The sequence below is a fragment of the Oribacterium sinus genome, from assembly GCF_963537195.1.
Taxonomy (GTDB): domain Bacteria; phylum Bacillota; class Clostridia; order Lachnospirales; family Lachnospiraceae; genus Oribacterium; species Oribacterium sinus_A.
Genome location: NZ_CAUTEG010000006.1, coordinates 1 through 49,018, shown reverse-complemented (window position 1 = coordinate 49,018; position 49,018 = coordinate 1). Strand labels below are relative to the sequence as shown.

General features: G+C 44.4%; 39 protein-coding genes and 1 pseudogene. 35 read left to right on the top strand and 5 right to left on the bottom strand.

Annotation, left to right across the window (positions count from 1 at the left end; genetic code table 11):
• Positions 1-318 precede the first annotated feature (318 nt).
• On the top strand, positions 319-1,119 hold the full coding sequence (gene yqeB, locus RYL27_RS01930) for a selenium-dependent molybdenum cofactor biosynthesis protein YqeB (protein WP_314964853.1): 801 nt from the start codon (positions 319-321) through the stop codon (positions 1,117-1,119).
• A gap of 103 nt (positions 1,120-1,222) precedes the next feature.
• Positions 1,223-2,647: a hypothetical protein gene (locus tag RYL27_RS01925; protein ID WP_314964851.1), complete on the top strand. Its 1,425-nt coding sequence runs from the start codon at positions 1,223-1,225 to the stop codon at positions 2,645-2,647.
• 346 nt (positions 2,648-2,993) lie between these two features.
• Here RYL27_RS01925 and RYL27_RS01920 read toward each other — a convergent pair whose 3' ends face one another.
• Positions 2,994-3,473, bottom strand: coding sequence for a choline-binding protein (locus RYL27_RS01920; protein WP_314964849.1), 480 nt, complete (start codon positions 3,471-3,473; stop codon positions 2,994-2,996).
• A gap of 218 nt (positions 3,474-3,691) precedes the next feature.
• Here RYL27_RS01920 and RYL27_RS01915 point away from each other — a divergent pair, with 218 nt between their 5' ends.
• The 4 genes from RYL27_RS01915 to RYL27_RS01900 all read left to right on the top strand — a co-directional run bounded on the left by RYL27_RS01915 (position 3,692) and on the right by RYL27_RS01900 (position 8,736).
• Positions 3,692-5,734 carry a DHH family phosphoesterase gene (locus RYL27_RS01915; RefSeq protein WP_314964847.1) on the top strand — a complete coding sequence of 681 codons (2,043 nt, stop codon included), beginning with the start codon at positions 3,692-3,694 and terminating at the stop codon, positions 5,732-5,734.
• Positions 5,734-6,183, top strand: a complete 450-nt coding sequence (gene rplI, locus RYL27_RS01910; RefSeq protein WP_007156809.1) for a 50S ribosomal protein L9 — start codon at positions 5,734-5,736, stop codon at positions 6,181-6,183. The genes RYL27_RS01915 and rplI overlap by 1 nt, the downstream gene beginning before the upstream one ends.
• A gap of 122 nt (positions 6,184-6,305) precedes the next feature.
• On the top strand, positions 6,306-7,664 hold the full coding sequence (dnaB, locus tag RYL27_RS01905; RefSeq protein WP_007156808.1) for a replicative DNA helicase: 1,359 nt from the start codon (positions 6,306-6,308) through the stop codon (positions 7,662-7,664).
• A gap of 271 nt (positions 7,665-7,935) precedes the next feature.
• Complete coding sequence (locus RYL27_RS01900) at positions 7,936-8,736, top strand: HEAT repeat domain-containing protein (RefSeq protein ID WP_314964845.1); 801 nt, start codon at positions 7,936-7,938, stop codon at positions 8,734-8,736.
• A gap of 184 nt (positions 8,737-8,920) precedes the next feature.
• Here RYL27_RS01900 and RYL27_RS01895 read toward each other — a convergent pair whose 3' ends face one another.
• Entirely contained in the window at positions 8,921-9,781 is an 861-nt protein-coding gene (locus tag RYL27_RS01895) for an endo alpha-1,4 polygalactosaminidase (RefSeq protein ID WP_314964843.1), read from the bottom strand.
• A gap of 42 nt (positions 9,782-9,823) precedes the next feature.
• A complete protein-coding gene (locus RYL27_RS01890; protein ID WP_331667023.1) occupies positions 9,824-10,834 on the bottom strand; it encodes a DUF4300 family protein in 1,011 nt (336 codons plus the stop codon).
• Between the two features lie 431 nt (positions 10,835-11,265).
• On the opposite strand from RYL27_RS01890, the gene RYL27_RS01885 reads away from it, so the two are divergent.
• The 4 genes from RYL27_RS01885 (at position 11,266) to RYL27_RS01870 (ending at position 22,890) form a co-directional block, all read left to right on the top strand.
• Positions 11,266-12,000 carry an adaptor protein MecA gene (locus RYL27_RS01885; RefSeq protein ID WP_183684563.1) on the top strand — a complete coding sequence of 245 codons (735 nt, stop codon included), beginning with the start codon at positions 11,266-11,268 and terminating at the stop codon, positions 11,998-12,000.
• 71 nt (positions 12,001-12,071) lie between these two features.
• Complete coding sequence (locus tag RYL27_RS01880; protein WP_183684562.1) at positions 12,072-12,305, top strand: DUF1858 domain-containing protein; 234 nt, start codon at positions 12,072-12,074, stop codon at positions 12,303-12,305.
• A 673-nt stretch (positions 12,306-12,978) separates the two neighbouring features.
• The gene (locus RYL27_RS01875) at positions 12,979-21,570 is read left to right on the top strand and encodes a SpaA isopeptide-forming pilin-related protein (RefSeq protein ID WP_314964841.1); all 8,592 of its coding nucleotides are present in this window, start codon (positions 12,979-12,981) and stop codon (positions 21,568-21,570) included.
• 327 nt (positions 21,571-21,897) lie between these two features.
• Entirely contained in the window at positions 21,898-22,890 is a 993-nt protein-coding gene (locus tag RYL27_RS01870) for an AEC family transporter (RefSeq protein ID WP_314964839.1), read from the top strand.
• A 210-nt stretch (positions 22,891-23,100) separates the two neighbouring features.
• Here the strand turns inward: RYL27_RS01870 and RYL27_RS01865 are convergent, their stop codons facing one another.
• Together RYL27_RS01865 and rsmI are read right to left on the bottom strand one after the other, a co-directional pair.
• Positions 23,101-23,517 (bottom strand): TOBE domain-containing protein, encoded by a 417-nt coding sequence (locus RYL27_RS01865; protein WP_314344344.1) that lies wholly within the window; start codon positions 23,515-23,517, stop codon positions 23,101-23,103.
• Positions 23,518-23,620: 103 nt separating this feature from the next.
• On the bottom strand, positions 23,621-24,481 hold the full coding sequence (rsmI, locus tag RYL27_RS01860; RefSeq protein ID WP_183684558.1) for a 16S rRNA (cytidine(1402)-2'-O)-methyltransferase: 861 nt from the start codon (positions 24,479-24,481) through the stop codon (positions 23,621-23,623).
• Positions 24,482-24,753: 272 nt separating this feature from the next.
• Here rsmI and RYL27_RS01855 point away from each other — a divergent pair, with 272 nt between their 5' ends.
• The 25 genes and pseudogenes from RYL27_RS01855 to RYL27_RS11445 form a co-directional block, all read left to right on the top strand.
• Complete coding sequence (locus tag RYL27_RS01855) at positions 24,754-25,638, top strand: Rpn family recombination-promoting nuclease/putative transposase (protein WP_156778117.1); 885 nt, start codon at positions 24,754-24,756, stop codon at positions 25,636-25,638.
• Between the two features lie 132 nt (positions 25,639-25,770).
• On the top strand, positions 25,771-26,685 hold the full coding sequence (locus RYL27_RS01850; RefSeq protein ID WP_156778116.1) for an AraC family transcriptional regulator: 915 nt from the start codon (positions 25,771-25,773) through the stop codon (positions 26,683-26,685).
• Positions 26,682-26,951, top strand: coding sequence for a type II toxin-antitoxin system HicB family antitoxin (locus RYL27_RS01845; protein ID WP_007156792.1), 270 nt, complete (start codon positions 26,682-26,684; stop codon positions 26,949-26,951). Before RYL27_RS01850 ends, RYL27_RS01845 begins: the two co-directional genes overlap by 4 nt.
• Positions 26,952-27,089: 138 nt before the next feature.
• Positions 27,090-28,478 carry a dihydroorotase gene (locus tag RYL27_RS01840; RefSeq protein ID WP_314964835.1) on the top strand — a complete coding sequence of 463 codons (1,389 nt, stop codon included), beginning with the start codon at positions 27,090-27,092 and terminating at the stop codon, positions 28,476-28,478.
• 102 nt (positions 28,479-28,580) lie between these two features.
• Entirely contained in the window at positions 28,581-29,303 is a 723-nt protein-coding gene (locus RYL27_RS01835) for a dihydroorotate dehydrogenase electron transfer subunit (RefSeq protein WP_314833556.1), read from the top strand.
• 13 nt (positions 29,304-29,316) lie between these two features.
• Positions 29,317-30,228, top strand: coding sequence for a dihydroorotate dehydrogenase (locus RYL27_RS01830; RefSeq protein WP_314964833.1), 912 nt, complete (start codon positions 29,317-29,319; stop codon positions 30,226-30,228).
• 77 nt (positions 30,229-30,305) lie between these two features.
• Complete coding sequence (gene pyrF, locus RYL27_RS01825; protein WP_314328789.1) at positions 30,306-31,010, top strand: orotidine-5'-phosphate decarboxylase; 705 nt, start codon at positions 30,306-30,308, stop codon at positions 31,008-31,010.
• Positions 31,011-31,157: 147 nt separating this feature from the next.
• Complete coding sequence (gene pyrE / locus RYL27_RS01820) at positions 31,158-31,796, top strand: orotate phosphoribosyltransferase (protein ID WP_007156787.1); 639 nt, start codon at positions 31,158-31,160, stop codon at positions 31,794-31,796.
• Positions 31,797-31,901: 105 nt separating this feature from the next.
• The gene (pyrB, locus tag RYL27_RS01815) at positions 31,902-32,828 is read left to right on the top strand and encodes an aspartate carbamoyltransferase (RefSeq protein ID WP_314344361.1); all 927 of its coding nucleotides are present in this window, start codon (positions 31,902-31,904) and stop codon (positions 32,826-32,828) included.
• Between the two features lie 133 nt (positions 32,829-32,961).
• Positions 32,962-33,393 carry an aspartate carbamoyltransferase regulatory subunit gene (locus RYL27_RS01810; RefSeq protein ID WP_007156785.1) on the top strand — a complete coding sequence of 144 codons (432 nt, stop codon included), beginning with the start codon at positions 32,962-32,964 and terminating at the stop codon, positions 33,391-33,393.
• 103 nt (positions 33,394-33,496) lie between these two features.
• Positions 33,497-34,936: a 4-alpha-glucanotransferase gene (locus RYL27_RS01805; protein ID WP_314964830.1), complete on the top strand. Its 1,440-nt coding sequence runs from the start codon at positions 33,497-33,499 to the stop codon at positions 34,934-34,936.
• Between the two features lie 105 nt (positions 34,937-35,041).
• Positions 35,042-35,875: an HAD family hydrolase gene (locus RYL27_RS01800; RefSeq protein WP_314964827.1), complete on the top strand. Its 834-nt coding sequence runs from the start codon at positions 35,042-35,044 to the stop codon at positions 35,873-35,875.
• A gap of 163 nt (positions 35,876-36,038) precedes the next feature.
• A complete protein-coding gene (locus RYL27_RS01795; RefSeq protein WP_314964825.1) occupies positions 36,039-37,472 on the top strand; it encodes a DHHA1 domain-containing protein in 1,434 nt (477 codons plus the stop codon).
• Positions 37,473-37,596: 124 nt separating this feature from the next.
• Positions 37,597-38,301: an N-acetylmannosamine-6-phosphate 2-epimerase gene (locus RYL27_RS01790; RefSeq protein WP_314346604.1), complete on the top strand. Its 705-nt coding sequence runs from the start codon at positions 37,597-37,599 to the stop codon at positions 38,299-38,301.
• Positions 38,298-39,677 (top strand): extracellular solute-binding protein, encoded by a 1,380-nt coding sequence (locus tag RYL27_RS01785; RefSeq protein ID WP_314833732.1) that lies wholly within the window; start codon positions 38,298-38,300, stop codon positions 39,675-39,677. Before RYL27_RS01790 ends, RYL27_RS01785 begins: the two co-directional genes overlap by 4 nt.
• Positions 39,678-39,832: 155 nt before the next feature.
• Positions 39,833-40,738 (top strand): carbohydrate ABC transporter permease, encoded by a 906-nt coding sequence (locus RYL27_RS01780; RefSeq protein ID WP_308579994.1) that lies wholly within the window; start codon positions 39,833-39,835, stop codon positions 40,736-40,738.
• A gap of 9 nt (positions 40,739-40,747) precedes the next feature.
• The gene (locus tag RYL27_RS01775; protein ID WP_007156777.1) at positions 40,748-41,668 is read left to right on the top strand and encodes a carbohydrate ABC transporter permease; all 921 of its coding nucleotides are present in this window, start codon (positions 40,748-40,750) and stop codon (positions 41,666-41,668) included.
• 98 nt (positions 41,669-41,766) lie between these two features.
• On the top strand, positions 41,767-42,684 hold the full coding sequence (locus RYL27_RS01770) for a dihydrodipicolinate synthase family protein (RefSeq protein WP_314964822.1): 918 nt from the start codon (positions 41,767-41,769) through the stop codon (positions 42,682-42,684).
• Between the two features lie 129 nt (positions 42,685-42,813).
• Positions 42,814-43,479 carry a GDSL-type esterase/lipase family protein gene (locus tag RYL27_RS01765; RefSeq protein ID WP_314964820.1) on the top strand — a complete coding sequence of 222 codons (666 nt, stop codon included), beginning with the start codon at positions 42,814-42,816 and terminating at the stop codon, positions 43,477-43,479.
• Positions 43,480-43,487: 8 nt separating this feature from the next.
• Positions 43,488-44,468, top strand: a complete 981-nt coding sequence (locus RYL27_RS01760) for an ROK family protein (protein ID WP_308579991.1) — start codon at positions 43,488-43,490, stop codon at positions 44,466-44,468.
• A gap of 142 nt (positions 44,469-44,610) precedes the next feature.
• On the top strand, positions 44,611-45,753 hold the full coding sequence (gene nagA, locus RYL27_RS01755) for an N-acetylglucosamine-6-phosphate deacetylase (protein WP_314964817.1): 1,143 nt from the start codon (positions 44,611-44,613) through the stop codon (positions 45,751-45,753).
• A gap of 803 nt (positions 45,754-46,556) precedes the next feature.
• Positions 46,557-47,012, top strand: coding sequence for a large conductance mechanosensitive channel protein MscL (gene mscL, locus RYL27_RS01750; RefSeq protein WP_314328778.1), 456 nt, complete (start codon positions 46,557-46,559; stop codon positions 47,010-47,012).
• A 230-nt stretch (positions 47,013-47,242) separates the two neighbouring features.
• A complete protein-coding gene (locus RYL27_RS01745) occupies positions 47,243-48,016 on the top strand; it encodes an acyl-[acyl-carrier-protein] thioesterase (RefSeq protein ID WP_314964815.1) in 774 nt (257 codons plus the stop codon).
• The gene (locus tag RYL27_RS01740; protein ID WP_183684539.1) at positions 47,985-48,641 is read left to right on the top strand and encodes a S1-like domain-containing RNA-binding protein; all 657 of its coding nucleotides are present in this window, start codon (positions 47,985-47,987) and stop codon (positions 48,639-48,641) included. Before RYL27_RS01745 ends, RYL27_RS01740 begins: the two co-directional genes overlap by 32 nt.
• Before the next feature lie 242 nt (positions 48,642-48,883).
• Positions 48,884-49,018 (top strand): annotated as a pseudogene (locus RYL27_RS11445) (sugar ABC transporter ATP-binding protein); the annotation flags it as partial.

Here is a 49,018-nt window from a genome sequence, read left to right as displayed (position 1 = left end):
ACAGAGGAACTCGAAAGAGTTTGCTTTGCAGTTGGTCATCGATTTGTCTTTGCTGTTTCGTCAAAATGTCTCCTTTCTTGTGAAAACGGGTTTTGTTCAAGTGGCTTTCTATCCTTTTGTTTACGGTTTTTCAAAAAAACTATGCTCTTTTTAAGACTTATGGTAGAATCAAAACTCAAAGTCTGATAACGTGAGGATTTTTGTCATGAAAGCTCTTACAGGAGTTTTTACAGCTCTATAAGTTCTTGTCTGATGACTTCATTATAGGTGATATTTTCTTTTTTGCCAGAAGATTTGTTTTTCTGAAAGGAAGGTTTTATGCTTGTATTTATCCGGGGAGCAGGAGATTTGGCAACGGGAATTTCCATTCGGCTGTATCGTGCGGGAATATCCGTTTGCCACAGTGATTTGGCGATTCCCACAGCAGTTCGTAGAAATGTTGCTTTTTCGGAGGCGATTCGCTTGGGAGAGTGCAGTGTGGAAGGCATTACGGCGGTTCGGGCAGAAAGCTTGGAAGAAATACGTGCGGCTATTTCTCAAAAAAAAGTACCTGTGGTGGTGGATGAGGGAAAGAGCTTCCTACACAGACTACAGCCGGATGCTGTGGTGGATGCTATTCTTGCCAAGAAGAATCTGGGAACCTGTATGGAGGATGCAAGACTTGTTATCGGCATAGGTCCCGGATTTACGGCAGGGGTGGATTGCCATGCAGTCATAGAAAGCAAAAGAGGTCATGATTTGGGAAGAGTGATCCTTAAGGGATCCGCCATTCCCAATACCGGTATTCCCGGAATCATCGGCGGATATGGGAAAGAAAGGGTGCTTCGGGCACCGGCAGAAGGAATCTTGGAACAAACCCTTCCCATCGGTACTTTGGTGGAGGCCGGAGATATTTGCGGAGTAGTAAACGGTATTCCTATGCGGACGGAAATCTCCGGAATTATTCGAGGAATGTTGCAGGAGGGCATTTCCGTATTTCCCGGCATGAAGGCCGGAGATGTGGATCCCAGAGGTGCAGAGGTGGAGTATCGCAATGTTTCCGATAAGGCCAGAGCCATCGGAGGCGGCGTGCTGGAGGCCTTATTTCATTTTCTTCCCTGGGAGCTTTGTAAAGAGTAAAATGCTGTAGAGATAAGGAATTGCAGGATTTAAGATAAACAAACGAGATATCGCACGCTTTGCGCACGATACTCGTTATGAATAAAAAGGAGAACTATATTTTATGGAAAGAGAACTGCAAGAAGAGGTGGTTTTGGATTTACCCGGATTACTGGCTTTATGTTTACGGAAAGGGATATGGATTCTTCTTGTTACGGTGCTTTGCGGTTTAGCCCTACCTTCTTTTAAGCTTTATAAGGCCTTGAAAAGCCAGAAGGCGGAAAGTCAAACGGAAAGCACGGAGGAAAGTGCGGAGAAGAAGGAGAAGGAAAAAGAACAGTCCTTGGAGTATGCCGGAAATGAGCGGAAAAGACTGGAAGCTTTGCTTTCTTCAGAGAGAGAAAGCTTGGCGGATTCCGCTTTGATGAAAATCGACCCGACTTCCTATGGGGAAAGAGATATCAATCTTTATCTTCCTTTAGAGGAGGGAGGACAGACTCTCAGCAATCAGGAAATTGCAGCAAGGCTTTCTGCGGTAAGTCAGGCCTACAGTGATGCTTTACAAAGCGGTACATTTTACAGCGATATCGCAAAGCGCCTGGGGGGAAAGGTAGCAGAGAAAGATTTATCGGATCTCATCTATGTAGAGGGAAATGAGAAAAGCGCTATTGTTTCTGTCTATCTTGTGGGAAGTACGGAGAAGCTTGCCAAGGAAATGGGAGATGCGGTTCTTTCGTATGTAGAAGAAAAAAAGGCGGAATTGGATGAAAATCTTCCTGCACATAAGCTGGAAATTCTTTCGGATAACGTTTACACAGCTAAAAACAGTGGAAACTATAGTCCGGACAACAGCCAGCTTCAGGATGTACAGAACTTTCCGCTTTTGCAACGGCAGCAGAAAAAAATAGACAGGGTGGAAAAGCTTTCCACACTCCTTACCGACTGGAAGAAAAAGGAGAAGGACGCAAAGGGAGAGGAAGTTCTGGGAACCCAAGGGATTTCCAAGAAAACCTTAGTCAAATATGCTATTTTGGGAATTTTCCTGGGAGGATTTTTGTCTGTAGCAGTGATTACCGTACCTTATCTTTTCACTAAGGAGCTTCCTAGAGAGGAAGATTTGGAAATGTCCTATGGCCTTATGGTTTTAGGCAGTAAGAAGCGTTATAAAAAGCAGGGGCTCTTTAAGAAATGGTCCGAAAAGCTTGCCGGGGAAAATGACCGATGTGAAACGGAGGAAGAACTGTTCCGCCTTTCCAAGGCAAATCTTACTTTGCTGGCGAAGGAAAAGGAAATTCAGGAAGAGATCCTCTTTATCGGTGCAAAAGGAGAAATGAGAGAAAAGCTTGTACAGAATGTAGGAGAAGGAAATCCCCTTTCTGCAAGAGCTGCAGAGGACATTTTGCAAAGTCCGGAAGGAATACAGGCTCTGTCAGAGCACAAATATCTGGTTTTAGCCTATCCGGCACAAAGTGACTTCTTAAGCTTCTTAAAGACAAAGAAGAAATGTGAAGCACTGGGGAAAGAAGTTCTTGGTGTAATTTTATATTAAAAAAAGGGAATGTAAAATCAGGATTATAGAGTAATTTTTTATGCAGTATAGGTCTGAAATGGGGGGTAGTCTGAGCCCGCCGGTACTTACTGAAAGCGAGTGAAGCGATGCTTGAAGTTAGTACTGCTATGTAAGGACAAACTTTTCATCAGAAAAGTTGTCCTGTACAAGACCAACTTCCGAAGGAATTTGCTTTGCGAAGCAAAGTGAGCAGTGGTTAACAAAAACCACTGCTCAGTCAGGCGAAGCTAGCGAGAGCGTACCCCGAGTTTCAGACCTATACTGCATAAAATTCTATTTATTGATTTTTTACATTCCCTTTTTATATAAAATTACACTTAGGACTTTAGTTTTTACTATTGTCTGCCGGATGCTCGGTATTGAAGTCTGCTCCGTTGACTTCACCCTGCTTTGGCGCAACACCGGTGGAAGAGCCGGAAGCGTGTACCTTATACTCCTTGATTACACCGTTCTTTCTCTGCTTCTTTTTTACCGTGGTGGTTTTAGGAGTAGCCTTTACTTCCACGTCTTTGGTCTGTACTTCGCCGTCCACAACCCAAGCACCGTTCTCATCTACGGTGTAGCCGTCAGGAGTGGTGGTGGAAAGTAATGCCCAACCTTCCTGGTCGAAATAATAGCACTCTGCTACACCGTCATTGTTTCCGTCTAGCCAGAACCAACCGGAATGTGCATAAGAATGATCTTCATTTTCATACCACCAACGGTTGCTGTTCGCCCCCGCACCCTTATTCCAGTTTGCCATGGCGGGAATGCTGGAAAGAAGGCTTAAAGCCATCATTGCTACCGCTATTTTCATTTTTCTCATATTTCACCTCATTAAAATGGACTTGGGATCATCATAGAATCCCTTAAACTCTGCATCATTGTAACGACTGGAAAAGAGAAAGACAATAAAGAAAATCTTAAGGATAAAATGTTTTTTATTAAGTAGAGAAAAGATTTTTTCGTTTTTTTCTCTATCTTTACCTATGAGAAAAGAAAGGGTATAATAGGGCACAGCATATTTTTTTAGAAAGAGGAAAGATGAAGAAAAGAAAATCAATACCAGGGACGATAGACCAGTATCTTCGGTGGCCCATTTGGCTTTCTCTCCTGTGGATTCCTATTTTAATTTCGTTAAGCTTTATCGATTGGAAGGCGTTTTTTGTCCTTCTCTTTTTTGCTGTAGTATATGTCTGTTTTGTACTGTATCTCTATCAGAGCAGAAAGTCCAAGCTGATGTCCTCCCTTTTGGAATTCTCCTTAAAGGCAAATGATAGCAACGCCAGACTTTTTGAAGAGATGCCTACAGCCTATTGTATTGTCAATGAAGAGGGAGGAATTCTTTGGGAAAACAAAGCCTTCCATCACATCTTACAAAAAGACAGCGGGGTAAAGAAGAATTTGCTTTCCCTTTTCCCCAATATTCAGAAAGAGATTTTGACGGAAAGCGGAGCGGTATTGGAGGTGCATTCTTCCTTTAAGGACAGAAAGTACTGCATTGACCTGATTCGTGTGGATTCCTTGCAAGATGCAGAGCCGGAGGCCGTTACCTTATCAGAGGAGACTCGTTTAATCGCGGTTTACCTTCGGGATGAAACGGAAGAATTGGAATTACAGCAGAAGTTGGATGAGGAGAGAATCGTATTAGGTCTGGCCTATGTGGACAACTACGAAGAGGTTATGGAGCAGATTGAAGAGGTGAGAAGATCCCTGCTTACTGCTTTAGTAGACCGAAAGATTAACCGTTATATCGGTTCAGCCAACGGTGTAGTAAAGAAAATCGAAAAGGATAAATATTTTTTCATTCTTAAGCAGTCCGCTTTGGAAAAAATGATGGATGACCGCTTCTCCATTCTGGAAGAGGTGAAGAAGGTAGACGTGGGAAATGACCTCTCCGTAACCCTCAGCTTGGGAATCGGCTTCGGTGCGGGAGACTATGCCCAGAACTATGAGTATGCCAGAACCAGTATGGATATGGCACTGGGCCGTGGAGGTGACCAGGCTATCGTAAAGACTCCTGAGAAATTAAACTTCTTCGGCGGAAAGAGCCAGAGTACGGAGCGAGTTACCAGAGTAAAGGCCAGAGTAAAGGCCCAGGCCTTCCAGGAGTTAATCGAGTCCAAGGACAAGGTGCTCATCATGGGACATATCAACAGCGATATGGACTGTCTGGGTTCCTCCGTGGGCGTGTATCGTATGGTTACCGCCCTGGATAAGAGGGCTTATATTGTACAGAACGGGGTAACCCCCACCATTTTACCCTTAAAAGAGCGTTTTCTGGAAAATGAAGACTATCCGAAGGATATGTTTATTGACGGAGAAACCGCGAAGGATTTGGTGGATAACAACACCATGCTGGTGGTGGTGGACTGTGACAGACCGTCCATCATTGATGAACCGGAGCTTCTTACCATGGTGAAGACCAAGGTGGTTTTTGACCACCATAGACAAAGCTCCGAAACGATTCAGGGTGCGGTATTAAGCTACTGCGAGCCCTATGCCTCCTCCGCTTCCGAGTTGATTGCGGAAATGATGCAGTATATTCGGGACGGTATCAAGGCAAAGCCCATTGAGGCGGACTGTATGTATGGCGGTATCGTGATCGATACCAGAGAGTTTACCAACCAGACCGGTGTAAGAACCTTTGAGGCGGCAGCGTATCTGAGACGTTGCGGTGCGGATATCACCAGAATCCGAAAGGTATTTCGAGAGGATTTCAGTGATTATCAGGCCAAGGCGGAGGCCATCAGTCGGGCGGATATTTACCGGGATTTCTTCGCCATCAGCAGTGTTTCCTGTGAAGGCACGGAAAGCCCCACGGTACTTTGTGCCAAGACGGCCAACGAGCTCTTAAATATTCGGGGAATTAAGGCCAGTGTGGTCTTAACCAAGGTAAATGATGTAGTGTTCATTTCTGCCCGTTCCATTGACGAGATGAATGTGCAGGTTTTAATGGAAAAGCTGGGGGGCGGAGGACACCGCACCGTGGCAGGAGCCCAGATTAAAGAGGGCGAAGTGGCAGACTGCATTGTGCAGGTCAAGAAGGCCATTGACGAGATGATTGAGGAAGGAGAAGTAGAGTAATGAAGGTGATTTTGTTAAAGGATGTAAAGGCATTAGGAAAAAAGGGAGAAATCGTAGAGGTTAGCGAAGGTTACGGAAGGAACTTCATTTTACCTACCAAAACCGGCGTACCGGCTGATGCAAAGAACTTAAATACCTTGAAGCTGCAGCTGCAAAATGCGGAAAAGCTGGCAGAGGAAAGACTGGCAGAGGCTAAGGAATTAAAGGAAAAGCTGGAAGCCATTAAGCTGGTGTTCACCATGAAGGCGGGAAAAGACGGAAGAGCCTTCGGTTCCATTTCCACTAAGGAAGTACAGGAGGAACTGAAGAAGCAGCATAAGCTTACCGTGGACAAGAAGAAAATGGAGCTGGATGTACCGATGAAGAATTTCGGCGGCTATGACATTAAGGTGAAGCTGCATAAGGATGTGGAAGCAACCCTCCATGTCAGCGTTCAGCCACAGGCTTAAAACAATTACTCATTACCTTTTAGCCACGGGCTTAAAGCAATTAGAAGACTTCTCTCTTTTTCAGAAAATGATGAGGAAAAGGAGAGAAGTTTTTTAGACCGAAAGTAGAGAGGGAAGAAAGAATGGCAGAACAGGAAGAGCGCCTGGTACTAAGAACCGTACCCCATGCCAAGGAAGCGGAGGAAAGTGTCATCGGTGCTATGATTCGAGATCAGGATGCGGTGATGACCGCTTTAGAAATTCTGGTGCCGGAGGATTTTTATAACAGACAATATCATATTTTGTTTGATGCCATGCGGGAAATGTCTTCGGAGGGCGTGACCATTGACTTTGTCAGTTTGCAGGAGCGTCTACGAAGAAAGAAGGATGTACCGCCGGAGTTTTTTTCTCTGGAAACCCTTAGAAATTTGGCGATTTCCGTTCCCAGTGTAGGAAATGTGCGTCTCTATGCGGAGATGGTAAAGGAAAAGTCTACCCTGCGTGCTTTGATTAAAACCAATGAAGAGATTGCAGAGCTTTGCTATAGCGGGAAGGAAGATTTGGAGACCATTCTGGAAAGTACGGAGAAACGGATTTTTCAGCTGTTGATGCAGAAAAACAACCGGCAATTTGTTCCCATTGATGAGGTAGCGATGAATGTGCTTCGACGTATTGAAGCCGCTTCCAAGCAAAAGGAATCCATTACCGGTGTGCCCACCGGCTTTATTGACTTGGATTATCGAACCGCCGGACTGCAAAAATCGGATTTGATTCTGATTGCCGCCCGTCCTTCCATGGGAAAAACCGCCTTTGTACTCAATATCCTGGATCATGTGGCGGTAAAGAAACGGGAGCCGGCCATGGTGTTCTCTTTGGAGATGTCCAAGGAGCAGCTGGTAAATCGTCTGCTCTCTCTGGAAACCTCCATTGATGCGGATAAGCTGCGAAAGGGAAATCTTACCGATGAGGATTGGGGAAATCTGATTGAGGGAATTGACCGTATCTCCCATGCCAATATGGTGATTGATGATACGCCGGGAATTACGGTTTCCGAGCTTCGGGGCAAATGCCGGAAGATGAAGCTGGAAAAGGGCATTTCTCTGATTATGATCGACTATTTACAGCTGATGAGCGGAGAAAGAGGAAAGCGTTCTTCGGAAAACAGACAGCAGGAAATCTCTGAAATTTCCCGTTCCCTAAAGGCCATTGCCAGAGAAATGGATTGCCCTGTGATTGCCCTGTCTCAGCTCTCCCGAGCGGTGGAACAAAGACCGGATCATCGTCCCATGCTTTCCGACTTAAGAGAGTCGGGAGCCATAGAGCAGGACGCAGATATTGTAATGTTCTTATATCGTGATGACTATTACCACAAGGATTCCGAAACTCCCAATGTGGCGGAGGTTATTATTGCCAAGCAAAGAAACGGTCCCATTGGAACCGTTACCCTGGGATGGCAGCCACAGTACACAAGGTTTGTGAATGCAACAAGAGAGAAGCACTAGGGGCTTCTCTCTTTTTTTCGCTACAGCCGCCCTCTCTAAGCTTCTTTTTTCAGGCACGCTCCTGCTGCCGCCTCATATTGCCTTCAAAAAGAACTCTGGATAGAACGGCTGGTGCTAGGAGAGGAAATGCAATAAAGCCCTAATTCCAAAGAAATCATAATAGATCGGTTGGAATCTGAGAGAATACTATGGTGTGGCTGGGCTTTCAAGCTTAAAAGATGTAAAATTCAGATGATACGAAAAGAATATAGAGATAACGGGGGAAAAGCTTATGGCGGATTTACTCAATAAAAATGCAAGAGAAGCTGTAGAGGCAAGGGGACAGAAGCCGGAGCTTTCAAAAGAAGTTTTGGAGGAAGAATATCGTAAGCTGGAAGCGGAGGGTTTCCCTGATAGGGATAGGATTCGTTTTATTTCTGAGCTTGGAAACAGTGGGGAGATAGCTTATCATTATCAGCTAATCTGTAAGGACTGGGAAGAAGAGACGCAGCTTTTCTTAGAGAACAGTTTTGATTGTCATGGAGAAGAAGGTCTGAAGTTTTTATGGGAAAAGCTTTGCGAGATGGACGAGCAAGAGAAAAGGAAGAGAGCATTTACTGCCTATTTGATGGCAGTATGTCTTTCCAAGTTAAAGTATAGAACGTTTAATACTTCTTATTGTGATTGCTTAGCAGCTTTTTTGACCGAGCTTTTGGAAAAAGAAGGAGAAGCCTTTCTTCGTGCTAAGCTGATTATTGCCCTTGGATGGGTGGGAGCTTCCAATGAAATCGAAGTTCTTATAAAGCAAATGCATAGCGATTCGGATGCTCTTTGCAGAGCTTGGTCTGCCACAAGTCTTATGCAAATGTCTTTTCATCGGGTAAATAAAGAAGTATTACAGGAAAAAACAAAAGCGGCTTTTGCAGGAGCTATTTCGGAAGAAAAGGATGACTATGCCTGTGGACTGATCTTGGAATCCGTACAAACTATATTTGGGAAAAAATGGATTACAAGCTCTGCCATAGAAAATATAGAGCTTGAAAAAATAGAGAAGGCGAAGAAATCCGCCCTTAGATTTTTGCATACTAAGTAAATAAAAGGGGAAAATGAACTCCTTATCAGGGAAGAACTTGGGGAAAATCATCAAATAAATAGCAAAAAATAGCAAAAGAAATAGAACAAAAGAAATAGAACAAAAGAAATAGAACAAAAGAAATAGAGCAAAAGAAATTGCGCAAAGGAAATTGCGCAAAGGAAATAGCGCAAAAGAAATCGCTTTATCTAAGCTCTAAGCTCTCCGCATTGTACCAAAGGAAGCCATTATCTTTACAGTACCGCTCAATCTCTTGGCTTAATTCGGAATTCGCTTGATATTCCGTAAGATAGACAGAAAGGCCGGCAGTCTTTGCTTTTTCCAAATATTCTTCATAATAGGCTTTGCTTTCTTTGTCCTGAGAAAGATAAGCGGGCTTGGTAAAATCGATTTTGGTGAAGACGCATTCCTGGTTCACGCCGTCAAAGAGGCTTAAAGCCTTGCCTTCCTCTATACTTCTTTGCACGAAAGTATCGCCTCCATTTAAAATTAAAGGGAGGGAGTATTGCTTTAGTCCTGTTAAAATCTTTTTTAAGCCCTGATAGACTTCCTCTTTGGGATATTGGTAGTAAATGTCTGTGTTATCCAGAAAAAAACCGTCTAATCCCATGGCGGCATATTGTTTTCCTAAGCTGTTAATCAGAAAATCCTGCCACTGTGGATTGCTGACATCCATCCAGTATTCTTCCTCCCAATTTTCATAGGGTGCCAGACTATCCTTTTTAAAATCCTCATAATATGGACGGAAATTTTCCAAGGCACCGATGTTCAGATAGCCGTAAACCTTTGTACCTTCCGTCTTGATTTCCCGAATCTGCTCGGGACTAAAGTTAGAAGGCTCCAGAACCACCATACGGTAGTTTTTCAGCTTTTGAAGGGTTTCTTCATCCTTCTCCTCTATTCCGGTATTCCCGCCAATTCCAAGAAATACGCCATAGTCCTGTTTGGGGCTTTCAGCCTTTGTACAGAAACTGAGAGTAAGCAAAAAGAAAACACAAAGCAGCAGGGAGGGGAAAAAGCTGATTTGTGTTTTCTTTATTTTCATGGGTTCTCCTTATTTCTCATGCATCTTTCTGTAGCTTCCATCTTATTCTACTACTCGATATTCCTTTAGTACATGGTCATCTTCAAAAATCAGGGGTTTGGCACTTAAACCGTCTGCATCCTGATCATAGTAGCCCATTAAATAGTCATTGACCTCTTGGAGATTGGAAAATTCATCCACCTGATAGGGAAGCTCAAAGGCCAGCTTTTCAATAAAGAGATATTTGTCGCCGTCCTGAACCAGAACCCCCACATGGCCTACAAATTCCTGAACCTTATTCTTGCCGTCATCCATGGTCATAAAGACGGAAATCATATGCATCTTGTCATTATGGAAAGAGATTTCTTTCTCCTTCCAGGATTTTTGAATTTCCTCCGCCAAAACCTTGCTGTCCTTCGTATTTGTTACGTCAATATAGGAGAATAGGGTGTCGAATTTCTTCTTATCTTCTCCGGTGAAAATATTTTTTGCGGAAATCGCACCAAAATCGGAAAAGAGCATAGTGGTGTCTCCGGGAGTCTGATTGCCTACGGTAATGAAATCCCCCATCAAAGAATAAGCGGTAATTCTACAGTTTCTACCTACATATCCCCCCTTATCTAACCAGGCATCCACCAGCTTATCCGTATCCAAGCTTGGAAATGCCTTGTCAATGGTGGTCATTTTCTGTACAAGCTTGTCCTTTCCCACCGCATTGTTATATTCATCCACGGCGGCAAAAAATGCTTTGATTTTCTCGTCCTTCAAACCTGCATTTTTTAAAGCAGTGGTAACCCGGTCTCTACTTTCCTGATCCACCAGATTGGAATATGTTAAGGAGAGCTTTGCCTTACTTACAGGCGTAAGACTGTCGGAAACGTCATTGCCTTGTTTAGTCTCTGCTACGGAAACCTCATTGCCTTGTTTAGTTTCCGCTACGGACACGTCATTAGCTTGTGTAGTCTCAGCGACTGCAGCGGTGCTTTCCTTTTTGGGGGAAGTCCCTTTATTTCCACAGGCTACGGCAAGAAGACTTAAGCCAATGAGAAAAATCCCAAATTGTTTTTTTATCATAGAAGACCTACTTTCTGGAAATGTACTATAATACTCTCGGGCAAGTCTTTGCCGGAGAAAGTTTGCTCATTATGGAAGACTGTAGTTTTCCTCTTCGGGTTACAAAGAAAGGGAAATTTTGTATTCGCAAAGTTTTTCCATAGATTCCTTTCCGATAGAAATTCCTTTCGATGCTTGTATACAGAATACCGATTTGGGGCTTATAAATCAGCAATATATTGAATTTAAAAAATATTTATAGCTATTTCTATACAATAAAAAATATTTATTTCACTATTTCATAAATGATTTTTATACATGTTATCATCTTAAATATTTCTGAAAATGGGTAATTCAAATTGCAAAAGTACCGATAAAATAGTATGATGAACACACCGATAAACTTTTTTTCAGTAAGGGTAAAAGAAGTTTATTTTGGAGAAGGAGGAGCCATGAAAATCGAGAAAATTGATGACAACTCCATCAAGTGTACTTTATCCAGTTTGGATTTATCTTCAAGAAATATAAATCTAAGGGATATGACCTATGGCTCGCAGGCTGCTAAGCAGCTCTTTAATGAAATGATGTTGAAGGCAAAGGAAGAAGTGGGATTTGCAATGGACAACACCCCTCTGATGATAGAGGCTATCCCTTTACAGGGTGGTGCGGTTCAGCTCATTATTTCTAAGGTGGATGATCCGGAAGAATTAGATACACGCTTTTCGAAGTTTTCCACCGCAAGCAACGGACAAAATGGCTGGATTTCAGAACTGGCCACCCAGATTCTTGAAGGCGCTCACGGACTGATGAAACAGTTGAAGGAGACAGAAGACAACAGTGATGAGGAGTTAGATGCTTCTCAGACAGAGACTAGACAGCAGGAAAAGAAAGAAGAAGGGCTTCGCTTATACCGTTTTCAGAGCTTAGACAGAGTGATTGATGCGGCGAAAGCAGTTCATGGCATGGATTTAGGAAACAATAGCCTTTATAAAGACGTGGATAAGAAGGAATTTTACCTTTCTATACATAGTAAGAATGAAGATATGGAAACGCTAAATCGCGTGGCAAATCTTTTGCTGGAATACGGAGAGAGATTACACGGTAATATGGCCAGCGAGGCCTATTATCAGGAGCATATGGAATGTTTGATTCCCAATTCTGCATTGGAGAAATTACAGACAGTTTAAATCCCTTACAAAGTAAAGCAGATGTGATATACTGGTAGCTGCCAATTCTTAAGAAAAGAAGGAGGAAGGCTATGGACGAAATTACCAAGGATATGAAAATCGGTGATATTCTGGCTTTAAATGAGCTGATTGCACCGTTTCTCATGCAAAACGGCTTAGGCTGTGTATCCTGTTCCGCATCCAGCGCAGAGTCTTTGGAAGAAGCTTGCGAACTCCATGGCATTAACGTGGAGGATTTGACGGAAGATTTAAACGATGTTTTAAGAGAGTACTTGGAAACACAGGAAGCATCGCAGAACGGGTAAAAACTTTTAAAAAGAAAAGAAGGCAGCTTGGCAGAATTTGCCGAGCTGTTTTTTTCTTCCGGGGAGACTATTGCTTTAGTATTACTTTGGTATTGCTTTGGGCTATAAGCCGGGAATTTCGAAATTTTCCATGGGAGAAATATGCTGAAATAGTGTGAAGAAAAATTTTTTTGAAAAAAATCGAATTTCCAGTTGACAACTAGGAATTCAAAGTGTATTATAGCCTCAGTTAGATAAAACTAACCGTTGTGAATTTGCAAATACCTGGTTTGTAAACTTCATAACTGCCCGGTGTTCGTGTCCTCCTGACCATAAGCACGACACATGGGAAATCTCCTGAAATAAATAGACTCAACTTAAGTGTCCGTCCACAAGACGGGAAGAAAGCAGAAGGCGCTCACCTTCTGCTTTTTTCGTTCTCAAGGAGTATCCTTCGCAGAATGTAAAATATTTCCTTGTAAAAAAGAACCCAATGGCAGTTCTTTCTGTTTGTTATAAATTCAAAGAAAATGACGATATTAGATAGATGAATTGTGCAAAAATTAAAAATTAAGAACTAAATCAGGCGATTTTACTAAGGACATTCGGTAAAGATGTAATGCGGAAGGCTTTTCGGAGGAAAAGACGGAAAGCAAGAGCTTTTGCAGAGGAATGTCTGTTGAAGGGAGTAATTATGAAGCGCTTTTTAGCACTATTTTTGGCCGTGTCTATCAGCTTACAGAGCTTTACCGCTGTGGGAGAAAGCTCAAGACTTGTAGGGGATAGTTCCGTTTTGAATGGTCAAGCTACGGAGGAAGGGACATCTTCCGAGGAATCCACCGGATTGAGCCGGGAAAACGGAGAGGAGAATAGGGAGGAGACTGTAGCACAGGGAGATACCGAAGCGGCTTCCAAAGTTGAAGCAAGCACCACTGATGCAGGAACCACTGAAGAAACAGGAGAATCCCGGGAAAATCTTGCGGCTCAAAGCAGGGAGGCGAATGAGCAGGAAGGATTTTCAGTAAAAGAAAGTGCTAAGGGAGCGGAGAGTGAAGAAACGGAAGGGGAAACACTTCCTACTTTGTCCTACTCTACCATCGAAAGAAACGAGAAAAAGCAATTTCAATATAAGGATGATGAGATTAGCGTAAATGCCGAGCTGGAATATCCGGAAAGTCTGCCGAAGGGGGTTGTATTTTTGGTTCGTCCGATTTTAGAGGAGGAAAGAAAAGAACAGTACCGGGCTTATAAGGAGGCTTTACTGGAAGCAAAAAACGAAGGGAAACAAGATACAGAGAATGGGGAAAGTGCCGGGGAAGAGGGCTTTGTACTCCATGACCTTAGACTTTATGATGTAGGCTTTTTCCTTAAGGAAGAAAAAACCGGAGATTGGGAAGAGGTTCAGCCGGAAAAGGGCAGTGTAAAGATTAATTTTACTCTTCAGGAAGCTTTGGAGGGAGAGGGAAAGCTGCAGGTAACCCACCTACCCATTAAGCAGGAAAAAAAGCAGGAGGGAATCAACAGCTTAGAGATTCCGAATCTGCAAAAGGAAGACATTCTTGTGGAGGATTTGGAGGTTAAGGAAAACAAGGCCTTCTTCAGCGAGAAAGAACGAATTCAGTTTAGTCTGGATAGCTTCTCCACCATTGGAATTTATAAAGGAGAGGTCAATGCCACAGATCATATTTTAAATGATGTAAAATTTACTTTAAATAACATCAATGTACAGCTAAAGAACAGGGGGGGACAAAAGGATTTTCAGCAAGTTGGAAAAGAAGGAAATACCGTTAGCTGGAAATTAAATGAGAATTACTCTCCCTATGAAGTGGAAAACTTACATATGGATATCCGCTTTGTAAGACCGGGAGACAGTTTTACCGTAAAAAATGGAGAAAAAATTCTCTTCAGCTTCCCGTCTATTTTACGGGCAAAAGGAGCCGGTACCTATTACAATACCGGATATCCCGCTAAAAAATTCTATAAATTTACCATCCGGGAGAATCCTGCCACCAGGAATTGGGAGCTGGAAGTGGAATTCTTACAGGATTTCGAGCTTTCCGCTTATGGAGAGATTAAAGGAATCATCACCTTGGATTTTAGCCTGGACTCTACTAAGCTTACGGAAAAGGCGGATAATCCGGTGGAGATTTCCTTGCCGGAGCAAAATTATAAAATCATTCTTCCTCCCCTGCCATCCGTGATTTCCGGGGTGAAGAAGGTGGCGGATGCACAGCCTGCCAAGGGACAGGTGGCATGGAATATTACTGTGGGAGAGGATTCTCCCGGTGTTGCCTTAAACGGGTTAACCGTTACCGACAGCTTTCCAAGCAATCATCAGGTCTTTAAATCGGCTACCTGGTTGGGAAAGAAAGATCCTTTAACCGGACAGGATATGACTCTCCAAATGACGGAAGCTTCGGGAGGCGGAAGTGGTATGAGCACCTACAGCTATACCTTCCCGGAGAGCGGAGAAGTGATTCGTGCTCCCCAGACGATTCGGATCGTTACCGGCATTCGGGGAGAGGTATATAAGGATAAAAATGCCACTACCCTTAGAAATAACGTGAGCTTAAGTCATAAAAGTGAAGCCCGTCTTCCCAAGGATACAAACAAAAGATCCACCTTTGCCCTAACCACGATTCCGAAGATTAGCTTAAATAAGAGCGGAACACAGGTTAGCGGAAATCGTGTTCGTTGGAAAATGGACTTTAATAACAACAGAGCGGCAGCCTATCAAGCCAGAGTATTGGATAATCTGGGGAAGGGCCTTACACTGGATGAGAGTAAGGGAATCACCATTCGCTATGGGGGTAGAGAGGCCACCGTTCTAAAGCCCAATAACAATTATGTGAATCTGGCGGGAAGAGGCTTTGGAGACGTTAATGATGTATCCTATACCTATAGTAAGGGCACAGGCCCCAATGGGGGAGATACTCTGACCCTTGCCTTCGGTACTCGCTTTAAGGAGCCCTACAGTATCGAATTTGATACGCTTGTTGCGGAGGATTTTCCTCTACAGGGAAGCGGAACAGACACAAGCATTGGGAACAAGGCCCAGGTGGTAGCTACCTATCCCACAGGGGACGGGGTAGGCAGCGGAATTTCCGAGGAACTCTTTAATGAAACCCCAACCATTTCCGCCCCCTTTAAGTCCATTTTCCTGGAAATTAAGGGAACAGGAACGGATTCCAGAAAGGCTCTGTTAAACTGGAGGGTAAAGGCCACCACCAAGGAAAATTATGAAAAATTAAAGCTGGTTATCAACAATGGACAATTCCATGAATTTAACAGCCTGGATCTTCGCTATGGAGAAGGGGCTTCCGCCTCTAACCTGTTTGTGGATAAGGCAAGCAGAGACAAGCTTGTGAATCAAACACAGACGGAAACCATTATGGCAAGCGACGGGGTTACTCCCATTGCTACCTTAAACCTGACATATCTTCCCAGCACCGGAGCTCCGGCAGGGGGAAATGTGGAATTAACCGTAATCCGAAACAACGCAGTTCCTGTAGAAGAGCGTTTTGATATTGGATTACTGTCCTGGAATCACGACTCCAAGGCACTGTACTATATGACGAGAAAAGATGGAAATCATTACTTTGGCAGTAATGCCACCCTGTCTCTCTATACCCATAAGGAGGATATAAACCCCTTTAAGACGGTGAAATCCGTGGCGGATCCTCAGATGATGAGTCAGGATGTGCTGAGAAAGACGGTGCAAAGCTTTTACGATGATGAGCAGAAGCGTGCCTATTTCCGTTTCCAAATTACGGCAAATGCCAGTCGTATGGAGGATTTGAAGAACTTTGTATTACAGGATGACCTGCAAAATATCTTTAAATACCAAAAGCCCAACGGGCAGACACAGCCTTTGGACTCCAAGTATTTTACCATTACCACGGCATCGGACAGTAAATATCCCACACTGGCAAGAATCGGAAGCGGAACTGCGGAACAGATTGTATCCGGCAGTGAGCTGACGGTAGATAATGTGGCAAAGAGGGTAGAACTGAACTTGCAAAATCCTTTAAGTGATACCCTGTACATGGATATTTATGTTTATCTGAATCAGGAAGGGCAGGATGTTCTTTTTGAAACTACCAATGCGGCTGGGCTTAATTTGCAGGAAGCCACCATCAGCACCACCAATAGAGTGACTATCACCTCTACCAGCTTCCCCACCTATTTAAATGGCGGAAATCCGATTGTTCATGACGCAACAGCCTCAGGAACCGGAAAAACCCAGGTGATTCCTAATAAAATCTTGGTCAAGGAGGGGGAACAGGGTAAGGCAGGTTCCCGCTATCAGGGGGTTATGAACTGGAAGGTGCTGATTAATCCTCTGGGCGGAAATATTACCGGAGGAACCGTACTGCTGGATAAGATTCCCAAAGGGTTATTCCTGGATATGAAGTCCATTAAGCTCTATAGAGTAAAGCATCAGGATCATTCTATAGAGATTAACGGAGATGTAAATGATCCCAACAATGCTACCCTTGTGCCGGATACGGAGTGGGAAGCCAAGCGACTTCGTCATTTTGATGATCTGCATGACCTGGTGACGGAGCTGGAAATCACTTTAAAGAATTCCACTACCGATACCTATGTTTTGGCTTATTCCACGGATATTACGGCGGATATTGAAAATACGACACCACCTTTTGAAAATGTGGTATATGTGAAAAAGGCTTCCGGAGCCCCGGATTCTATTGCGAAAAAGTCGATAAAGGCCCAGTCCTTTGACTATTCCACCGGCTCCAAGAAGGTGCGCTATGTCATTAACAAGAAGGATTCCCTTGCAGATAATAAGGTAAGTCTTCCCTTGGCAGGAGCGGAGTTTGGCCTTTTTGAAGAAAAATACTTACCCTTTTTGAAAACGGCAAGTAAGGATGCCCTTCTAGGTATGGCCCATGACTACGGCGTTACCGATGCAAAGGGACAGGTGCGTTTTTCCGGTGAGGCATATGATTCAAATTTTCCTACAGAAAATATTTACTACCTGATGGAGATGGAAGCTCCTACAGGTTATAAAAGAGATAGAAGAGTTTTCGGACCCTATAAGGAGGAAGCGGGAAGGCGAGAAATCAAACCGATTTATGAGGGAAAAGAAATTTCCGATGCTTTCTATAATTTTAGAGAGAGGGAGGAGTACAAAACCGGTTCTGCAGAAATCAAGAAGGTCTATGAAGAAGAAAATCCTAGACTTACTAAGGTTTCCTATGTGGCCAAAGGAAAGGGAGATAAGACCGGTTATAAGACAAAATTTAAGTTTTATATTAATCCGGATCCGGAGATGAAGGGAGATTACTTTAAGGAATTCCCTATGGTGAAGGTAGACGGAGAAGCCGGCGTATACGAGTATCCTGCCGGTATCGGATTTGGAGAAAGCGCAGAGGTGGAAACTGCTCCTGCGGTGGCAGTACCGGATGGACAGGGAGGCTTTACTTATGAGGGAAGCCTGCAGTTAAACGGCCTACCCTGGGGACAGTACGCTTTGGAAGAAATTGATACGGAGACAGGGTATCTCCTCAGCGATCGTATTGTCTTTAATGTAGAGCGTGAGAAAACCCCTAACGGCACCCCTGTAAGCAGCAGTACCCTGAACTATCAGGGAGAAAAGGACGGGGACAAGGTGGTTCTTCGGAATTACCCCACAGTCTTCTCCTTTGAAAAGAGGGATGGAGAAGGAAATGTTCTGACAGGGGATACCCTGAAGGGGGCAAAATTCCGTATCACAGGAAAGACGGAGGACTTCCTGCAAAGCAGGGAAGCTTCTTCCCGTTATAACTTGCACAGCGCCGGAAACGAGTCCTATATTCTTCTTACGGAAGAGGAAATGAAGAAGGAGGGTGGTTTACTAGGTGTCTTAAAGACAGGAGTGGAGTATCGCTTTAGCGAGGAAGTTCCCCCAAGAGGCTATGAAAAGGGGCCGGCAATTCCATTTACGATTGATGCCAATAGCGGAAATCTGGAATTGAAACAGCCGGCAAACAATTCACCGGAGGCAGGTTTTTATACCTCTGATGGAGCAAAGCTGATTTTAAAGGATAATCCTACCCGAATCTTGATTTCGGAAGAGGATCAAAATGCTTTTCCGGTGTCTCATTCCTCCTATAAGCTTTATCTTGCCAACAGGGATGGAAGCAAAAAGGAAGAGAGTCCCGCATTTTCCTGGGATAATGGGGAAAATACGGAAAAAACCCTGGAGAAGCCGGTGGCCGGAGAGTATTACCGTTTGGAAAGAACGGCTCAGTCCATTCTTTATCAAAAAAATGCAACAACAGACTATGCACTTTTTAGTCTGTCTAAGGACGGAAAGAGCATCGAAGCGGTGGAAAGCCACGGCATTACACTGGAAAAACGGGCGGATAGAAGTCTGATGGTGAAGGCAAAGCGAATTCTTGCAGAAGGAAGCTTAACAAAGATTGACAGAATCGATGAAAAGGCTTTGGAGAAGGCTACATTTGCCCTCTATCAGGTAAAGGACAGCGGAAAGGCGGACAAGGCAGAGGCTTTGGAGCAGGGCGGAAAGATTGCCGACTTGTACCCGAATCTTGTGCTGAGAAAGCCGGAAAATGACCTGTATCTGGGAGACTTTACGACAGACGAATCCGGAAAGCTGTCCACGAAGGATGGAGGCAATAAGCAGAATCTTGCTTATGAAAATAAGCCTCTTTCTCAGGGACTGCCCGTGGGACTTTACTACTTCGTGGAGACCAAGGCGCCTGCAGGCTACAGCATAGAAATGGAGCAATCCGGACAGGAGAAGAAAAAGTACTTCTTTGCGGTTCGCCCGAAGGAGGATGGAAAAGCGGTGCTTGCCCGTTCTCTGGAAAGCGTTTTGGAAGCAGAGGCAGGACTTCCTGAAACAGCTAACAGGGAAAAGGCGGGATTTGCAAAAAATACCAGAATTCCGGGAACCTTAAATCTTGTAAAGGAAGCGGAGCATACCGGAGAGAAACTGTCCGGAGCACAGTATGGACTTTACTTGGATGCAAAGGGAGAAAGCCCAGCAAAGGACAGTAGCGGAAAGCCTTTGGTGAAGGAAAGTAATGAAGAAGGTCGCCTAAGCTTTTCCAACCTGGAATGGTATCAGGACTATTATGTGAAGGAAGTAAAGGAGCCCAGAGGTTATCGACTGGATCAGAAGGTTTACGGCCCCTTCCGTTTTTCCGCAAAGGAACTGGAGAAGGAAAGCACTCAGGTGGATAGAGTAACCGGAGTTCGTTTCAACCACTACGGCATTGACCCCCTTCTCAGTTATCAGGAGAAGGACAAAAAGCGTGAGCTTTGGGAAAACGAAGAAAAGTTGAAGGGACTTAAGGTGAAAATCAAAGGTCTTTTCAAGGGAGAAACTGCGGTTAGTGAAAAAACCTATACCACCGATGAAAACGGAGGCTTTACCGTTGCAGGAGATTTGGTGGCAGGAGAGGATTACAGCCTCCTGCCGGCAGAGAACCTTCCCGCGTCTCTCCATCCCATGAAAGAACTGCACTTCCAAATTGATAACCAGGACAATTTTGTGGTGAAGAAGGGGGATGATTCTCAGATTTACTTTGTGAAGGACAATGTTTTGGAGCTTCCCAGAGAGAGAACCGCATTCCAGATTTCCACAAGAGTACAGCATGAAGAGGCAGGAAGGTCTGAAAATGCTGTCCTTCCGGGAGTGGAATTTATGCTCTATAAGGATGCGGCAGGCAGGGAAGCCTTCAGCGGAAAACTAGTGGTCAACGGGAAAGAGGAGGAGATTACAGACGGAATTGTAAAGACTCTTTTAGGAAAGCCGGAAAACTTGGATTCCTCCAAAAAGGGATATCTGATGCAGAAGAACAGGCTTTATCAGGAGGGAACCTTACGTCTCCATGGCCTTCCCAAGGGAGAGTATTATCTGAAGGCGGTAAGCCTTGGAGAAAGACTTCCGGAAGAAGGAAATGTGGACTTTGAGGAAGAGAAAACAGCTTTCTACAAGCTGTCTCTTACCGATAGGGAGAGTCGCCTGGAAGTGGTATCCTCTTCCGACATTGAAAAAGCAACGAAGGCTACGGACGGCTATCATTTGCAGTACGGGCTGAAGAAGGCGGACTTCTCCTTCCATACCACAGACTTTAAAACCAGAAAAGAGGATATCACAAAGCAGAGCTATGCCCTCTATGTGGAAAAGGATTGGGTCATGGAAAAGCTTGTGAAGGGAGAGTTTTCTGAGGAAGACAGTATCATTAGCAGAGACAGCTTTAAGGATAGAGAGGCTAAGCCGGAAATCAGCATTGAGGGGAAAAAGTATGTTTTACTCTCTGTGCAGGAAAATGATGATTTCGGAAACTTGCGCTTCAAAAACCTTACCCGTGCACAACGCTATGCTCTTTTGAATGTGACCAAGGAAGAAAAGTATCAGGATCCCACGGAAGCTCTGGTTTTCCAGCCTTCCGACGAGGGAGCGGTAATTATCTCCTATGGAAGAAACCACAGAATTCCCGCAAGACCGAAGTTTGCCGGAGCTTATAGTATTGAAGAAGAACTATATCTTAAGGATAAGGATGGCCTCTATCATCTTCTTGGAAAGGACGGTATTTTGGGAGAAGGCTTTGCCCTAATGGAAAAACCGATCTTCCAATGGTTACTTTACCAGAAGGAAATGAACCATGGAGGAATCGGTGGTGCCGGAGTCGGAAAGCATAGCTTTAAACCGGCTGTCCATCCGGGGGATACGATTATTAATGATACTCGAAATCCCTATAATCAAAATCCCAATAAGCCCATTCCCGGAAATTCGGGGAAGAGATTGCTCTTTATAGGCTTGGATCGGAACGGCAATCCTATTTATGTACCGGTGGATATCCTTCCGGGAGAAGTTCGCCGCTATATTGAAAAATACGGGATTCCCATTCCTTCAGGAGGAAACAGTCAGGTTTTAAAGAATCGAATTGTTCGATTGGATCCGAAGAAAAAGAAGAAGGGAGAAATCGGAAGCGGTTACAGTAGAGATGATTTAGCCCAGAGATTAGGAGAAATTCTTGGAGAGAACCGAGAGCTAAGCAAGGAAGACTTGGAGGAATTACAAATCATCGGAGAGTATTTGGCTGCCATCCGAAAAGGAAGGGTGGACAAATACGGAAGAGCGATAGCCACCGGAGATATGTCTACCATGGTTCTGAATTTCGGACTCTTCGGCTCCAGCCTTATGCTTCTTTGTGCCTATAGCTTATGGGAGAGAAAGAAGCTGGAAAGAAAGAGAAGAAGAGTAAGAGTGCGGAAGAGAAAAGAGTATTCTGAGAAGCATTCTATTTAAAGCAAAAGCTTAAAGAAAAAGCTTAAAGAAAAAAGCTTACAGCAAAGATGTAAAATAGATAGCGGAAAGTAAATAGCGCAAAGTAAAAAGTGTATTCGAGGTATCCTGTGTTATAAAAGGATTCCACGGATACACTTTTTTTATACTTGACGTTCGAAAGCTTGGGTTTTATGGTGGAAGAGAATAAAAAATCGAAATGTAAAGAGATAGACTAAGATGAAAAAAAGATAGAAGAAAAGATAGAAAAAAAGATAGAAAAAAGATAGAAGAAAAGCAATAAAAAAGGAAAGCGATAAAAAAGATAGATAGCGAAGGAAGGTAGACGGAATGGGATTGGCATTAATTGAAAAAATCATCGCCTTGTTTTTGATGCTCTTTGCGGGCTTTGCTTTGGTCAAAAAAGATATTTTAAAGAAGGAAGACAGCCAAACCCTGTCCAAGCTATGCTTGTATTTGATTTCCCCCTGTGTGCTTTTCCATGCCTTTACGGTAGAGGTTACACCGGAACGGCAAAAAGCCTTTTTCCTCTGCGGAGTATTGGCACTGGGAATACAGGGATTTTTTACCCTTTTTATCTTCTTATTGGATAAGATATTTCCCATGACAGTAGTGGAGAAAACCGCAGTGATTTACAGTAACTGCGGTAATATCATTATCCCGATTGTGGCCTATGCTTTAGGGGAAGAGTATTTGATTTATATTACCGCCTATATCGGCGTATATAATATCCTGCTTTGGACTCACGGGATTTCCCTGTTTAAAAAACAGCTAAAGAAGGCGGGAAAGAAAGGGGACTTTGCAGATACGGTTACGGAAAATGTCGGAGAAGCTTCTGTTTTAAAAAAGCTTTCCGGATTTTTAAAAAATCCCAATATTTTAGCAATCATTTTTGGATTTCTTTGCTTCAGTTTTCGGATTGACCTTCCTAGACCCTTGGGTCAGGCCATTAAAGATATAGGAGGAATGATTGGCCCGGTCAGCATGATGGTCACCGGTATGGTTTTGGCGAAAATGCCTGTCGCTCGATTTTTTCAGAATAAGAGATTGTTTTTTGTGACTTTTTTGCGTATGGTTTTCTTTCCGATCTGCCTATTGCTCTTTTTTAAGCTTGGCCATATAGCAAGTCTTCTTCCCATGGGAAAGGAGATTTTTCTGGTGACCTACCTCAGTGCCATTGCCCCCAGCGGAACCAGTGTGAATCAGTTTGCCATTATCTATGAGCAGGATGCGGAATATGCCAGCTGTATTAATATCTTTACCACGCTGGTAGCGATTGTGACCATGCCCTTGTTTGTCTACCTCTACCTTTGGATGATATAAAACGAGACTATAAAAAATATTGAAAAGTTAATTATGCAGTATAGGTCTGAAGTCGGGGCACGCTCTCGCTAGCTTCGCCACACATCGGTACTAAGCGAAAAACTGCGTTGCTCTTGTTTTTCGCAAGTACCGGCGGGCTCAGACTACCCCTTTTTCAGACCTATACTGCATAAAAAATAGTTTTTAATATTCGTTTTTTATAGCCTCGTTTTATTCTTCTCCAAGCATTACGGAGGTAGACTTCACAATGGCAACGGCCTTGGCCCCTACTGTTAAGCCAAGATCTTTAACAGCCTCTAAAGAGATGGTGGAAGTGATGGTTACGCCTTCCTCAATCTCCAGCTTCACGATGGCGTTCACTGCGCCTTCCTTAATCTCCTTTACAGTACCTTTCCACTGATTTCTTGCGGAAATTTTCAGATTATCGTTAGCCAGCATTACTTCGGTGGCTTTTACGAAGATACAAGCCTTCTTGCCTTCGGCAAGCTTTAAATCCTCGATAGCTTCCATAGAGATGGTGGAGCTGACACGGTTTCCCCCGGGAGTTTCCAGCTTTACGATACCGTTTACGGCACCCTTACGAATTTCCTTTACAATTCCATGAAAATGGTTTCTTGCACTAATCATTTTTCTTTCCTTTCTAGTCTCATTATGTTGCACAGCCCAGTCTACAGGGAAAAAGAATAAATTGCCAGTGAGCTATCTGTTTTTTAGATGATTTTTAGAAATTCTAGTCACCGGCCTTTAAATATTGGTACACCTCTCTTTTTCCGATGCCCCTATCCTTCGCCACCATTTTCATAGCTTCCTTTTCTGACAGTCCCTTATCCAGGTATTCCTGCAAGTGTTCTTCCATGGACAGCTCTTCCCATTGGGCCTTAGCCTCTTCCTTTTTCTTTTCTAAAGACTTTCCTTCTATAGCAAGAGCAAATTCTCCTCTGGGTTCTTCTTCCTGATATCTCTCTATTGCTCGGTCTAAGTCAAGATAAAGAAGTTCTTCATACTTTTTGGTTAGCTCTCTTGCTAGGGTAATTTTTCTATTTTCCCCGAAGGCTTCTCTAAGGTCTTCCAAGGTTTTTCGCAAATGATGGGGAGCCTCATAGAGAAGGATTGTTCGTTCCTCGTCCTTTAATTGGGAGAGTAGTCGTTGCCGCTCTTTTTTGTTGGCCTTTTCTGTGGGAAGAAAGGCTTCGAAGCAAAAGCGTCTGGTAGAGAGGGCGGAAAGGCTTAAGGTCAGCACGAAGGCAGCAGCTCCCGGAAGACTTTCTACAGGGATTCCTTGCTCAACTGCCTGTTTTACCAGTTCTTCTCCCGGGTCGGAGATACAGGGGGTTCCCGCATCGGTAATTAGGGCAATATGTTTTCCCTCTAAGCATTGTGCAATTAATTCCCTTGCCTTTTCCACCTTATTAAACTCATGGTAGGCGGTCATGGGAGTTTTAATCTCAAAATGATTTAAAAGCTTGATGGAGTTTCTGGTATCCTCAGCGGCGATAAGATCCGCTTCTTTCAGGGTGCGAAGCACCCGAAAGCTGATGTCCTCCAGATTGCCGATGGGGGTGGCACATAAACTGATTTTTCCGATGGGCATAATGGTCTCCTTGAATATATAAAAATTAAGGATTTATTGAATAAATCGAGCTTGGATTGCAGCTCTCATATCCGTTAATGGATAATATCCGAATGTGGATAATAGGTATTTTATCATACTTGTTTTATAATAGGGAAAGAAGCTTTTCTCATCATTTTAACTATCTTATTTTTATTCTGATAATCTTAATTAAACGATTTATTTATCTAAAATCATTAACTTTATATTCTTTTCATCTTCTGAAAATCTATCACAGAAAGGAGCTTCCCTTTATGACTCAATCAGCTAAAAACTCAAACTTTCATCATACAGACAAGAAAGATATGGAGGACTTGGAAAAACGCAAAACCATAGAATCCTTCACCTTAATGGATGATATTTTCATGAGACTTGTATTTGAGGAAAAGTCTTGCACGGAATATGTTTTACAAGTTCTAATGAATAAAAAGAGTTTAAAAGTGAAAAAGCAGTATGTACAAAAAGACCTTCCTAATTTGTACGGTCATTCTTTGCTCCTGGATTGCTTTTGTGAAGATGATCAGGGGAATTTGTATAATATAGAAATTCAAAATTCGTCCCATGATGCCGGACCTAAAAGAGCCAGATATCATGCCGGGCTGTTGGATATTCATTATTTGGGAAAGGGGGAGGACTTTACGCATTTACCCGAAAGCTATATTATATTCATTACAGATAAGGATATTTTCAAAGCAAAGAAACAGCTTTATCATATCGAGAGGAAGATAGAGGAAATAGGAGCTGATTTTCAGGATGGTTCCCATATCCTATATTTTAATACAGATTGCAAACAGGATAATACCTTAGGGAATCTTGCCAAAGACTTTCATCGAGAGAATCCTGAGGAAATGCAATCTAAAATTTTATCGAAAAGAGTAGCTTTGCTGAAATCAAGGCGCTTGGATAAGAAAGGAGAGCAAAAAATGAATTTAGTGTTAGAGCAATACAGACAAAAAGCATTTCGGGAAGGTATTGAAGAAGGCATGGAAAAAGGAATGGAAAAAGGCGTTGAGAGTGGAAAGCAAAGGATGGCTCTTCTTATGGGAATCCTTGCCGAGAAGGGCAGGGTGGAGGACATCAAAAAAGCTGCAGGGGACAAGTTATATTTAGAAAGCTTACTTTCAGAGTTTGGCCTATAAAATTAGTCTTTTTGCCTATAGAGAACTCTGCTTTTCTATGGCGGAAAGTTTTCCCCTATGGTAGAATGTAACTGCTTATTTTTTTATTCTACCGGATTGCAAACTGTGATATTCCAAAAGAGGAGAGGTGCTATGCAAAGAACAAAAAAACACAGCTCCATTCCCAGGGAGTATCCGCTGCCAAGGCTTTATACCAGTGTCAGCACCAAAGAAGAAAGCTTAAAAGTTGAGGCGGACTGGCATGATTATTATGAGCTGATTTATTTTCAAGAAGGGAGCTTTCAGCTCTATCTCAATTTGAAAGAAATCAATATCGAAGAGGAATGTTTGTTTTTGATTCCCAAGGGCTGTGTCCATCGCTTGTATGCTACTTCAGAGAAGGCTGTGGAGCATTCTTTATGTTTCCGTTTAGAGGATTTCTGCTTTTCGGAGGAGGATATTCTGGAGCAGGGATTTTTCAGGGAATTAAGAAAAGAAGAACACTTTTTTCCTAAAGAAATCAGCCTGTCTCATTTGGGATTTTTGGAGATGGTACAGGGCTTTTCGGAAATTTACAAGCTGTTTCACCAGCACGGGAAGAAAGAAAGCTCTGTTTCCTCCAGCAATTCCTATCGTCTGGAGAGACTGGCAGACCACATGATGGTTAAGGGGGGCTTGTTGCAGCTCTTTGCCATTATGGAAGGTATGGGGATGATTTCGGAAAGGCGTTTGGTGGAAGAGGAAAAGCAGGTGCTGTTTATTAAAAATAGTATTGAATATATTCGTGAGCATTATGCGGAGAAGATTTATATTCGGGATTTGGCAAATCTATGCCAGTTAAACGAGCAGTATTTTACTCGTTTTTTTGGAAACAATGTGGGGATTTCCCCGCTGGAATATATTAATCGTTACAGAGTAGAAAAGGCGGTGGAGATCCTCTCCGGGGGAGAGGATAAGGTTTTGGATGTGGCTAAAGCCACCGGTTTCCATAATCAAGGGAATTTTATCAAGATATTTAAGAGCATTATGGGAGAGACGCCCCACCAGTATAGAAAGAGGTTAGAATGACATATTATTATCCTGCGGTAATTCGGAAGAAAGAAGATGGCTACAGAGTGGATGTAATTGACTTGGAGGATTGCTACGGCGAGGGAAAAACAAAGGAAGAGGCCTTGGAGGACGCTCGTTATGCCGGTGTGAACTGGTTGCTAGTGGAGTCTGAGGAGTCTATGGATTTTCCGAGACAGACCCATTTGGATGACATTGTTTTGGGAGAAGGAGAAGAGAAGACCATGCTGGCGTTCCTTATGCCTAAGGAGGGCTGGGACGAGTAGAAGTCTGTTTAACTTGTTGAAGATAAGAAGCTGTTACCCCTTTTAGAAGAAGACCGGGAACTCGGAATCTCCCCTTGCAAGACCTTCGGAATTTTGCTATACTCTGTCGGACGTAGAGATAGGAAAAAGGAGGATAGGGTGAATAAAATCGTTCTTCGCAATGGCTTTGTTTACAAAAAGGAAGGAATCGTAAAGGCTGATCTTTTGATTTCTGAGGGAAAACTATTTCTTCAATTCTCTAAAATGGACGAAGAAGGTGCCACCGTTTATGACGTGGATGGAAAATTAATAGTTCCGGGCTTCGTGGATGTACATGTACATCTGCGGGAGCCCGGTTTTTCTTATAAAGAGACCATCAAGAGCGGATGCAGAGCGGCTGCCCATGGTGGCTATACGGCGGTTTGCGCTATGCCGAACTTAAATCCTCCTCCTTCAAATATAGAGAATTTGACTTTGGAAATGGATAAAATTCACGAGGATGCCTGCATTGCCGTGTATCCTTATGGAAGCTTAACGAAAAATCAGAGTGGAAGAGGGGAGTTATCCGATATTGCGGAATTGGCTCCCTATGTCATCGGTTTTACCGATGACGGAAAGGGGATGCAGGATGACTGGCTGATGCTGGAGGCCATGGTTCAGGCAAAGGCGGTGGGAAAGGCCGTGATTGCCCACTGTGAGGATGAAAGGGAATTAAAACCCGGCGCTTGTATCCATGAGGGCATGTTTGCAGAGGCTCATGGCTACATCGGCATCAACAGTGCTTCAGAGTGGAAGCAGGTGGAAAGAGATATTCATCTGGCGGAGGAAAGTGGTGCCCAGTACCATATCTGCCATGTTTCCACCAAAGAATCCGTGGCGCTTATTCAGAAGGCTAAGGAAAAAGGACTGCCCGTATCCGGTGAGACAGGTCCTCATTATCTGATGTTTACCGATGAGGATTTACAGGAGGATGGTTCCTGGAAGATGAATCCGCCTATCCGCAGTATGGAGGACAGGGCGGCATTGATTAAAGGCATTCAGGAAGGTGTGCTGGACTGCCTGATTACAGACCATGCCCCCCATAGTGCGGAGGAAAAGTCCAAGGGCTTAGATGGCTCTTCCTTCGGAATCGTGGGATTGGAAACTGCCTTTGCTTCCATGCTGCACAATATGGTGCTTCGTAACCCTTTGGATCAGGATCCGGAACGGGTGGATTTTAGAAAGGCAAAGTGCAGTACGGAAGAGCTTTTCAAGGATGGCGGAAAAAAGGCTTATGGTGCGATTTCTTTATACAGACTTATGGAAATCATGTGTACCAAACCAAGAGAGCTTTTCCCCATTCGTGGACCCAAGTATATTGCAGAGGGAGAAGAAGCGGATCTTGCAATCCTGGACTGTGAGAAAGTCTATCAGGTAGACCCGGAAAAGTTTTACTCCATGGGAAGAAGCACTCTTTTCTCCGGTATGGAGGTACAGGGGGAGGTAGTGAAGACCTTTTATGAGGGGAAAGAGATTTATGATAGAGAAAAGGGTTTCTTGGAGGACTAAGCTCTTGTTTCGGAAGAGTTGAGTGAAAGCCCTTGGAATATTAAGGAATTACAAAAAACAGTTGCGTCAAGGTTTTGGGAGTAAAGGAGTAAAAGAGGGAAGATGAAAGAACGGGAGTTTAAGATTTTAGAGAATCGTCCCCTTGCAAAGGATGTATATCTTTTGAAGCTGGATGGAGATTGCTCGGCGATTCATAGACCCGGGCAGTTTGTGGAAGTGGAGATTCCGGGAAAATATCTTCGCCGTCCCATTTCGGTTTGTGATGTGGAGGGAGATCAGCTCACACTGATTTATAAGGTACTGGGACAGGGTACAGAGCTTCTTTCCTATAAAGAAGAGGGGGAATATCTATCCCTTCTAACCGGTTTGGGTAACGGCTATGACTTAAGCCGGGTTCCGGATCATCCGGTGCTTTGTGGAGGTGGGGTAGGAGTGCCTCCCCTTTACTACCTTTGTAAAAAATTGGTACAGGAAAAGAAGCACCCTTATGTGGCTTTAGGATTTAGAAGTAAGGAAGATGTTTTCTTCGAGGAAGAGTTCCGTGCTTTATCCGTACCGATTAATATTACCACGGAAGACGGCTCCTATGGAGCCAAGGGCTTTGTAACGAGCATTTTGGGACAGCATGACTATGCCCTGTGCTGCGGGCCTGAGCCAATGCTAAAGGCGGTGTATCAAGGGGTAAAGGACGGACAGTTCAGCTTTGAGGAAAGAATGGGCTGCGGTTTTGGCGCTTGTATGGGTTGCAGCAGGAAAATGAAGACCGGGATGAAACGGATTTGCAAGGACGGACCGGTATTTTCCTATGATGAGATTGCATGGTAAGGAGGGGAGAAAAATGGTGGATTTAAGAACAAAACTCTCTTCGCTGGAGTTGGACAACCCTTTGATTCCTGCCTCCGGTTGTTATGGCTTCGGACAGGACTTTGCGCCGCTCTATGACTTAAATATTTTAGGCTCCATTTCCTTTAAGGGAACTACGGCGGAACCGAGAGAAGGAAATGCCCTGCCCCGTATTGCAGAGTGCCCCATGGGAATGTTGAATTCCGTGGGCTTGCAAAATCCGGGGGTTAAGGTGGTGGTGGAAGAAGAGCTTCCCGCCTTAAAAAAGATATTCCATAAGCCGCTGATTGCCAACATTTCCGGCTTCTCCTTCGAGGAGTTTTCCATCCTTGCGGAGGAGATGGATAAGGTGGAAAATGTAGGGCTTTTAGAGGTAAATATCTCCTGCCCCAATGTGCATAACGGCGGGATGGCCTTTGGAACTGACGCAAAAAATGTGACGGAGGTTTGTAAGCGGGTAAAGGAAAAAACCAAGAAGCCTGTCTATATGAAACTAAGCCCCAATGTAACGGATATTACGGAGATGGCCAAGGCGGCGGAAGCAGCCGGTGCGGACGGCATTTCCTTAATCAACACCCTCTTGGGAATGCGGATTGATATAAAAAGAAGAAGACCGGTTTTAGCCAATAAGGTGGGAGGATATTCCGGACCGGCAGTCTTCCCCATTGCTCTTAGGATGGTGTATCAGGTGCGAAAGGCTGTACAGATTCCCATTATCGGCATGGGAGGCATTGCCTCCGCCGAAGATGTAATCGAAATGATGATGGCGGGAGCCAGTGCGGTGGAAATCGGGGCGGAGAATCTGGTACACCCCTATGTTTGCCGGGATATTTTAGAGAATCTTCCCATTCTTTGCGAGGAGCTGGGGATTTCTGCCTTACAGGATATTATCGGGATTATTGATTAACAGAAAAAGTTTTTTCGTTTTGCGAGATAAGAAATGAAGATATAGCTTTTGGATAAGTCAGACAGAAAGGATAGACCATGGGAAAAGACGTGATTGTAGCTTTAGACTTTCCGACAGGGAAGGAGGCATTGGACTTTTTAGACCTCTTTCAGAAGGAAGAGCGGAAGCCCTATGTGAAGGTAGGGATGGAGCTTTTCTATAGCGAAGGACCGGAGATTGTACGGCAGATTAAGAAGCGTGGCCATTCTATTTTTCTGGATTTAAAGCTCCACGACATTCCCAACACCGTAAAGGGAGGCATGGCTTCTCTGAAGGCCTTAGGAGTGGATATGACCAATGTGCATGCTTCCGGAGGAATCCAAATGATGAAGGCGGGTCTGGAAGGGCTTTCAGGTGGAGAGCATTTACCCATCCTGATTGCGGTAACCCAGCTTACCTCCACCGACCAAAGAATGATGGAAGAGGAGCTTTTGATTCCGAAAACCGTGAAGGAAGTGGTACTCCATTACGGGGAAAATGCCAAGGCGGCAGGACTTCACGGAGTGGTTTGCTCCCCCCATGAAGCCAAGGAAATCCATGAAAGAATCGGTGCAGACTTCTTAACGGTTACCCCCGGAGTGCGTTTTGCCGGAGGAGAAGTGGGAGACCAAAAGCGTGTCATGACACCGGAGGAGGCCAAGAAGGTTGGCTCCGACTATATCGTCATGGGACGGCCCATTACCAAGGCGGAGAATCCGGTGGAAGCCTATCGGGAGGCAGTACGTCAGTTTTGTGATGCCTAAGCACCGGAATGTGCAAAGCACGGTGGAGGCTATCGAGAGGCAGTAAGACTGTTCTGTGATGCCTAGCTTCCAAAACGCAAGCGTAGCATGATAGAGATTGTGAGACATCAAATATAGAAAAGCTTATAAGATAGAAAAGGAGATATTATGGGAAGAAAAGAAGAGATTGCAAAGGGACTTTTATCCATTCAGGCGGTATTTTTACGGCCGAAGGATCCTTTTACCTGGGCATCAGGGATTCATTCTCCGATTTACTGTGACAATCGTCTGACCCTGTCTTTCCCTAAGGTGAGAAGACAAATCGAAGAGGGCTTAGCTGAGCTTGTAAAGGAAGAGTTTCCTGAGGCGGAGGCACTGTTCGGAACCTCTACCGCAGGAATCGCCCATGCAGCCATTACCGCAGAAATTCTTGGTCTTCCCATGGGCTATGTTCGTGGCTCCGCAAAGGATCACGGAAGACAGAATCAGGTGGAAGGAAAGCTCAGTAAGGGAGATAAGGTTGTGGTGGTGGAGGATTTGATTTCCACCGGAGGCTCCGTGCTGGACTGCGTAAAGGTTTTACAGGAAAATGGAGCGGAAGTTCTGGGCATAGTCAGCATTTTCACCTATGGCATGCAGAAGGGAAAGGACAGACTGGCGGAAGCCAAGGTAGTAAACCACTCCCTTTGCGATTTGGACGCCCTTCTTCCCGTGGCGGTGGAGCAGGGCTATATCGAGAAGGAAGAGCAGGAAAAGCTGCTTCGCTTCAGAGATAACCCCTCCGATGAGTCCTGGAGAGAGGCATAAAGTTTTTTCTATAGGAAATTTTCCTTGAAGAAAATATTCCGGAAGAAACAAGATGAAAAGCTGATTTCGCAATGGTTTGTAGGCAAAAATAGGAAAGGAAAGAAAATGGCAAAGGAAAATCGTAGTATTATTAACATCTTGGATTTGAGCGTTGAAGAGCTGGATCATTTGATGGATCTGGCGGATAAGATTGAGAAAAACAAAGAAGAGTACTGGGAAAGATGTAAGCATAAGAAGCTGGCGACTCTATTCTTCGAGCCTTCCACAAGAACCAGACTTTCCTTTGAGGCGGCTATGCTGGAATTAGGCGGATCCGTTCTGGGCTTTGCCGGAGCCAGCAGTTCCTCTGCGGCTAAGGGAGAAAGTGTAGCGGATACCATTGAGACCGTCTCCAACTATGCGGACATTATTACTATGCGGCATCCCAAGGAGGGAGCACCGGTGGTAGCGGCAAATCATACCTCCGTACCCTTTATCAATGCGGGAGACGGCGGACATTTTCACCCCACCCAGACCTTGGCTGACCTTTTAACCATTCGGAGATGCAGAGGAGAGCTTTCCGGCTTAACCATCGGTCTTTGCGGAGACTTAAAGTTCGGCCGTACCGTGCACTCCCTGATTGATGCGATGCTTCGTTACCCCAATAACCGCTATATTCTGATTTCCCCGGAGGAGCTACAGCTTCCGGAGTACGAAATTGAAAAGCTGAAGGAAGAGGGAGCGGAATTTATCCAAACCACCGACTTAGAAGGCTCTATTCCTGAACTGGATATTCTCTACATGACCAGAGTGCAGAAGGAGCGTTTCTTTAACGAGGAAGATTATCTTCGTTTGAAGGACATTTACATCCTGACCAAGGAGAAGCTGGAAAATGCCAAGAAGGATATGGCGATTCTTCACCCCCTTCCCCGTGTAAACGAGATTTCCGTGGCGATTGATCAGGATGAAAGAGCCAAGTATTTCTACCAGACGCTTTGCGGAAAGCAGATGCGTATGGCATTGATTCTGTATCTATTAGGATTGGATCAGTAAGAAAATGGAAGCTTGAAAGCTAGCTTGAAAAGAGAACTGGAAAAGAAAACTTTAAGAATAATCATTGGAAATGACTGAAATGTTTGATATAGGAAGTACATTAAGCTTCTTTAATATAGAGAAAGGATAAAAGATGAAGATTGACGGAATCGAAAACGGAATTGTACTGGATCATATTAAAGCCGGAAAAAGTATGCTGGTATACAAATATCTGGGGCTGGACAGTGTAAAGAGTCCGGTGGCTTTGATTCAAAACTGCCATTCTCAGAAAATGGGACAGAAGGACATTGTAAAGATTGCGGAAAATATTGACCTGGACTTAAACGTCTTAGGCTATATCGGACCGGGCATTACCGTAAACTACATTCAGGACGGAAAACGGGTGAACAAGGCTACTCTGTCTTTACCGGATACCTTAAAGAACGTATTACATTGTAAGAATCCCCGTTGCATTACCTCTACAGAGCAGGAGCTGCCACACATCTTTAAGCGGATTCAGGGACAAAAAAGACAGTATCGTTGCATTTACTGTGATACAATTGCGAAAAATGACGATTTTGAATAAGAGATGATAATAAGGTAAAGCTTTTTTCGATGAGAAAAAATATTTCAAATCGCAGAAAAAACGGAAAGCAAGATATTCAATTCAATGAGAATAGGAGAGTAGGATGGAGAAGAAAATTTTAGACAGAAGAAGAGCGGGACTTTTGATGCCTATATTTTCCTTGCCGGGAAAATACGGTATCGGTTCTTTTTCCAAGGAGGCCAGAGCCTTTGCAGACTTTTTAAAAGAGGCAGGTCAGAGCTATTGGCAGATTCTTCCCTTAGGGCCAACGGGCTATGGAGATTCCCCCTACCAAAGCTTCTCCACCTTTGCCGGAAACCCCTATTTTATTGACTTGGAGCAGTTACAGGAGGAGGGCTATCTTTCGGAAGCGGATTGTGCTGCGCTTGCCAATGCCTCCGAAAGCCAAATTGACTACGGTATGCTTTATGAAAAGCGTTATCCTATCCTGAAGAAAGCCATGGATCGATTCTTCGAGAAGCTGGAGACGGAAGCAGGGCAGGAAGAAAAGAAGGCTTTTCAGGACTTCTGCGAGAAGAATTCCTTTTGGCTTTCTTCCTATGCCCGTTTTATGGAAGGAAAGCTTCCTTATCCGAAGGAGTTTCATGAAGCCTGCCAGTACTTTTTCCAAAAACAGTGGCTGAGCTTAAAGGCCTATGTAAATAGCCTTGGGATTCAGCTGATTGGCGATATTCCCATCTATGTTTCTCTGGATTCCTCCGATGTGCTGGACAACCCCTCCCTGTTCCAACTGGAAGGGGGAAGACCCAAGGCGGTGGCAGGGTGCCCTCCCGATGCCTTTGCGGAAAATGGACAGCTTTGGGGAAATCCTCTCTACGACTGGGAGAAGCATAAGGAAACAGGCTATGCCTGGTGGATTTCCAGAATGAAGCACTGCTTTACTCTTTATGATGTGGTAAGAGTTGACCATTTCCGGGGATTTGATGAGTATTATTCTATTCCTTACGGGGATGAAAATGCGAAAAGGGGCCACTGGGAGAAGGGTCCGGGAATGGACTTGTTCCATGCTTTAAGAGAAGCTTTGGGAGAGCAGGTGGTGATTGCGGAAGACTTGGGCTATGTCACAGAGTCTGTAAAAAAACTGGTGGAAGACAGCGGTTTCCCCGGGATGAAGCTTCTGGAATTTGCCTTTGACTCCAGAGAAAGCGGAGATTATCGGCCCAATACCTGGACGGAAAATACGGTTTGCTATACCGGAACTCACGATAATCAGGTCTTAAAGGACTGGTTCCTGGAAATTGAAGATGCGGATCGACAGATGGCGGCAGACTATGTGGGAAAAACCGTGGAAGAGCTTTTAGCTATGGATTATGTGGACTTTTTTATTAAACTGACTTTAAATTCCAGGTCCAACACCGCGATTATCCCCTATCAGGATTATTGCCATAAGGGGAAGGAAGCCAGAGTGAATAAGCCCTCCGTTCTAGGCTGTAACTGGAGCTATCGTTTTCAAAAGGAAGATTTCACCAAGGAAATGGCGGAGAAGATTCGTGCCTTCTGTGAGGAAAGCAAAAGAATTTAAAGCGGTTTTCTGACTATTTCTATAGCTGAAGCTATGGCAGATTGCGTTAGAAGTGATAAAGCAGCATATATCATTCGGAAAACAGTATAGAGAAAATAGGGAAAGATGAGAGAAGAAGTAAATTGTTCTAAGAATAGAGAAAAGAAAAAGGGGATGGTGGCCTTTGACTTAGACCATACCCTCTTAGACCATAAGAAGGGAGCCATCACGCCCTCCAGCTTGGAAGCCATTGAACGCCTAAAGGAAAATGGCTATCTTGTGGTGCTGGCTTCCGGCAGAAATATGTATGATCGCTATTCTTACGACTATTTGAAAGAAATCGCTCCCCATGCTTTGGTGCAGATGAACGGTACCAAGGTGCTTTTGGATCCCTTGGAGAAGCAGGAAGTTTTGATGCATAGCGTGATGTCCAAGGATTTGCTGGAACGATTGATTCGCTTCGGAAAGGAGCATCATATTGCTCTTGGAACCGCCATAGAGGATAGGGATTATTTCACGGAAGAGGAACAGGTGGTACAGTACGACCTGAATTTTGTGCAGGAAAGCGACAGGAATTTCGCTCCGGTGGAGGAACTTTTAAAAGAAGAGGTTTCTGCTCTCTGTTATTGCGGTGGCGTAGAGGGGGCAGAGGCTCTTAGAAAGAATTTTCCGGAGTTAAATGTCTTTCCCTTTAGCAGAGACACCGGGGCCGACCTTTTGGAAAAGGGCTACAGCAAGGCTATGGGCTTAGAGAAAATCGCCGAGGTTTACCAGATTCCCAGAGAAAAGACGCTTGCCTTCGGCGACAGCTTTAATGATGAGGAAATGCTTCTTTGGGCAAATGTTGGCGTTGCAGTAGGAAATGCCATTCCCTATATCAAAGAAAAGGCGGATATTGTGGCAAAGCCCATTTGGGAGGACGGTATCTACCTTACCCTAAAGGACTTAGGGTTGATCTAAGAAGCAAAAGGGAAAGTATCGAAATCTGTACTTTAAGAAGGATAAGAGAAAGTGTGGAAATCTGTACTTTAAGAAGGATAAGAGAAAGTATCGAACTTTTTGCCTTAGCAGTAGCAAAAAGCAGTAATTCATAGCTATTCTTAGAATAATTAACGAGGATAAAATGATTAAAGAAGCCTTATATTATCAAAGAGGAGTCAGAGGGAAAGAGGCGGAAAAAGAGCTTCTTATTGTGGAAAAACGGGAGCTTTCCGAAGAGGAAAAAGAAGAGTTTGTAAAAAAACGGGGAGGAAGCTATTCTTCCCTTTTTTGCTATAGACTTTCAGAACCCTTCTTCTATCCGGAGGGAGGAGGGCAGCCCTGTGACAGAGGAAGCATTGCCGGGGCGGAGCTTCTCTTTGTGGAGGAAAATGAAGGGGAGCTGTGGCAGTATGTAGAAGTGGATTTGTCCAAGGGAGAAAAAGTCCTTTGTAAGTTTGATGAGGATTTTCGAAGATGGCAGTCGGAAAACCACAGTGCAGAGCATATTTTTTCAGGTCTTGTGACAAGGCGTTTTCCCTATAAAAACAGCGGTTTCCATATGGAATGTTTCGGGGAAAATCCCCACATGACCGTGGATTTTGACGGAGAATTTAGCGAGAAGGAACTGGAGGAGCTGGAGCAGGGCGTGAATACCGTCATTCGAAAAAATCTTCCCATAAGAGAAATTTATCTGGCAGGGGAAGAAGAAAATGCGAGTTTGGAAAGAAAGGAGGACAGTATTTCTTTTCGACAAAAGAAGGCTTTAGAGGGGGATATTCGTATTATTGAAATTCCCGAGGTGGATTCCTGTGCCTGTTGCGGAACCCATCTTAGCTTCACCGGGGAGATTGGCGTATTTACCATTCTTTCCTATGAAAAGCATAGAAAGGGTTGTCGCTTGACCATGCTGGCGGGGGAGCTGGCCTTTCTTGCTTTGGAAAAAAAGCTAAAGCTCTTATCCGGCTTTGCCCAAAGCCTTAGCCGACCTTGGACAGAGATTCCGGAGGCCTTCCGGAGCTTGCAGGAGAAAATCTTTGAAAAGGAAGAAGAAAAAAGAGGAATTTTAGAGGCGGGAATCCGGCTTTTGGAAGAAAAGATATTGAAAGAGCTGGAAGAGCAACGGAAAGGAATAGAGGACGGAGAAAAGCCGGAAAGGCCGGAAAGAACTGAGGAAGCCCGGGAAGTGGAAAGGCCGGAAAGAACTGAGGTAGCCCGGGAAGTGGCGGAAAGGCCGGCCAAAACGTTATTTCTAGGGAGTCCTCTAAAGGATAGCTGCTTTTCCTACTACGGAAAGAATCAATACCTCTTCCTCTATCTTTCCGATCTTGGGATGAAGGACCTGCAAAAAATCTGTGACAGACTGCGACGCTCTCTTCCCCTTTCCCTCATTTGCCTTGGAAAAAAGGAAGAAGGCTTTTCCCTGGTGGCAGGAAGCAGAGAAGAAGATATGCGAGTCTTTGGAAAGCTACTGGGAGAAAAATTGTCCTTCCGGGGAGGGGGACAGAAGGAGATGATTCAGGGAAGCAGTGTTAAAGGATTTGAAGAGATGAATGCCTTTATTGAAAGAATTTTATAGAGAAAGCCAAGTTTTTTCTTGTTGAAATTGAAAAATCTAAAACTATACTTAAGAAAGGACAAGAAGAAAAATAACTTTTCTTCAAGAACGAATAAAAAAATTTTTCAGGAAAAAGGAGTGTTCCATGACAGAGAGAATCAAGGGATTGAAGGGTAAACTCATTGTATCTTGTCAGGCGCTGCCGGAGGAGCCCTTACATTCCTCCTTCATTATGGGAAGGATGGCCAGAGCGGCAAAGATGGCAGGGGCCGGAGGCATCCGGGCCAACACCAAAGAAGATATTGCGGAGATAAAGAAGGAAGTGGAGCTTCCTGTTATCGGTATCGTTAAGAGAGATTACGAGGATTCGAAGGTATATATCACACCCACCATGAAAGAGGTGGATGAACTTATGGAAGTAGGGGTAGATATCATTGCGATTGATGCCACCATTTCCAAAAGGCCGGGGGGAAAGAGCCTGGCAGAATTTTTCCGGGAAATAAAGGCCAAATACAAGGATCAGGCATTTATGGCGGATTGTTCCACGGTGGAAGAAGCCATAGAAGCGGATCGCCTGGGATTTGACTTTATTGGCTCCACTATGGTGGGCTATACAGAGCAGTCTAAGGGAGATCGAATTGAGGCAGACGATTTCCTGATTCTTCGGAAAATGATTGAGAGCGTAAAGCATCCGGTCATTGCCGAAGGCAACATCAACACTCCGGCAAAGGCGAAACGAGTTATGGAGCTTGGCGCCTATGCGGTAGTTGTTGGATCAATTATCACAAGGCCGCAGCTGATTGCGGTACCCTTTGTGGAGGCACTCAAAGAATGGGAGGAGAAACAATGAAGAAAAGAATCTTAGCATGGGGAGCAGCGTCTCTGCTTCTGGCAAGCAGCTTGGCAGCTTGCGGACCAAAGGCTACGACAGAGACAGAGAAGAAGGCGGAATCCGGAAAGGCAAGTGAGGCCGCTTCCGAGAAGGCCGAGGGAGCTTCCGAGGATGAGGCATTAAAGGCTGATTTAAAGCTCTACACCTATCCTATCGGAAAATGGGGCGACAGCGCTTCCGTAGATACCTTGCTGCAGAATTTTAACGCAAAGTATCCGGATATCCATGTTACCGTAGAGTATCTGGACTACCAGAGTGGTGACGACCAGGTAAATACCGCTATCGAAGGAAAAGCGGCACCCGACCTGATTATGGAAGGACCGGAGCGTTTGGTGGCAAACTGGGGCGCAAAGGGATTGATGGTGGATTTGGCGGATCTCTTTGAAGATGATGCGGCAAAGGATATTTATCCCAACGTAGTAGAGGCTTGTAAGTCCTCCGAGGGAAAGTACTACGAGTATCCCTTGGCTATGATTGCACACTGCATGGCTATTAACAAGACTGCCTTCGAGAATGCAGATGCATTACAGTATCTTGACTTGGACAACCACACCTGGACTACAGAGAATTTCTTCAAGGCTGTGAAGGCTCTGCATGATAAGGGTCAGGAAAATGTTGCGGCAGTTTACTGCGGCGGACAGGGCGGAGACCAGGGAACCAGAGCTTTGGTAAACAACCTGTACGGCGGAAAGTTTACCAATAAGGAGCATACCGAGTATGCTGTAGATTCTTCCGAGAATGCACAGGCTTTAGAAGAGCTTGTGAAGGCAGAGGGAATTAATTTTGACCCGGCTTTGGTTGGAGGAGATGAGATTACCCTTTTCAGAAACGGAACCCTGGCAATGTCTCTTTGCTGGAATTCTGCTCAGCAGAACAACAAGGACAACGGCGAAGCGGGAAAGACCAACAACGGCGATGAAATCATTCCTATGCTTTTCCCTGCAAAGGACGGAAAGGCAGAGCTTTGCGGAGGAATCTGGGGCTTCGGAATCTTCGACAACGGAGACGAGAACAAGGTGAAGGCTGCAAAGGCATTTATCCGCTTCATGGCGAACGATGCGGAACAGGCAAAGCTTTCCGTACAGACTACAGGATTCTTCCCTGTACACAAGGATCTTACAGACGTTTATGAGGGAACAGAGAACGCAGAGACTATGAAGCTTTTCACAGAGAAGTTCATGCCTTCCTTCGGAGACTACTATCAGGTGACTCCGGGCTGGGCAACTGCCAGAACAGAGTGGTGGAACATGCTTCAGAGAATCGGTCAGGGAGGAGAGGTAAAAACAGAATTAACCACTTTCCAGACCAATGCTAACGCAGCGGCAAAGGCATAAAAGGCATAAATTTGTAGCGCTATCCAGCATGCAAGCTTATAAAAATGTTTTAGAATGTATTTGAGAATCATTCGAAACATTTGTGAAGAAGAATAGGCTCCGGAAGGCTCACCCTTTGACGGGAAGCCTCCGGAGTTTTTTTTAGAGGAGAGAAAATGGACTACGTACAAAGCAATCGAAGCAAAATCTTAGCCCAAAGAGAAACTCGCTCTGCCTATTTGTTTTTATTGCCAAGCCTTGTGTTCTTTCTGGGCTTCGTAATTTTTCCCATGATTTTGTGCGTCTATACCAGTTTCTTTGATGCCACCATGGGAAAGAATGTGGCAGACCAGTTTATCGGTTTGAAAAACTATACAGAGCTTTTCGGAGACAGCATTTTCCAAAAAGCACTGAAAAATACCTTAATCATCGTTTTGGTATCCGTTCCGACGGTAGCGATTTTTTCCTTATGGGTGGCCTCCGCCATTTATAAGATGAAGGGACCGGTACTTTCCGCCTTCCGCTGTATCTTCTACCTGCCGGTAGTAACAGGCTCCGTAGCGGTTACCGTGGTATGGAAATGGATGTTCCATAATTACTATGGCTTGTTCAACTATGTGGGAACCCATACCGGCGTGTTGGAGAAGAATATCAACTGGCTGGGAGATGCCCGTTTTGCTCTGCCCTGTATTATTCTGATTTTATTTACCACATCCGTGGGACAGCCAATCGTCCTCTATGTTTCCGCTCTTGGAAATGTGGATGATTCCCTGGTGGAGGCGGCTTCCGTAGACGGTGCCACCAATCTTCAGCTCTTCTGGAAGATTAAATGGCCCCAGATTATGCCGACTACTCTGTATATTCTGGTTATTACCACCATCAACAGCTTCCAGTGCTTTGCCCTGATTCAGCTCTTGACTTCCGGTGGACCGAACCACAGTACGGATACGGTAATGTATTATATCTATTACACAGCCTTTAAGCTTTATCGTTACGGCTACGGCAATGCTATGGGTGTGATTTTGGCGATTATCATTGCCTTACTCTCTGCATTACAGTTCCAGTTGGCAAAAGAAAAATAGGAGGAATTTATGCATAAGACAAAAAATCTTTATAGCTTACTTAGCCTGTTCCTGCTAATTCTCCTGGCTTTTTTCTTTCTTTTTCCCTTATACTGGATAATTACAGGATCTTTTAAAACCGCCCAGTCTATCAACGGCACAAGCCCGGACTGGTTCCCAAAAGAGTGGGTACTATTGAATTACCAAAAGCTCTTTTCCCGTCAGCCCACCGCCCTCTTTACCTTGAGTATACCCTTTAGCGGAGCCTTCTCCGGAACAGGGAAGGATATTGTGCTGATGACAGGCCCGAAGGTGCCGGGAGCGGTACGTTGGCTTTTAAACACGGTGTTCATGTCCTTATCCGCCATGATTTTAACCTGTGTAACCGCCTCTATGGCAGGCTACGCCTTGGCAAAAAAACGTTTTAGAGGAAGAACTCTTTTGTTTACCCTGATTGTTTGCGCTATGGCTCTTCCCAAGCAGGTAATTTTGATTCCGCTGATTCGGGAAATGTCCTTTTTAAAGCTTTACAACAGCCTTTTGGCAGTTATCTTCCCCACCGTGGGATGGCCCTTCGGCGTGTTCTTAATGAAGCAGTTCTCCGAGGGTGTGCCCGGGGAAATGCTGGAAGCCTCCCGCATTGACGGAGCCTCCGAAGCTAGAATCTTTAGCCAGATTGTGCTTCCCATGATTAAGCCGGGAATCGGTGCCTTGGCCATCTTTACCTTTATCAACAGCTGGAATGATTATTTCATGCAGTTGATTATGTTAAGCAGTACGGAGAACTTAACCATTTCTTTGGGAATTGCCAAGCTACAGGCGGAAAATGCCACAGACTTCGGTATCATCATGGCAGGAGCAGCGGTGGCGGCTATCCCGATTTTGATTGTATTCTTAATGTTCCAAAGATATTTTACCCAGGGTATTGCCATGGGAGCCGTTAAGGGATAAAAATGTAAATGTAAGCCGGTGGGATTCTTACAGTATCCTGTTTATTGTGCCGACTGAAATATCAAGAGGCTTGTATTAGCCTGCAAAAGGAGATAGATATGACAAATGTAGAGAAATTTCAAGGAATTTTACCGGCCTTTTACGCCTGCTATGAGGATAATGGAGAGGTGTCTGTAGAGAGAACCAAGGCCTTAGTTCGTTATTTCATTGAAGCCGGTGTGCAGGGCTTATATGTCAACGGTTCTTCCGGAGAATGCATTTACCTTTCCGTAGAGGACAGAAAGCAGATTTTGGAAGCGGTGATGGCGGAAGCCAAGGGAAAGCTTCGCATCATTGCCCATGTGGCTTGCAACAATACCAAGGACTCCGTGGAGCTGGCTAAGCACGCGGAAAGTCTGGGAGTAGACGCCATTGCCTCCATTCCTCCCATTTACTTCCGTCTGCCTAGCTACAGCATTGCGGAGTACTGGAATACCATCAGTGCGGCAGCACCCAACACCGACTTCATCATTTACAATATCCCCCAGCTTGCAGGAGTAAGTCTTACCAAGGATTTATTCATGGAAATGAAGAAGAATCCCAGAGTCATCGGAGTAAAGAACTCCTCCATGCCTGTTCAGGATATTCAGAATTACAAGGCCTGGGGCGGAGAGGACTTCGTGGTTTTCAACGGCCCGGATGAGCAGTTTATCGGGGGAAGAAGCATGGGAGCCTGTGCCGGAATCGGCGGAACCTATGGGGCTATGCCGGAGCTTTTCTTAAAGATGAATGCTCTTTTCAAGGAAAACCGTATGGAAGAAGCAAGAAAGATTCAGTTTGCGGTAAATGAAATCATTACCCTGCTTTGCAGCGGTCACGGCAATATGTATGCCATGATTAAGGAAGTGCTGAAGCTTCGCAAGGGTTTGAATGTGGGTTCTGTAAGAAGTCCGTTAAGTCCCTTAACAGAGGCGGATTTGGAGATTGCAAAGAAGACCGCCAAGGTCATCGATGAGACAGTAGCGCGCTTCGTATAAAAGATTTGCCTGCTTTGTAGGGTTTCCTGGAAACTTTACAGAGCAGGCTAAAAGTGCTTTTAGGGGACATTCCCCCCGGGAGCAGCTATAGATAAACAGCATGAAAGGAAAGCAATTAAAGGAGGAAATATGGCAGGGGCAAAGACCATTGTTTGTTTTGGAGATTCCAACACCCACGGTTACAACAATAAAAACGGCAAACGATTCAGCGAGCATGTGCGCTGGCCCATGGTTTTACAGGATTTATTAGGAGAGGAGTATCTGGTACGGGAGGAAGGCTTATCCGGTCGTACCACGGTCTTTGAGGATCCCTTGTACGAAGGACTTTCCGGCGTGAGCATGATTCGTCCCATCCTTCTTACCCATGAGCCGGTTTCTCTTTTGATTATTATGCTGGGCACCAATGATGTGAAGGAGCGCTTTTCCGCTACTGCGGAAAATATCTCCAGAGGCTTGGAGCGTTTAATCCGAAAGGCTCAATCTGTTCAGGAAGCCTTTACGGAAGAAAAGCCGAAAATTCTGATTATCGCCCCCTACCCCATTGACCCGGAATACAAAGACACTATCGTAGGAAATGAAATGGGAAAGGACTGCTGTGAAAAGTCCAAGGCCATTATTCCTCTGTATGAGGCGGTGGCAAAGCGTACCGGCTGTGCCTTCCTTTCGGCGCAGGACATTCCCGGGGTAGAAAACTATCCCTACGACTATATGCATTTAAGTCCCGATGCCCACAAGGCCTTGGCGGAGCATCTGGCTAAGTGGATTCCCGATTATTTTTCAGAAGAAGGAAAGTAGGTAGCAGTATGGAAAAGCGATATTTTGCCCTGGACATCGGAGGCACCAAAACAAAATATGCCCTTTTGGGAGAAAAGGGAGAAATCCTTTCTACTTATGAAAAGGACACCGAGGCCCAAAAAGGCGGTTCCTTTATTCTGGAAAATGTAAAAGGAGAAATCCATAGAGTATTAGCGGAATTAAAGGGAAATCCGCCGGAGGGGGCACAAGCAGATACAAAGGGAGATGCAAAAGCTGAGCGAACAACAGAAGCCAAAACAGAGCCACTTCTATCCGGTATCTGTATTTCCACCGCAGGAATGGTGGATGAGATAAAGGGAGAGATTATTCATGCAGGCCCCCAGATTCCGGAGTACAAAGGAACAAAGTGGAAGGAAGAGATAGAAACTGCATTTTCCATTCCCTGTGAGGTGGAAAATGATGTAAAGTGCGCCGGTCTTGGAGAATATTCCTTTGGTAGCGGAAAAGGGGCAAGTTCCATGCTTTGCCTTACCATAGGCACCGGTATCGGCGGCAGCTTTATCCTAAACGGAGAGGTATATCACGGCACTTCCCATTCCGCCATGGAAATCGGCTATATGCAGATTCCCGGTGGGATGTTCCAGCGTATGGCCTCTACTTCTGCTTTAGTGAAGAGAGTAGCCAGCAGAAAGGGAGAGCCGGAAGAGCTTTGGAACGGAAAGCGGATATTTGAGGAAGTGGCAAAGGAAGATAAAATCTGTCTGGAAGAGTTGGATAGGCTTTGTGATGCTCTGTCCATTGGACTAAGTAATCTGTGTTATGCTTTTAACCCGGAATGTATTGTGCTGGGGGGAGGCATTATGGAGCAGAAGGATATCCTGCTTCCTAAGATTTGGGGACACTTACAGGAGCATTTAGTGCCTATCGTTGCGGAGAATACCCGCTTGCTGGCGGCCAGCCTTGGAAACAGGGCAGGACTGCTGGGGGCTTATGTGCATTTTCATAACAGGCAGAAGAGTAAAGCCTAAAAACCCCAAAGCCCAAAAATCATAAGTTTAATCATCAAAAGCTTAAAAGAGTTAAAGTTTATTCCCATAGGAAAGCTATCAAACTCTTGAAAAAACAGTGCATGCTTTGGAAAAAATAGTGCTTGTTTGAGAAGGATTTAAGATGGAAAAATATTGTATCTTTACAGAAGAAAAAAAATTTACTTTAGCTTCCGTAGAAGTGAAGGACGGGCGCTTTTCTGCGATTCATAAAGAAAGGGAGCTTTCCGAAGAGGAAGCATTTTCCTGTCCGGAGGACTTTCTCCTGCCGGGACTAATCGACATTCATTTTCATGGCTGTTTGGGAGAGGATTTTTGTGATGGTACCAGAAAGGCCATGCAGACTTTGGCAAAGTATGAGGCGGAGCACGGCATTACCGTCATTTGTCCGGCAACCCTGACATTGGCTGTGGAAGATTTGGAAAAGGTCCTTTCCTTAGCGAAGGAATACCATGAGGAAGGCTTAAAAATCGGAGAGGCCAGACTCCTGGGCATCAATATGGAAGGCCCCTTTATCAGCCCGGTGAAGAAGGGGGCGCAGAATCCCAATTACATTTTGAAATGGGATGAAAAGCTTGCGGAGCGCTTCTTACATTGCTCCGGAGGACTGGTAAAATATATGGGCTTGGCGCCGGAGGAGAATCCTGATTTCCAGCGTTTTATTCCGAAAATGAGGGGGAGGGTGAAGATTTCCCTTGCCCATACCAATGCGGATTTCCCCACAGCCTTGAAGGCCTACCAGGCAGGAGCCAGTCATGCGGTACACCTTTTCAATGCCATGACCGGTCTGGATCACAGAAATCCGGGAGTTGTGGGAGCTACCATCGAGGAAAAGGAAGTATTTGCAGAGTTGATTACGGACGGCATTCATGTGCATCCTGCCATGGTGCGTTTGGCCTTCGAGGCTTTGGGGGAGGATAGAGTCATTCTTATCAGTGACAGCCTTCGTTCCACCGGAATGCCGGACGGGCTTTATGACCTTGGGGGGCAGGAAGTGGAGAAGAAGGGAAAGCACTGTACCCTGACATCCAACGGAGCATTGGCAGGCTCCGTGTCCAATGTTTATGACTGCCTTTGTACTGCGGTAAAGGAAATGAAGATTCCTCTTAGAAAGGCTATTACAGCAGCCAGCCTAAACCCTGCCCGGTCCTTGGGGATTGAGAAGGACTACGGCAGCATTACGGTAGGAAAGCAGGCGGATTATCTGATTGTGGATAAGGACTTAAAACAGAAGGCCGTTTATCAGGCCGGAAAAAAGATTATTTAGATCCTATACAACAGCAAGATTGGGAATGAATAAAATTACTAAAAATGCAAAGAAAAATGTAAGAGGAATAGCATTTGACGAAATCTCCTTCCAATTCTATAGTTAAAATAGCTTATTTATAATTCATAACAAGTATCCCTTGCAAAGCGTGGGATATCTCGTTTTAGAGGATTGGGAGGAGGAAAATATGAATACAGAAAATCAAAAGCCATGGCTGTACAGAAGTGTTAAGAGCACTTTGAGTCTGGCTTTTTTCTTGGAAATCTTGCTCTCTTATTTTATGCCTTTTTCTGATAAGGGAAATCAAATAGGGATTGGTTTTCCCTATACCTATCTTTATATACAAAAACAGGGAAGCTTGAATTTTTCTCCTTTTTTCTCTACCGCTTTGAATCCGCTGAGATTGATTTTGAATCTTTTCTTTTTGTATCTTTTATTAAAGTTCCTCTCCTGGTCCTGGTGTTTTTTGGAACTAAATAGGAAACAGAACTAGGAGTTCAGGCGATAGTTCTTCTCAAAAAGAGGAAACAAAGCTAGGAACTATGGGCGATGGTTCTTCTCAAAAAGAGACAACAAAGCTAGGAGCTATCGGCGGTGGTTCTTCTCAAAAAGAAGAAAAATGAGTATTAACTCGGCAAAAGCAATGACTTAATAAGTGAATAAAAATAAAAAAACAATAAACATTGTCATTTTCAGAAAATAGAACTTGCCAAAAACTCTCTTCTATACTAGAGTAGCGAAGGATTTTAGGACGGATAGAGTAAAGTTCTAAAAGGGAGATTCTATATTTTAAGGAGAGACAAATGAAGGGTTTTTTAAAAGAGTTTAAGGAATTTGCTTTAAAGGGAAACATGATTGATTTGGCAGTCGGCATGATTATCGGTGCTGCTTTTACCGCATTGGTGAATAAGCTGGTATCTGACCTGATTATGCCATTGATTTCCTTGATTACAGGAAAGATTGACTTTGAAAACATGTTCATTCCTTTAGCAGGACAGACCACCAAGGTTTACTCTGAGGCCGTTGAGCAGGGTGCGGTATTGGCATACGGTTCCTTCATCACTGCGGTAATCAATTTCCTGATTATGGCTTTTGTGGTATTTGTCTTCGTTAAGCAGATGAACAAGTTAAAGAAGGCTGAGCCGGAAGCAGCACCTACAGAGAAAGAGTGTGAGTACTGCAAGACTATGATTCCTATTGCGGCAACTCGTTGTCCTCATTGCACATCCAAGTTGGCAGGATACGCAGAGTCCGTTTAAGAATACTGAAAGAAGAGGGGAACCTCTTCTTTTTTTGTAGGAAAGATAGAAACTGTATGCAGAATAAAAAAAATAGAGTAGAATAGGGCAGAAAGAATTCCGGAGGGGAGCTATAAAACAGAAGGAAAAGGTATTTTCGGAGCTGTGTAATAAAATAGTGAGGAACGGGAGTCCGGATTCAATGAGATAGAGTAGCTTTTAAGGGGAAAATCAAGAAAGGGTGGCAAAGGATGTATGAGATTCAAGAGAGAGTTCGTTATTCCGAGGTAACGGAGAAGGGAGAAATGAGCCTGTTTTCCGTGGTGAATCTTTTGCAGGATTGTTCCACCTTTCATTCTCATGATGTGGGAATGTCCATTGAAGTTTTACAGAAAAAGCATAGAGCATGGCTCTTGAGTGCTTGGAATATTGAGCTATATGCCCTGCCTAAGCTCTATGAGAAGCTTTCCATCGGAACGTCTCCCCACAATTTCCGGGGGATTTTCGCCTATAGGAATTTCTGGATTCAAAATGAAGCAAGAGAGTTCTATGTGAAAGCAGACAGCGAGTGGTTCAGCTTTGATTTGGAGAAGGGACGTCCCGGAAAGATTACGGAGGAATTGATTGCGCCCTTTAAGGAACGGGAGGATGTGTTACATTTGCCTCCCCTGCAAAGAAAAATTGCTTTTCCGGAAAGCTATCAGGAGGGAGAGCTCATTCCCGTTGTGCAGGATTTTCTGGATACCAACCACCACATGAACAACGCCAAGTACATTGCTTTGGCGGAGGAAGTTATTTTCCAATGTACAGGAAATCCGGCTATTCTTTTCACCGAAGGAGTAGAGAAAGCCGATTCTAAGAGAGAATTTTATTCCATTCGGGCGGAATATGTGAAGGCCTATACTTTAGGGGACAGTATTTTCCCAAGGGTAGCAATAGAAGAGGGTAGAACGGTTGTAGCCTTTTATAATCAGAATAAGGAGTTATGTTGCCATGTTGAAATTAGGAAAAATCCAGACGCTTAAGATTCTTAGGGAAAAGGATTTTGGTGTTTTTGTGGGAGAGGAAGGAGGAGACAGCGTGCTTCTTCCCATCCGTCAGGTTCCCAAAGGGAAGACCATAGGAGATGAGGTTTCCGTATTTTTGTATAAGGATTCCAAGGACAGGTTAATTGCCACCACCAAAAAACCTTATCTTGAAGTAGGAGAAATCGGAAGACTGCGGGTCAGCGATGTAAATACCATCGGCGCCTTTGTGGATATCGGCTTGGAGAAGGATATTTTGGTGCCCCACAGAGAGATGCGTTATGCCTTAAAGAAGGATATGGAGGTGGAGATTTACCTTTATGTGGACAAGACCGAGCGTTTGGCAGGTACTATGTATACCAAGAAAAAAGAGGATGCCAAGCATTTGACGCAGGAGGAAATAAATGCTTCCCGTTATGAAAAGCTGGGAGAGCAGATTGAACGGCTGATTGAGGAGAAGTTTGAGGGACATATCCCTTATACGGATAAGACCGTGGATCCGGAGCAGGTGAAAAAGGACTTCGGCGTGTCAAAAGCCGCCTTTAAAAAGGCTATTGGCAAGCTTTTAAAGGAAAAAAAGATTAAAATCACCAGAACGGCAATTTTTAAAATTTATCAGGATTAGCAACAAAGAGGGGGGATTCTGCTAAAAATCCCCTCTCTTTTTGGGCAGATTGACATTTATTTAATAAAGGAACTCTATCTTGTACAAAATTAGGAGCATTTTTTCGGAAACTTAGTCTATAGCCAGAAAGAGGGAAAGTAGATAGAATACTATTAGCATAAGTATGCGAAAATCCTGGAATTCATATACCGGTTTTCTGCTGAAAAGAAAGCATAAATCATATTTATAGAAGGAGAAACAGCATGGCAAGTGTGCAGCTCAAAAATGTGGTAAAGAAATACCCCAACGGATTTGTGGCAGTAAAAGATTTTAATTTAGAGATTGAAGACAAAGAGTTCATCATTTTCGTAGGACCTTCAGGATGCGGTAAGTCTACT

Bases quoted from the DNA above. Each gene is read 5' to 3' on its own strand.
- RYL27_RS01920 (WP_314964849.1), bottom strand. From the start codon at position 3,473: ATGAGAAAAATGAAAATAGCGGTAGCAATGATGGCTTTAAGCCTTCTT.
- RYL27_RS01810 (WP_007156785.1), top strand. From the start codon at position 32,962: ATGAAGATTGACGGAATCGAAAACGGAATTGTACTGGATCATATTAAA.
- rsmI (WP_183684558.1), bottom strand. From the start codon at position 24,481: ATGCCCATCGGAAAAATCAGTTTATGTGCCACCCCCATCGGCAATCTG.
- RYL27_RS01865 (WP_314344344.1), bottom strand. From the start codon at position 23,517: ATGATTAGTGCAAGAAACCATTTTCATGGAATTGTAAAGGAAATTCGT.
- RYL27_RS01780 (WP_308579994.1), top strand. From the start codon at position 39,833: ATGGACTACGTACAAAGCAATCGAAGCAAAATCTTAGCCCAAAGAGAA.
- RYL27_RS01775 (WP_007156777.1), top strand. From the start codon at position 40,748: ATGCATAAGACAAAAAATCTTTATAGCTTACTTAGCCTGTTCCTGCTA.
- RYL27_RS01740 (WP_183684539.1), top strand. From the start codon at position 47,985: ATGTTGAAATTAGGAAAAATCCAGACGCTTAAGATTCTTAGGGAAAAG.
- RYL27_RS01790 (WP_314346604.1), top strand. From the start codon at position 37,597: ATGACAGAGAGAATCAAGGGATTGAAGGGTAAACTCATTGTATCTTGT.
- RYL27_RS01890 (WP_331667023.1), bottom strand. From the start codon at position 10,834: ATGATAAAAAAACAATTTGGGATTTTTCTCATTGGCTTAAGTCTTCTT.
- RYL27_RS01880 (WP_183684562.1), top strand. From the start codon at position 12,072: ATGGACGAAATTACCAAGGATATGAAAATCGGTGATATTCTGGCTTTA.
- nagA (WP_314964817.1), top strand. From the start codon at position 44,611: ATGGAAAAATATTGTATCTTTACAGAAGAAAAAAAATTTACTTTAGCT.
- RYL27_RS01845 (WP_007156792.1), top strand. From the start codon at position 26,682: ATGACATATTATTATCCTGCGGTAATTCGGAAGAAAGAAGATGGCTAC.
- RYL27_RS01745 (WP_314964815.1), top strand. From the start codon at position 47,243: ATGTATGAGATTCAAGAGAGAGTTCGTTATTCCGAGGTAACGGAGAAG.
- RYL27_RS01765 (WP_314964820.1), top strand. From the start codon at position 42,814: ATGGCAGGGGCAAAGACCATTGTTTGTTTTGGAGATTCCAACACCCAC.
- RYL27_RS01835 (WP_314833556.1), top strand. From the start codon at position 28,581: ATGAAAGAACGGGAGTTTAAGATTTTAGAGAATCGTCCCCTTGCAAAG.
- RYL27_RS01895 (WP_314964843.1), bottom strand. From the start codon at position 9,781: ATGAAAATAAAGAAAACACAAATCAGCTTTTTCCCCTCCCTGCTGCTT.
- RYL27_RS01800 (WP_314964827.1), top strand. From the start codon at position 35,042: ATGAGAGAAGAAGTAAATTGTTCTAAGAATAGAGAAAAGAAAAAGGGG.
- pyrB (WP_314344361.1), top strand. From the start codon at position 31,902: ATGGCAAAGGAAAATCGTAGTATTATTAACATCTTGGATTTGAGCGTT.
- RYL27_RS01785 (WP_314833732.1), top strand. From the start codon at position 38,298: ATGAAGAAAAGAATCTTAGCATGGGGAGCAGCGTCTCTGCTTCTGGCA.
- RYL27_RS01830 (WP_314964833.1), top strand. From the start codon at position 29,317: ATGGTGGATTTAAGAACAAAACTCTCTTCGCTGGAGTTGGACAACCCT.
- pyrE (WP_007156787.1), top strand. From the start codon at position 31,158: ATGGGAAGAAAAGAAGAGATTGCAAAGGGACTTTTATCCATTCAGGCG.
- RYL27_RS01795 (WP_314964825.1), top strand. From the start codon at position 36,039: ATGATTAAAGAAGCCTTATATTATCAAAGAGGAGTCAGAGGGAAAGAG.
- RYL27_RS01855 (WP_156778117.1), top strand. From the start codon at position 24,754: ATGACTCAATCAGCTAAAAACTCAAACTTTCATCATACAGACAAGAAA.
- RYL27_RS01760 (WP_308579991.1), top strand. From the start codon at position 43,488: ATGGAAAAGCGATATTTTGCCCTGGACATCGGAGGCACCAAAACAAAA.
- RYL27_RS01875 (WP_314964841.1), top strand. From the start codon at position 12,979: ATGAAGCGCTTTTTAGCACTATTTTTGGCCGTGTCTATCAGCTTACAG.
- RYL27_RS01885 (WP_183684563.1), top strand. From the start codon at position 11,266: ATGAAAATCGAGAAAATTGATGACAACTCCATCAAGTGTACTTTATCC.
- yqeB (WP_314964853.1), top strand. From the start codon at position 319: ATGCTTGTATTTATCCGGGGAGCAGGAGATTTGGCAACGGGAATTTCC.
- RYL27_RS01915 (WP_314964847.1), top strand. From the start codon at position 3,692: ATGAAGAAAAGAAAATCAATACCAGGGACGATAGACCAGTATCTTCGG.
- rplI (WP_007156809.1), top strand. From the start codon at position 5,734: ATGAAGGTGATTTTGTTAAAGGATGTAAAGGCATTAGGAAAAAAGGGA.
- RYL27_RS01770 (WP_314964822.1), top strand. From the start codon at position 41,767: ATGACAAATGTAGAGAAATTTCAAGGAATTTTACCGGCCTTTTACGCC.
- RYL27_RS01870 (WP_314964839.1), top strand. From the start codon at position 21,898: ATGGGATTGGCATTAATTGAAAAAATCATCGCCTTGTTTTTGATGCTC.
- RYL27_RS01850 (WP_156778116.1), top strand. From the start codon at position 25,771: ATGCAAAGAACAAAAAAACACAGCTCCATTCCCAGGGAGTATCCGCTG.
- RYL27_RS01805 (WP_314964830.1), top strand. From the start codon at position 33,497: ATGGAGAAGAAAATTTTAGACAGAAGAAGAGCGGGACTTTTGATGCCT.
- RYL27_RS01900 (WP_314964845.1), top strand. From the start codon at position 7,936: ATGGCGGATTTACTCAATAAAAATGCAAGAGAAGCTGTAGAGGCAAGG.
- pyrF (WP_314328789.1), top strand. From the start codon at position 30,306: ATGGGAAAAGACGTGATTGTAGCTTTAGACTTTCCGACAGGGAAGGAG.
- dnaB (WP_007156808.1), top strand. From the start codon at position 6,306: ATGGCAGAACAGGAAGAGCGCCTGGTACTAAGAACCGTACCCCATGCC.
- RYL27_RS01925 (WP_314964851.1), top strand. From the start codon at position 1,223: ATGGAAAGAGAACTGCAAGAAGAGGTGGTTTTGGATTTACCCGGATTA.
- mscL (WP_314328778.1), top strand. From the start codon at position 46,557: ATGAAGGGTTTTTTAAAAGAGTTTAAGGAATTTGCTTTAAAGGGAAAC.